The organism is Acetanaerobacterium elongatum (genome assembly GCF_900103835.1).
Taxonomy (GTDB): domain Bacteria; phylum Bacillota; class Clostridia; order Oscillospirales; family Ruminococcaceae; genus Acetanaerobacterium; species Acetanaerobacterium elongatum.
Map to the genome: position 1 here is coordinate 57,672 of NZ_FNID01000004.1, position 51,266 is coordinate 108,937.

At 50.6% G+C, this 51,266-nt stretch carries 48 protein-coding genes and 1 pseudogene (1 of these 49 only partly in view); 8 read left to right on the forward strand and 41 right to left on the reverse strand.

Going from position 1 to position 51,266, the window contains the following annotated elements; all coding sequences use genetic code 11:
- The 21 genes from rlmN to BLR50_RS02145 all read right to left on the reverse strand — a co-directional run.
- A protein-coding gene (gene rlmN, locus BLR50_RS02045; protein WP_479714954.1) for a dual-specificity RNA methyltransferase RlmN crosses the window boundary here: on the reverse strand, window positions 1-901 show its 5' portion. Its footprint begins 149 nt before the window's first position; only the first 901 of its 1,050 coding nucleotides appear in the window; its start codon is at window positions 899-901; its stop codon lies off the left edge, out of view.
- A gap of 64 nt (window positions 902-965) precedes the next feature.
- Complete coding sequence (rsmB, locus tag BLR50_RS02050) at window positions 966-2,318, reverse strand: 16S rRNA (cytosine(967)-C(5))-methyltransferase RsmB (protein WP_092637994.1); 1,353 nt, start codon at window positions 2,316-2,318, stop codon at window positions 966-968.
- Window positions 2,319-2,373: 55 nt separating this feature from the next.
- Complete coding sequence (gene fmt / locus BLR50_RS02055) at window positions 2,374-3,291, reverse strand: methionyl-tRNA formyltransferase (protein ID WP_092637996.1); 918 nt, start codon at window positions 3,289-3,291, stop codon at window positions 2,374-2,376.
- A gap of 35 nt (window positions 3,292-3,326) precedes the next feature.
- A complete protein-coding gene (gene def / locus BLR50_RS02060) occupies window positions 3,327-3,791 on the reverse strand; it encodes a peptide deformylase (protein ID WP_092637999.1) in 465 nt (154 codons plus the stop codon).
- 259 nt (window positions 3,792-4,050) lie between these two features.
- Window positions 4,051-6,504, reverse strand: coding sequence for a replication restart helicase PriA (priA, locus tag BLR50_RS02065; protein WP_092638002.1), 2,454 nt, complete (start codon window positions 6,502-6,504; stop codon window positions 4,051-4,053).
- Between the two features lie 176 nt (window positions 6,505-6,680).
- Entirely contained in the window at window positions 6,681-6,956 is a 276-nt protein-coding gene (rpoZ, locus tag BLR50_RS02070; RefSeq protein ID WP_092638004.1) for a DNA-directed RNA polymerase subunit omega, read from the reverse strand.
- Complete coding sequence (gene gmk / locus BLR50_RS02075) at window positions 6,949-7,560, reverse strand: guanylate kinase (RefSeq protein ID WP_092638006.1); 612 nt, start codon at window positions 7,558-7,560, stop codon at window positions 6,949-6,951. The genes rpoZ and gmk overlap by 8 nt, the downstream gene beginning before the upstream one ends.
- The gene (gene remA / locus BLR50_RS02080; protein WP_092638093.1) at window positions 7,553-7,822 is read right to left on the reverse strand and encodes an extracellular matrix/biofilm regulator RemA; all 270 of its coding nucleotides are present in this window, start codon (window positions 7,820-7,822) and stop codon (window positions 7,553-7,555) included. Before remA ends, gmk begins: the two co-directional genes overlap by 8 nt.
- A 186-nt stretch (window positions 7,823-8,008) precedes the next feature.
- Window positions 8,009-8,887 (reverse strand): YicC/YloC family endoribonuclease, encoded by an 879-nt coding sequence (locus tag BLR50_RS02085; protein WP_092638095.1) that lies wholly within the window; start codon window positions 8,885-8,887, stop codon window positions 8,009-8,011.
- A 403-nt stretch (window positions 8,888-9,290) separates the two neighbouring features.
- Window positions 9,291-10,691, reverse strand: coding sequence for an oxaloacetate decarboxylase subunit alpha (locus tag BLR50_RS02090; protein ID WP_092638008.1), 1,401 nt, complete (start codon window positions 10,689-10,691; stop codon window positions 9,291-9,293).
- 56 nt (window positions 10,692-10,747) lie between these two features.
- Window positions 10,748-11,170 (reverse strand): biotin/lipoyl-containing protein, encoded by a 423-nt coding sequence (locus BLR50_RS02095; RefSeq protein ID WP_092638010.1) that lies wholly within the window; start codon window positions 11,168-11,170, stop codon window positions 10,748-10,750.
- Window positions 11,171-11,287: 117 nt separating this feature from the next.
- Window positions 11,288-12,664 (reverse strand): acyl-CoA carboxylase subunit beta, encoded by a 1,377-nt coding sequence (locus BLR50_RS02100; protein ID WP_242871667.1) that lies wholly within the window; start codon window positions 12,662-12,664, stop codon window positions 11,288-11,290.
- Window positions 12,665-12,898: 234 nt separating this feature from the next.
- Window positions 12,899-13,270, reverse strand: a complete 372-nt coding sequence (locus BLR50_RS02105) for a hypothetical protein (protein WP_092638015.1) — start codon at window positions 13,268-13,270, stop codon at window positions 12,899-12,901.
- 86 nt (window positions 13,271-13,356) lie between these two features.
- Window positions 13,357-13,821: a GNAT family N-acetyltransferase gene (locus BLR50_RS02110; protein ID WP_092638018.1), complete on the reverse strand. Its 465-nt coding sequence runs from the start codon at window positions 13,819-13,821 to the stop codon at window positions 13,357-13,359.
- On the reverse strand, window positions 13,787-14,677 hold the full coding sequence (locus tag BLR50_RS02115; protein WP_242871668.1) for a pseudouridine synthase: 891 nt from the start codon (window positions 14,675-14,677) through the stop codon (window positions 13,787-13,789). Before BLR50_RS02115 ends, BLR50_RS02110 begins: the two co-directional genes overlap by 35 nt.
- Window positions 14,678-14,764: 87 nt before the next feature.
- On the reverse strand, window positions 14,765-15,886 hold the full coding sequence (locus tag BLR50_RS02120; protein ID WP_162840290.1) for a D-alanyl-D-alanine carboxypeptidase family protein: 1,122 nt from the start codon (window positions 15,884-15,886) through the stop codon (window positions 14,765-14,767).
- Between the two features lie 140 nt (window positions 15,887-16,026).
- Window positions 16,027-16,455: a GerW family sporulation protein gene (gene ytfJ / locus BLR50_RS02125; protein WP_092638024.1), complete on the reverse strand. Its 429-nt coding sequence runs from the start codon at window positions 16,453-16,455 to the stop codon at window positions 16,027-16,029.
- Between the two features lie 70 nt (window positions 16,456-16,525).
- On the reverse strand, window positions 16,526-17,191 hold the full coding sequence (locus BLR50_RS02130) for a DUF2953 domain-containing protein (RefSeq protein WP_092638026.1): 666 nt from the start codon (window positions 17,189-17,191) through the stop codon (window positions 16,526-16,528).
- A gap of 60 nt (window positions 17,192-17,251) precedes the next feature.
- Window positions 17,252-17,833: an SMC-Scp complex subunit ScpB gene (gene scpB, locus BLR50_RS02135; protein WP_092638028.1), complete on the reverse strand. Its 582-nt coding sequence runs from the start codon at window positions 17,831-17,833 to the stop codon at window positions 17,252-17,254.
- Window positions 17,834-17,918: 85 nt separating this feature from the next.
- Window positions 17,919-18,680, reverse strand: coding sequence for a segregation and condensation protein A (locus BLR50_RS02140; RefSeq protein ID WP_092638030.1), 762 nt, complete (start codon window positions 18,678-18,680; stop codon window positions 17,919-17,921).
- 33 nt (window positions 18,681-18,713) lie between these two features.
- Window positions 18,714-19,382, reverse strand: coding sequence for a site-2 protease family protein (locus tag BLR50_RS02145; protein ID WP_092638032.1), 669 nt, complete (start codon window positions 19,380-19,382; stop codon window positions 18,714-18,716).
- A 309-nt stretch (window positions 19,383-19,691) separates the two neighbouring features.
- Between BLR50_RS02145 and rpmB the strand changes: the two genes are divergently transcribed.
- Window positions 19,692-19,880, forward strand: coding sequence for a 50S ribosomal protein L28 (gene rpmB, locus BLR50_RS02150; RefSeq protein ID WP_092638034.1), 189 nt, complete (start codon window positions 19,692-19,694; stop codon window positions 19,878-19,880).
- Between the two features lie 94 nt (window positions 19,881-19,974).
- Here rpmB and BLR50_RS02155 read toward each other — a convergent pair whose 3' ends face one another.
- Window positions 19,975-20,763, reverse strand: a complete 789-nt coding sequence (locus BLR50_RS02155) for a Type 1 glutamine amidotransferase-like domain-containing protein (protein ID WP_092638036.1) — start codon at window positions 20,761-20,763, stop codon at window positions 19,975-19,977.
- Between the two features lie 155 nt (window positions 20,764-20,918).
- Between BLR50_RS02155 and BLR50_RS02160 the strand changes: the two genes are divergently transcribed.
- Window positions 20,919-21,857 carry a metallophosphoesterase gene (locus BLR50_RS02160; protein ID WP_092638038.1) on the forward strand — a complete coding sequence of 313 codons (939 nt, stop codon included), beginning with the start codon at window positions 20,919-20,921 and terminating at the stop codon, window positions 21,855-21,857.
- 38 nt (window positions 21,858-21,895) lie between these two features.
- Here BLR50_RS02160 and BLR50_RS02165 read toward each other — a convergent pair whose 3' ends face one another.
- The 4 genes from BLR50_RS02165 to BLR50_RS02180 all read right to left on the reverse strand — a co-directional run bounded on the left by BLR50_RS02165 (window position 21,896) and on the right by BLR50_RS02180 (window position 25,845).
- Window positions 21,896-22,585, reverse strand: a complete 690-nt coding sequence (locus tag BLR50_RS02165; RefSeq protein ID WP_205408651.1) for a C39 family peptidase — start codon at window positions 22,583-22,585, stop codon at window positions 21,896-21,898.
- Window positions 22,586-22,608: 23 nt separating this feature from the next.
- Window positions 22,609-23,415, reverse strand: a complete 807-nt coding sequence (locus tag BLR50_RS02170; protein WP_242871669.1) for a class I SAM-dependent methyltransferase — start codon at window positions 23,413-23,415, stop codon at window positions 22,609-22,611.
- Window positions 23,416-23,435: 20 nt separating this feature from the next.
- A complete protein-coding gene (locus BLR50_RS02175) occupies window positions 23,436-24,083 on the reverse strand; it encodes an SGNH/GDSL hydrolase family protein (protein ID WP_092638042.1) in 648 nt (215 codons plus the stop codon).
- 214 nt (window positions 24,084-24,297) lie between these two features.
- Entirely contained in the window at window positions 24,298-25,845 is a 1,548-nt protein-coding gene (locus tag BLR50_RS02180; RefSeq protein WP_092638044.1) for a hypothetical protein, read from the reverse strand.
- Window positions 25,846-26,335: 490 nt separating this feature from the next.
- Here BLR50_RS02180 and BLR50_RS02185 point away from each other — a divergent pair, with 490 nt between their 5' ends.
- Complete coding sequence (locus BLR50_RS02185) at window positions 26,336-27,913, forward strand: M23 family metallopeptidase (protein ID WP_092638046.1); 1,578 nt, start codon at window positions 26,336-26,338, stop codon at window positions 27,911-27,913.
- A 99-nt stretch (window positions 27,914-28,012) separates the two neighbouring features.
- Here BLR50_RS02185 and spoVG read toward each other — a convergent pair whose 3' ends face one another.
- On the reverse strand, window positions 28,013-28,315 hold the full coding sequence (spoVG, locus tag BLR50_RS02190; protein WP_092638048.1) for a septation regulator SpoVG: 303 nt from the start codon (window positions 28,313-28,315) through the stop codon (window positions 28,013-28,015).
- A gap of 238 nt (window positions 28,316-28,553) precedes the next feature.
- Between spoVG and murC the strand changes: the two genes are divergently transcribed.
- On the forward strand, window positions 28,554-29,954 hold the full coding sequence (gene murC / locus BLR50_RS02195; protein WP_092638050.1) for a UDP-N-acetylmuramate--L-alanine ligase: 1,401 nt from the start codon (window positions 28,554-28,556) through the stop codon (window positions 29,952-29,954).
- Window positions 29,955-30,105: 151 nt separating this feature from the next.
- Here the strand turns inward: murC and BLR50_RS02200 are convergent, their stop codons facing one another.
- On the reverse strand, window positions 30,106-31,863 hold the full coding sequence (locus tag BLR50_RS02200) for a DEAD/DEAH box helicase (protein WP_092638052.1): 1,758 nt from the start codon (window positions 31,861-31,863) through the stop codon (window positions 30,106-30,108).
- A gap of 401 nt (window positions 31,864-32,264) precedes the next feature.
- A complete protein-coding gene (locus tag BLR50_RS02205; RefSeq protein ID WP_092638053.1) occupies window positions 32,265-33,602 on the reverse strand; it encodes a methyl-accepting chemotaxis protein in 1,338 nt (445 codons plus the stop codon).
- A 336-nt stretch (window positions 33,603-33,938) separates the two neighbouring features.
- On the opposite strand from BLR50_RS02205, the gene BLR50_RS02210 reads away from it, so the two are divergent.
- The 3 genes from BLR50_RS02210 to BLR50_RS02220 all read left to right on the forward strand — a co-directional run bounded on the left by BLR50_RS02210 (window position 33,939) and on the right by BLR50_RS02220 (window position 36,321).
- Window positions 33,939-34,859 carry a helix-turn-helix transcriptional regulator gene (locus BLR50_RS02210; RefSeq protein ID WP_092638055.1) on the forward strand — a complete coding sequence of 307 codons (921 nt, stop codon included), beginning with the start codon at window positions 33,939-33,941 and terminating at the stop codon, window positions 34,857-34,859.
- A gap of 82 nt (window positions 34,860-34,941) precedes the next feature.
- The gene (locus BLR50_RS02215; protein ID WP_092638057.1) at window positions 34,942-35,628 is read left to right on the forward strand and encodes an AlkZ-related protein; all 687 of its coding nucleotides are present in this window, start codon (window positions 34,942-34,944) and stop codon (window positions 35,626-35,628) included.
- A gap of 42 nt (window positions 35,629-35,670) precedes the next feature.
- Window positions 35,671-36,321 carry a flavin reductase family protein gene (locus BLR50_RS02220; RefSeq protein WP_092638059.1) on the forward strand — a complete coding sequence of 217 codons (651 nt, stop codon included), beginning with the start codon at window positions 35,671-35,673 and terminating at the stop codon, window positions 36,319-36,321.
- An 87-nt stretch (window positions 36,322-36,408) separates the two neighbouring features.
- On the opposite strand, the gene BLR50_RS02225 is transcribed toward BLR50_RS02220, so the two are convergent.
- The 11 genes from BLR50_RS02225 to BLR50_RS02275 form a co-directional block, all read right to left on the reverse strand.
- Window positions 36,409-38,178, reverse strand: coding sequence for an Rqc2 family fibronectin-binding protein (locus BLR50_RS02225; RefSeq protein ID WP_092638061.1), 1,770 nt, complete (start codon window positions 38,176-38,178; stop codon window positions 36,409-36,411).
- A gap of 308 nt (window positions 38,179-38,486) precedes the next feature.
- Window positions 38,487-39,581, reverse strand: coding sequence for a Nif3-like dinuclear metal center hexameric protein (locus BLR50_RS02230; protein ID WP_092638063.1), 1,095 nt, complete (start codon window positions 39,579-39,581; stop codon window positions 38,487-38,489).
- Window positions 39,582-39,637: 56 nt separating this feature from the next.
- Window positions 39,638-40,330, reverse strand: coding sequence for a class I SAM-dependent methyltransferase (locus tag BLR50_RS02235; RefSeq protein ID WP_092638066.1), 693 nt, complete (start codon window positions 40,328-40,330; stop codon window positions 39,638-39,640).
- Window positions 40,331-40,392: 62 nt separating this feature from the next.
- On the reverse strand, window positions 40,393-41,652 hold the full coding sequence (locus tag BLR50_RS02240) for an MFS transporter (RefSeq protein ID WP_092638069.1): 1,260 nt from the start codon (window positions 41,650-41,652) through the stop codon (window positions 40,393-40,395).
- 173 nt (window positions 41,653-41,825) lie between these two features.
- A complete protein-coding gene (locus BLR50_RS02245) occupies window positions 41,826-42,026 on the reverse strand; it encodes a DUF1858 domain-containing protein (protein WP_092638072.1) in 201 nt (66 codons plus the stop codon).
- A gap of 208 nt (window positions 42,027-42,234) precedes the next feature.
- Window positions 42,235-43,758 (reverse strand): xylulokinase, encoded by a 1,524-nt coding sequence (xylB, locus tag BLR50_RS02250; protein WP_092638074.1) that lies wholly within the window; start codon window positions 43,756-43,758, stop codon window positions 42,235-42,237.
- An 83-nt stretch (window positions 43,759-43,841) separates the two neighbouring features.
- Window positions 43,842-45,155: a xylose isomerase gene (gene xylA / locus BLR50_RS02255; protein ID WP_092638076.1), complete on the reverse strand. Its 1,314-nt coding sequence runs from the start codon at window positions 45,153-45,155 to the stop codon at window positions 43,842-43,844.
- Between the two features lie 32 nt (window positions 45,156-45,187).
- The gene (locus BLR50_RS02260) at window positions 45,188-46,210 is read right to left on the reverse strand and encodes a LacI family DNA-binding transcriptional regulator (RefSeq protein ID WP_092638099.1); all 1,023 of its coding nucleotides are present in this window, start codon (window positions 46,208-46,210) and stop codon (window positions 45,188-45,190) included.
- A 273-nt stretch (window positions 46,211-46,483) separates the two neighbouring features.
- Entirely contained in the window at window positions 46,484-47,221 is a 738-nt protein-coding gene (locus BLR50_RS02265; RefSeq protein WP_092638078.1) for an amino acid ABC transporter ATP-binding protein, read from the reverse strand.
- On the reverse strand, window positions 47,221-48,012 hold the full coding sequence (locus BLR50_RS02270) for an amino acid ABC transporter permease (protein WP_423230274.1): 792 nt from the start codon (window positions 48,010-48,012) through the stop codon (window positions 47,221-47,223). The genes BLR50_RS02265 and BLR50_RS02270 overlap by 1 nt, the downstream gene beginning before the upstream one ends.
- A 202-nt stretch (window positions 48,013-48,214) precedes the next feature.
- A complete protein-coding gene (locus BLR50_RS02275) occupies window positions 48,215-49,030 on the reverse strand; it encodes a transporter substrate-binding domain-containing protein (RefSeq protein WP_092638080.1) in 816 nt (271 codons plus the stop codon).
- A gap of 445 nt (window positions 49,031-49,475) precedes the next feature.
- On the opposite strand from BLR50_RS02275, the gene BLR50_RS02280 reads away from it, so the two are divergent.
- A complete protein-coding gene (locus tag BLR50_RS02280; protein WP_092638082.1) occupies window positions 49,476-50,345 on the forward strand; it encodes an NAD(P)/FAD-dependent oxidoreductase in 870 nt (289 codons plus the stop codon).
- 372 nt (window positions 50,346-50,717) lie between these two features.
- On the opposite strand, the pseudogene BLR50_RS02285 reads toward BLR50_RS02280, so the two are convergent.
- Window positions 50,718-51,266, reverse strand: a pseudogene (locus tag BLR50_RS02285) (IS3 family transposase); the annotation flags it as partial.

Consider the following 51,266-nt stretch of genomic DNA (forward strand, 5'->3'; position numbering starts at 1 on the left):
GCTCCTTAACGGGGTTTACCGGAATCAAGTTCACATGGCAGAGCATGCCCTTGAGCTTTTGTGCGAGCTCCTTCGCGTTGGCCGCGGAGTCGTTCACACCATCGATGAGCGCATATTCAAACGAAATACGGCGTGAGGTATCCGACGCATAGCTGCGGCAGGCGGCAAGCAGCTCGTCTATATTGTAACGGGTGTTTACCGGCATGGTTTTGCTGCGGATCTGGTCGTTTGGCGCGTGCAGCGAAACCGATAGGGTAAGCCCCAGCTTAAGCTTTGCAAGATCGTAAATTCGGGGCACGAGGCCACAGGTGGAAAGGGAGACATGCCTTAGGCTCATATTAGTACCCTCTTTGGACGAGAGCAGCTCTAAAAAGCGCACAACGTTATCGTAGTTATCCAGCGGTTCACCAATGCCCATAAGCACAAGACTCTGCACCTTCTCGCCCGAATCGCGTTCGGCGGTGAAGATCTCGCCCAGCATCTCGGCCGGGGTGAGGTTGCGTACAAAGCCGAGGATGGTGGAGGCACAAAAAGTACAGCCCATCTTACAGCCCACCTGCGTGGAGATGCACAGGCTGTTACCGTGATGGTAGCGCATAAGCACCGCCTCTACCGTTTCGCCGTCATCCATTTCATAGAGGTACTTGATGGTTCCGTCCAAGGATGAAACCAGCTTGTTTTTTACCCGTACCGCAGGGATATAAAAGCCCTCAGAAAGCTTTTCACGCAGGGCCTTGGATAGGTTGGTCATCTCGTCAAAGCCTTGCGCGTGCCTTTGATGCAGCCACTCATACACCTGTGCGCCCTTGTAGGCCGGCTCGCCGAATGCAGTAAGATGTTCTTTTAACTCTGGCAGGGTCAATGACAGGATATCAGTTTTGGTGTTAATGGCCAGGGTCACTTCCTTTGATATTTTCCGCGGAGAGACAAAACAGTCAATGTCATTTTCTATGATGAAATACAGATCACTGTGTTCTGGTAAATGCTGCGATGAAGAAACCATCGGTATCAAAATGCTGTGGAAGGATTACCGCCATGTTCGGCTGAACGCTGATGCATGGCTTTAACAGTTCCGGCAGGGGCATGGGCGCAAACGTGGGATTGTGACATAAAAATTCCTGCGCGATATCCTCGTTTTCCTCCCGCCGCAGGGTACAGGTAGAATAGATTAATACCCCTCCAGGTTTTAGATAGCGCGCTCCGTTTTGCAGGATAGCAAACTGGATATCGTGCAGCGAACCAAAGGAATCAAGGGGTTTATATTTGATCTCTGGCTTGCGGCGGAGGATGCCAAGCCCCGAACAGGGCACGTCACACAGCACACGGTCAGCCGACGGAAGCTCCGGGTTATATATAGTGGCATCACCTACCGCCGCTTTGATATTCGTAAGTCCAAGGCGCTCTGCACCCTTTTGGATGAGCGAAGCCTTGAAGTCATACTGATCAAATGAAAGCACCGAGCCACTCCCCTGCAGCTGCTCGGCAACGGTAAAGCTTTTACCGCCGGGTGCGGCACACAGGTCGAGCATCGTCATGCCCTTAAGCGCGTTTAAGGCAAACGCACACAGCTGCGACGAGCCGTCTTGAATATGAAACAGCCCCTCTTCAAAGGCGCGAAGCTTTTCAAGGTTACCTGTATGATATAACGAGATACAATCGGGGATCACTTCATGCGGTACAGCCTGTACACCCTCTTCCGCAAGACGGGCTACCAGTGCTTCACAGGAGATTCTCGCGGTATTCACTCTCGCATAAAGCGGCGGTGTTCCTACCGATTTTTCTAACAGGCCCTTTGCCGCTTCCTGCCCGAACCGTTTTAGAAACAGCCTTACCAGCGGCAGAGGGCAGGAGTATTCTACGCTCAGACGTAAGGGGAGATTGTTATTATCCGGCAGGTTAAGGGGCTTGCCGTCGCGGATAAAGCCGCGCAGCACCGCATTTACAAAGCCGGAGGCACTGGTTTTACCGGTTGCCTTGCACAGCAGCACGCTTTCGTTTACCGCGGCGCTATCCGGCACCGAGCCCATGTACAAGAGCTGATACAGCCCCATCCGAAGAATGCCGAGTACTGACTTATCAAGCTTTTCCAGCGGCAGGCGGCTGCGGCCCTTGATGATGTGGTCTAAGGTAAGGCGTCGTTCGATGACACCATAAAACAGCGCGGCGGCAAAAGCGCCGTCGCGCTTATTAAACTGCTCGCCGCCAAGAGCATCGCCTAATACCAGATTGGAATAGCCGCCCGTCTCTACCTTTGTCAGAGCCTTGAGCACCATGCGGCGGACATCTTTATTAGTGTTTTCCTGTGGATTTGTTGTCATCTTAGTACCTATTGCAATTTATTTTTTAGGGCAGATATACGGATTGCCTATAATTCTAGAACTTTAAGCCCTTCTGCAGACGGTGGCCGCGCAGGAACAGCTCGGCAGTCATGCGCTTGCCGCCTTCATACTGAACCTCCAGCAGCTCTATCGCCGTATTACCACCACACCCGATAACGAGCGCGCCATCTTCCAGCAACACGCCGCATTCACCCCTTCGGTCGCTTATGCGTGCCCGGTGAACCTTTAAGGCTTTGCCATCCAGCAGGGTGTAAGCCACCGGCCATGGCGATAACCCCCGAATAAGGTTGTGAACCTCCCACGCGGGCTTAGAAAAATCAATAAGAGCCATCTCCTTGCTGAGCATGGGCGCATAACAGCTCTCGGTATCGTTTTGTACCTCTCGCGGAGCCTTTCCTTCAGCAACCAGCCGCAGTGTTTGGGAGAGCAGCTGAGCGCCGAGAATGCTTAACCGGTCATGCAGCTCACCGGCAGTTTCCTCTGGGCCAATGGCAGTAGCGCATTTGAGTATCATATCGCCGGTGTCCAGCCCCTGCGCCATGTACATGGTGGTAACACCCGTCTCTTGCTCACCGTTGATAACGCTCCACTGGATAGGTCCCGCGCCGCGGTATTTGGGCAGCAGCGAGGCATGCACGTTTATACAGCCGTGCTTGGGAATCTCCAGCACCGATCTCGGCAAAAGCTTGCCGTAGGCGGTTACCACAATGACATCGGGGTTTTGTGCCGCAATAATCGCGGCGGTTTCTTCCCCCTTGAGCGTGTTGGGCTGATAAACCGGTATCCCCAAGCTCTGTGCCAGCACCTTTACCGCCGGAGGGGTAAGCACCTGCCTGCGGCCCACCGGCTTGTCGGGCTGGGTATACACCGAGGTAACGGCATGTCCGTCCTTTACCAAAATATCCAGACAGGGTACCGCAAATTCGGGGGTACCCATAAAAATAATGTTCATGTAGGCTCTCCTGTACTATCTGGGGAAGATATTAATTACTCTTCGTCGTTCTTAAGCATACGGGTGGCAATATCCATGAAAAGCTTGCCGTCAAGGTGGTCAAGCTCATGGCAGATGGCGCGTGCCAGAAGCTCGGTGCCCGAAGCACGCTGTTTCTTGCCATGACGGTCGAAATACTCCACCGTCACCTCATTTGGGCGCTCAACCATGCCGTACTCACCAGGGTAGGAAAGGCAGCCCTCTGGACCTACCTGCTGGCCAGAGCTGCTTACGATTACAGGGTTAACCAGCTCGTAGAGTCTGCCGTCGCCAACATCAATTACCACTACGCGCTTGAGCACCCCCACCTGCGAGGCTGCTAAGCCCACGCCGTCGGCCTTGTGCAGTGTCTGAACCATGTCGTCTATTAAGGTGGCAAGCTTTGCGTCAAAACAGGTAACCTCTTTACACCGTTTGCGCAGCACCTCGTCGCCGTATAATACTATCTTGCGTGTAGCCATAGACCTATTCATCCTTTCACAAGCAATGCATATTGATTTGTAGTATGCTGATAAACAGCCTTTTTACTCATTATACTTATATCTGCTTAAGAAGTATATAAAAAACAAATCAAAACCTTTAATATATGGGTTTTGATGCGGATTTTATGACGATGCCGGCGCATCGTATGAATACATTCTATCGGCGATTAGTATTATATACACATTTCAGCAAAAATAACAAGCCCGCAGAGCCGAATCTGTACCTTTGGCTGCGGCCTTAAACCGGCCCGTCGTAGTTTAAATCGATAAACGCGCTTACCGTTTTTGCGTATGGCAGCCTGCCATATTCACACAGCAGCTGCTGTAACAACATACGCGTGCGGCGGTCATCTCTGCACTTAATTATCAGGCGGTAGCGGTATTTATTTGCCACCTTAAGTACCGAGGAGGGACACGGCCCAAAAACCTTGAGCGGTACATCCTCATACTCGTTTTTAACAAGACCTTGCAGCAGCTTTAGCAGCTCATTTGCGGCAAGCAGCGTCTGCCCCTCGTTTTCGCCCGAAAAGCCGATAACACAAAAACTGCAAAACGGCGGGTAGAGCAGATTTTTGCGGCAGAGCAGCTCCCCTTCGTAGAACTCTCGGTAATCCTGCCGGGCGGAAAGTTCAATAATCTCATGCTCGGGGGTATAGGTTTGTATGTAGGCGCGCCCGCGCTTTGTGCCCCTTCCGCTACGCCCCACCACCTGTGTAAGCAGCGAGAACGAACGCTCCAGCCCTCTGAAATCGGTGGTGTAAAGAAAGCGGTCGGCGGAAAGCACCCCTACAAGGCTGACATTCTCGAAATCCAGCCCCTTGGCGACCATCTGAGTACCTACCAATATATCATATTCACCGCGTGCAAAACGGCTCAGATACTCATCATAAGAATATTTCGCAAGGGTGGTATCGGCGTCCATGCGCAACACGCGTGCCTCGGGGAACAGCTCGGCCAGCTGATCCTCTACCTTCTGGGTGCCAAGCCCCAGCTGCTTGATGTGTTCACTGCCGCAATGGGAGCACTTATGTTCTGGCGTATGCACATAGCCGCAATAGTGGCACATCATACGGTCGTTAGCGCGGTGATAGGTTAGCGCAATGGAGCAGTTCGGGCAGGTGAGCACCTCGCCGCACTCGGCACAGGTTACCAAGGTATGATAACCGCGGCGGTTGATAAACAGGATGGTCTGCTCGCCTTTTATAAGATTCTGTTCAATCTCCTGCGCAAGCGGTGAGCTGATAGCCCCAGTGTTGCCTGCGGCCGCCTCATCGCCCATATTCACCACTACAACCTGTGGCAGTACCGCCTCACCGAAACGCTCGGTAAGCTCAAACAGCTTGTACCGCCCGGTTTTGGCATGGTAAAAGGTTTCAATGCTCGGCGTGGCCGAGGCCATGAGCAGCAAAGCGCGGTGCTGTGCACACCGAAACTTTGCCACCTCTCGCGCGTGGTAACGCGGCGCGCTTTCAGATTTATAGGTATGCTCCTGCTCTTCATCAATGATAATCAGGCCGAGGTTTTCAAATGGGGCAAATACCGCTGAACGCGTACCTACTGCAATACAGGCCTCGCCTGAGCGGATGCGCTTATATTCGTCCAGCCGCTCACCCAGTGAGAGACCACTGTGCAATACCGCCACCTTACTTCCAAACACCGCATGAAACCGCTGCAGCATCTGGGGGGTAAGCGCAATCTCCGGCACAAGCATGATGGCTTGTCTGCCCTTTTCAAGCTCGTCGGCAATCAGTTTTAAGAAGATATGGGTTTTACCACTGCCTGTAATACCAAACAGCAGCGCTGCCTCGGGGTGATCACCTGTGCAGAGCTGCCTAAGCCCCTCATACACCGCCTGCTGAGCCTCACTTAAGTCAGGTGGCGGGGCGTTTTCCGCGGCCTGAGCCGCGTAGGGGGTGCGTAAAACCTCCCGCTCGAAATATTCTGTTATGCCGCGCTTGCACATAACATCAAGTGTGCTCTTCGCGGCCTCGGTATAGTAAAACACCTCTTTTACCGAGGCACTGCCAAACTGCTCCAGCAGCTCCACCACGCGGCTCTGCTTCTCGCTCAGGCGGCCAAACTCGCCCTCTGCGGCTGGGCTTAGGCGAACCATCAACACCCGCTCATCCTTTGTTCTGCGCGCCGCCTCCTGCTGTTTTATGATAACCCCTTCCGCAACCAACCCTTTCAACGCCGCGGAGCGCTCGTTGATTCCCGCAGCAGCAAACAGCTTCTTTTCACTCATCGGTTTTTTCTGCTTAAGCAGGCAGCTCACAATCTCCAGCCTCTCGCCGGAAAGCTGTAAACTGTTTATATCACAGCCAGAGCTTATCGCGTAGGTAACGGAAAACGCCATATTCAGCCCCGCGGGCAGCACCAAATGTACCGCCTCGTAGTAGGTGCACAGGGTATGCTGCTTTAAGTACATTACCAGCGAGAGCATCTCGCCGCTGAGAATGGGCGTTTGGTCTATGAGCTCGGCAACAGGCTTGAGCTCCCCTTGCGGCTCACTCTCAACCAGAGAAAGCACCAACCCCTGCCTCTTGCGGTTTCCGCCGCCAAAGGGCACAGCCACACGGGTTCCCACATGAATCGCCTCTCGCAGCGCCGGCGGTACGATATAGCTGTATTCCTTGTCAAAATGCAAGGCAACCTTGTCTACGGCAACATAGGCAATCGATTGTTTTGACATACTGTACCACCTGCCTTTCGGGGCGAATTTTGCTCAGAGATTATGGCTAATAGCCATTAAGAACGGATATGGCTGCCCCAAAATTTCGTTGTCGCAATCATCAAAAACCCAACCCGCTGATAAACGGCAGGTTGGGTTGTATCAGAAATTAAAGCTAAAATCCGTCTTCAGCTGTGTTATTTCTCTATCTTCTCGCCTATATTCGGTGTTTCAACAATACGGAACTTCTGTGACGCAAACTCCTCCACCGCAAGCTTTACGGGCTTTGCCTGCAGATAGTTGCGATTGATGCCGAGATCAAGCGGCAGCTTGCCATTATTGCGCTCGATCATATCCTTCTTTATGGCTTCAACGTCGTCGGTAATCTCTCTTGCGCGTTTTGCCACCGCGATTACAAGAGAAAAGTAGCTTCCATTGTTGTTCATAATCTCACCTATGGCTGGTCTAAGCATCGGTAAGCACCTCTTTTATCATATACTTCATATTTACCGTTTTACATTTCTGACACAGAATAATCGCCTTTAGTTTATCAATGGCATCGTCTATTACATCGTTCACGACGATATAGTTATAGCGTCCGGCTGCAGCAATCTCTTCTCGCGCAGCATTCAGGCGCTTTTCGATTACTTCGTTGGTCTCGGTATTTCGGCCGACAAGGCGTTTTTTTAGCTCCTGCATCGAGGGGGGCATGATGAAGATATAAACAGCGGGTTCTCCCTGCTCCATGAGCTTGGTGGCACCCGCAACATCAATCTCCAGTATCACATCATAGCCTGCCTCCAGATTATCGTACACATAACGGCGAGGGGTTCCGTAGTAGTTTCCGCAGTAGGTGGCAAACTCCAGCATTCCGCCTGACTGTATCTGCTGCTGAAACTCCTCACGGGTTACAAAGAAATAGTTCTTGCCGTTTACCTCGCCCTCCCGCGGCGAGCGCGTGGTGGCAGACACCGAATATTTTATGCGTTCGTTACCCTGCATCAGTCCCTGCAGCAGGGTTCCCTTTCCGCTTCCTGACGGCCCTGAAACGACAATTAAAATTCCTTTGTTACTCATCCTCTTCCAGCTCCTCCTCTTCGTCGTCACGGTTTGTAAGGCGGTTGGCTACGGTTTCGGGTTGAACAGCCGAAAGGATGACGTGGTCGCTATCGGTGATGATTACCGCGCGGGTTCTGCGCCCGTAGGTTGCGTCAATAAGCGTTGCCTTATCACGCGCATCCTGTATAATACGCTTGATGGGGGCAGACTCGGGGCTGACGATGGCCACCAGACGGTTTGCTGAAACCATGTTTCCGAAACCGATGTTAATAAGCTTCATATTAAACTCCATTCCGCCGCTATAATCGGCGACACAAATAGGAAAGAACAGGGCGTGGTTCGTGCAGCGGATGTCGGCCATGCCTTCTGGCTGACAAGCGCCTTTGTGCGTGCGTAAAAACTTTTCACGCTACCTACTTAATCAACGTTGCACAGCTATATAAATATATAGGGTGATGGACAATTGTTATTCTATATTCTGAATCTGCTCACGGATCTTTTCAATCTCGGCCTTGATAGCAACCACGGTTTTAGCAATCTCTACATCCTGAGCCTTGGAGCCGATGGTGTTGGCCTCGCGGTTGAGCTCCTGAACCAGAAAATCGAGCTTACGCCCAGCCTGCCCGCCTTCACCAAGCAGGCTACTGAACTGCGCGATATGACTTTTCAGGCGAACGGTCTCCTCGTCTACCGCAACACGGTCAGCGAAGATGGCAGCCTCGGTAATCAGGCGGGATTCGTCGATGTTTTTATCCTCCAGCACCTCTTTCATCTTGGCATAAAGGCGCTCGCGGTATTCCTTGATGGTTTGGGGCGAGCGTTCCTCCACCGTTTTAACGGCCTGCTCGATGAAGGAAAGGCGTGATAGGATATCCTCCTTCAGCTTTACGCCCTCGATTTCGCGCATCTTTACAAATGCGTCTATCGCCTGTTCGGCTACTGTCTTTACGCTGTTCCAGATAACCTCCTCCTCGGGCAGTTCCTTATGCACGGCGAAGATGTCGGGAAACTGAATTAACGAGGTAAGCGAAAGATCATCCTTAACATCAAGCTTTATGCCGATTTCACGCAGCGCTTTTACATAGGAGGCAGCCAGCTCGGCATTTACCTCTACCTTGGCATCGCTGCCCTCCAGCGTTATAACGGTTACCGAAGCCTCAACCTTACCGCGGCTCACCCGCTCCTGAACAAAGGACTTCATCTTTTCTTCCAAGAATCCATAAGCGCGCGGGGTTCTGGCCGAGAACTCAAAAAAGCGATGGTTCACCGCTTTAATCTCTACCTGAATGTCTCTGCCATCAATCTGCTGCTGGGCGCGGCCGTAACCGGTCATGCTTCTTATCAAAACAATCATTCCTTTTGTTTAACATCTGTGTCAACGCACGCACCCGCTGGTTTGTAAAACCCACTTATGGTGCCTTGGAGGAATTATACCCCAAAAACAGCTTTATATTATTCTAAGTATGAATTTGGAACTTATGAACTGTAATCTTACCAATGCCAATAAGCATCAGCTTCACTAACCTATATTTTACTATCTCCATCGGGTAATTGTCAACTGAGGCGGTGCAAAATAAACAAATTTGAGCGTCCTATCTCCACATCTTATGCCATAATTGTCTACTAATTCCACATAAAACCTCACCGCCCGACAAAATTCGTCAGACGGTGAGGGACGTATTGCATATACTACTTGGTAATCATAACGTCAAAAGCACGCTGAATTGCAGCGCAAGCGATGCCTAATCTTACATCGGGTGAACGCTGTTTGCGGCATCGGCATGGGCGGCATCTACGCCGTATTTCTCGGCGCGGCGCTGCTCGAAGAACTTAATGGCAACCGGACCAAACTGTGCGTAGCTGAGCACGTCCTCCTCTTGCTCCAGCAGCGAAGCGGGAACCTCGGCGCGCAGCTTATCAAGCTCGGGCTCTAAGAGGTCGGCAGGGCGGCAGTCGATGGCCGGCTCGTCACCGATAATCTTCTTGCGGAACTCAGGGTCGATTGGCAGCGGGGTTCTGCCGTATTCGCCGCGTACAAGGCCCTTGAACTCCTTGGTAACCATCTTGTAGCGCTCGCCATTGATAATATTAAACACCGCCTGGGTACCCACAATCTGCGAGGTGGGGGTAACCAGCGGAGGCATACCGGAATCACGGCGCACCCTTGGAACCTCAGCCAGTACTTCTTCAAACAGGTCAATCTTGCCGGCCTGCTTAAGCTGTGAATTCAGGTTGGAAAGCATACCGCCCGGCACCTGATAGATGAGTGTGTTGGCATCTACGCCGAGCATCTTCGGGTCTAACAGACCGCTTGCAAGGTATTTTTCGCGCAGCTTTGCAAAATGAGCGCGTACCACATCAAGCTTCTTTAAATCCAGCCCGGTGTCATACGGGGTGCCCCGCAGGGCGGCTACCATGCTCTCGGTGGGTGCATGTGAGGTGCCCAGTGCAAGAGGCGACATCGCGGTATCAATCACATCCGCCCCCGCCTCAATCGACTTCATAAGCGCCATTGAAGCTAGGCCAGAGGTGTAGTGGGTGTGCATCTGAATGGGAATCTTCACATTCTTCTTTAAGGCTAAAACCAGCTCCTCCGCCGCGTAGGGGGTAATGAGCGCCGCCATATCCTTGATGCAGATAGAGTCTGCACCGGCATTCTCCAACTGCTTGGCGTAGTTTACAAAGTAATCTACGGTGTGCACTTCGCTGGTGGTATAGGAGATGGCGCCCTGAACATGGGCGTTCATCTTCTTTGCCGCATTGATGGAGGTTTCGAGGTTGCGGATATCGTTGAGCGCATCGAAGATACGCAGGATATCAATACCGTTATCCACCGACTTCTTTACGAAGTAATCCACCACGTCATCGGCGTAATGGCGGTAACCGAGCATATTCTGCCCGCGGAACAGCATCTGAATCTTGGTTTTGGGCATGCGCTTTTTGATTACGCGCAGACGCTCCCACGGGTCTTCATTTAAAAAGCGCAGGCAGGAGTCGAACGTAGCGCCGCCCCATGCCTCTACGGAATAAAAGCCAACCTCATCCATCGCTTCGAGAATGGGTTCCATCTCGGAAAGCTTCATACGTGTAGCTATCAGCGACTGATGCGCATCACGCAGGACGGTTTCGGTAATTTTAACCTTTGCCATCTATAATCATCCCTTTCATGAATACTGAATTAAGTGAATATTAAAGCGTAAAGGAATTATGCTATAGTGGCAATCAGGTCGTTGGAATTTACCGACTGACCCTTGGTTACAGCGATGGTAGCAATAGTGCCGTTGATGGGAGACATAATCTCATTTTCCATCTTCATGGCTTCCAGAATGCAGATGGTATCACCCTCTTTAACGGTATCGCCGGGTTTTACCTTTACGCCGAGAATAGTGCCGGGCATAGGAGCGTTGACTATGGTGGAGCCTGCTGCCGCGGGTGCTGCGGCGGGAGCTGCAGGTGCTTCAACGGGTGCAGCTGCAGGAGCAGGTGCCGCAACAGGAGCCGCCGCTGCGGGGGCGGCAACAGGGGCGGGTGCTGCTACGGGAGCGGGCGCGGGTGCTGCACCGAGGGCTACCTCGTCTACTACAACATCGTAAGCTCTGCCGTTAACGGATATGTTAAACCTTTTCATCTCTTTATCATCCTTTCTTCCACTGTGCCTGTATTACTGTATCTGCCTGCCCTACCCCGCACAGTGAATGGGAGGATAAAGCAGTGTGTCCGCGCCAAAGCGCGGTAAAAGATAGGCTTACAGCGGCATGTTGCTATGCTTCTTGGGCATGGTGTTTACCCGCTTGCCCGAGAGCATGTCCATCGCAGAGATAATCACCGCACGAGTGGCGGAAGGCTCGATTACCGCATCAATCATGCCGCGTTCGGCATATGCAAAGGCAGAGGCCTCGGTATCTGCATACTCGGCTTCTACGTCCTGACGCGACTTTTCGGCGGTAATACGGTCGTTATATAGAAATGCCACAGCGGTTTCCGGCTTTAAGGGAGAGATAACGGCATTGGGCCATGCATAAGCCATATCGGCATTCGCGCCCTTGCCCGCAAGGGCGATATAGGCGCTGCCGTAGGCCTTGCCAAGCACCACCGAGATCTTGGGGGTAGTAGCTTCGGCGTAAACATGCGCCAAGGCAGCCGTATCGCGAACATTGCCCGAGAAGCCTTCGGTATTCACCAACGTTATCACGGGGATGGAAAACGCGTCGCAGATGCTAACAGTGCGTGCAAGCTTTGCGCATTCATCCTTGCCAAGGCTGCCTGATATACCTACAATGCCAACCGCCTGACCACCGATGGTGGCAAGCGCCGCAAAGGCATTTTTGCCAAAGCTTGCCTGAAGCTCGGTTACACTGCCTGCGTCGGCAATATTCTTAACAATATCAGTCAGCGCGACATCTTCACCGTTGAGCACTTCGGCACTGCCCGAAACCTCCTCAAAGTCCCAGATAGGGGCTTCAGCAAGGTTATTAAGCGGCAGCAGCGAAATAATCTTTCTGGCGGCTTCTAAAGCCTCACTCTCGTCCTTGGCCAGAATGTGAGCAACGCCCTCTGCCGCAGCGTTCTTCGCGCTGCAGGCCTCGCCGGAGGCAGGGGAAGAAAGGAAGAACTCGCCTTCCTCACTCATTACAATAAAGTCGGCTCCACTGGCAATCAGTGCAGCACCGCCCGCGCAAGTGCCAAGCACCAGCGACACCTGAGGCACTACGCCTGAAAGGTTATTGGAAAGCGCAAGCAGCTCGCCGTAGGCGGCCATAGTATCATAAGGGGCGGCAAGGTCGGCTCCCTTGGAATCGTAGATACCCACCACCGGAGAACCGGTTTTTGCAGCCAGCTCGTATACCTTCTTAATCTTTGCAGCATGTGCCTTACCTATAGCACCGGATGCCACCGTGCTATCCTGACAAAAAGCAAACACCGTGCTTCCGTCTACCGAGCCGTAGCCCGTAACCACTGCGGCGGCATTTTCTCCTGACTTAGCAAATGCATCAATCTCAACAAAGGTGTTCTCATCAAACAGCTTTATCAAGCGTGCCCGAGCAGGAGAAGCTTTATCGATTGTTTTCAGTTTTTCCGAAAGCAGCGCCAGTTTATTGGCTGAACTCATCTTATTGACCATTCCTTTCTTTCAGAAATCGGGTTTGTGTAATAAATAAGGCACAAAGCCCGAAGTTTGAAAGATTTTAACTTTCAAACCTTTTTCCGTTCGTTAGTAAATCATGGGCAGCCCAGTTGCCGAACAACATAAATTCAGCTTCATCCCCTTCAGCAAACCAGCCAAATGATAAACAAGCAAACTTATGCGTAAACAAATTGATTATACACCATTTAAGGGCCGATAACAAGGTTTTTACTACGATTTTCCGCAGTTTTTGCATGAATGTAGCAGTTCTTCTGCAGAAAAATCCACATTAATATCTTCTTGAATGGAATAAAGCTTTTTCAACAGCTCAATATTGTTAGCCTGTGAAAAATTCACCAGTTCTATACCTCTCAATTCCGCGTAATTTATGCCGCTGCGCGTGAGGACATCGGCGAGGTACTCGTCATCGGGGATATGCAGCACCTTGAGCACCTTCCCCTCAACGATAAAGAGGCCAAAGCCTATCTGGGCACCGCGCTCGACGGCGGTGTAAACAATCACCGATGATGCGTACGCTACACCCGCCTGCTTGCAGAGTGCTTGGTTTAGAGAAGTGTCGCTGCTGGGAAGAAATTCAATCATATCAATTGTCCTTTCAAACCTATAATTTACCTGTAATTTTTAAAAAATATGCTCTTAGGCAGTTTAGCCGAAGAGCATTTTGTTTATTATTTTAACCCGCATTTCATCGTCTGCATGACGGTTTGAAAGCCCTCGCGCTGATAGAGCTTGAGCGCGCCTGCGTTTTCCTGCAGAACTGCCAGTTCGATATAGTCCAGCCCGCGGGCCCTGCCCCAATCCTTTGCCGCCTCTATAAGCATAGTGCCAACACCTTTTGAGCGGTAATCGGGCGCTACCACCAAATCCATCAGCAGTACATAGCGTCGCGAAAGAAAAGGGCCGTAGGTTGGCGACTCCAGTTCCTCAAGGTGTGCGAAGCCCAATACCTCGCCTTGCTCTTTTGCAATAAGAAGTTCCTCTTTATCGCTGTCGATAATCGATTGTATCCAGTCCTCACCCGCGGTGCCGCCGTGAAAATAGGTGGGCTGTTGCTGTGCCATATCGCAAAACAGCAGATGATATAGGCCACAAATCGTTTTAATATCTTTTGTGGTTGCCTTTTGAATTTCCATAGCTGTCACCTTTATTGTTACGCGGCGGGCGATTAGCAGCCGTCTTTTGCTTCAAATCACGCTTCGGGCGGCTTTCACGCTTTTTCTGCTGCTCGTCGCGCACAAGATTCTTGGTAGCCATAGTTTTCAGTGCGGAGATTTCGCCCTTGGTAAGCTCGCGGAATTCGCCGGGTTTGAGCATTGATAGCTTTACCGGGCCAATCATGGTACGCCGCAGGCGCTTTACCGTAAGCCCCACTGCCTCGCACATCTTGCGTATCTGGCGGTTGCGCCCCTCGCGGATGACCATCTCCATTACCGTGCGGCCCTCTTCCTTGGTAATGACCTTCACGTTTGCTGGGAGAGTTCTTTTACCGTCGATTTCAACGCCCTCGGCAAGGGCTATCAGCTGATCCTCTTTTACTGCCTCTGCAACCGTTACACGGTACACCTTGGAAACCTGATGGCTGGGGTGCATCATCATGTTGGCAAACTCACCGTCGTTGGTGAGCAGTAAAAGCCCCTCGGAAAGCTTATCGAGCCTGCCCACAGGGTATACCCGCACGGGAATATCCTTGGTAAGGTCGGCTACGGTTTTACGGTCAAGCTCATCGCTGAGGGTGGTTACATAGCCGCGCGGCTTATACATGGCATAGTAAACCTTGCGGCCTTCCTCAAAAACGGTGATACGCTCGTCATCGAGGGTGATAATATCCTTAGCGGGGTTTACCTTCATGCCGATTACGGCGGGGTGCCCGTTTACCTTTACGCGGCCCTGCTGAATATACTCCTCCGCCTTACGCCGGGAACTGACACCCATCTCTGAAAGCGCCTTGTGAATTCTGATTAAATCCTGAGCTGCCATCGTGCTAACCATGCCTTTCCGGCTTATACCCATCCCTTCAGAACGGGTTGTGCCGTACCTGTTTTTAATCTATGCTAAATATATATTATCACATCTTGTTTAATGAAGCCAGCCCATAATCATCTCCCACAGGGTGGGAACATCCTTATAGGCCACATCCTCGCCCGCATACAGAGGCACGGTTTGCACCACAATACCGTTTGCGGTGAATTCGATACAGCCAACCCTATCGCCCTTTTTGACCGGGGCATAGACAAACGGCGGGGTTTTCACCTTTCGGGCAAGACTTTTCAGGTCGTCCTCGGTGAGTGACGCCGTGGCGTTTTCCGGCGCTGTGAGATGCAGCGCGGACTTTTGCCCGCCCGCCACATCCAGGGTAATATCCTCAACATCGGTGTTCAGCTTCACACTTTTATAGTTGGCGAAACCATAATCATAGAGCACGGCATGGTCGCGCCAATCGTTACCGTCATTAAGCGTAACGCAGATAAGGCGCACGCCGTCCCGCTCCGCAGCCGAAACAAGGCAACGGTGTGCGGTATCGGTAAAGCCGGTTTTTACACCGATGCAGCCCTGATACTCCTTAAGCAGCTTATTGTGGTTGGTGAGCCAGCGCTCATACGGCGGGTTACCAAAGCTTACCTTGGCGGCGCTTCGCTTGCAGATATTCATAAATTCGGGGGTTTTAAATGCGTAGGTGGTTAAAAGCGCCAAGTCGTACGCGCTGGAGTAATGCTCCTTTGCGTCCAGCCCCGAGGGGGTAACATAGTGGGTATTCTTTAAGCCCAGCTGTTTTGCACGGGCATTCATACGCTCTACAAAGGAAGGAATGTCGCCGTCTATTCTTACCGCCGCGGCATTTGCAGCATCGTTGCCCGAGGGCAGCAGCATACCGTAAACTAGCGCGCGCATGGTAACGGTGTCGCCTTCCACCAGCCCCATACAGGAGCCTTCCACCTGAATAGCGTTGCTGTCTACCGTAAAGGGCTCATCAAGATTAGGGTATTCAAGCGCAAGCATAGCCGACATGATTTTGGTGGTGCTGGCGTTGGGCAGCCGGTCGTGCTCGTTAAGGCCATAGATTACCCTCATGGAGTTAGCCTCTACCAGTACGGCGGCCTTTGCAGTAATCTCGGGTGCCGCCACCGTTGTTGAAGCTGCCCTTGCACCGCTGAATGTTACCACGGTAGCAAGCACCGCAGCCGCTACATTTTTAAGCATATAATCCTTCAGCCTTCCTATCTGTTCAAAAATAAGACAGTAGGAGTATATGCACATCACAAAATGTTATACGCGGAGTTGGAGACGCTCTTAATAACTACAGGGAATATAGACGCTATAGGTTTCGCCCTCGTTCAACGCTACTGTGCATTCTCCGCCGCGTTCTGGGCACCCGGCTTTTCTTTATCCTTATCGCTCTTGGTAAATTGCCCCGCAAAATCGGTAATCTTATCAATCACCTCGGGCACAAGGTTGATGGCACGATCTACAGAGTTATTCTTCTCTACCAGCTGAATCATACGCACGTTTCCGCCGCTGATTACCAGAAAGGCCACCGGCGTAACCGAAAGCCCCGCCCCCGACCCGCCGCCGAAGTGGTCGCGTTCGGGGTTTTTGCCGCCGAAATCCGAGCCACCGGAGGCAAAGCCCATGTGTATCTTGGATACGGGGATAATCATGGTGCCGTCAGGGGTACAAATCGGATCACCGATTACGGTGTTGCCGTCCACCATGTCTTTAATCTTCTGTATGGTGGTATCCATCAGGCCTTTAATCGGGTGCTCGTTCATTTACAATCCTGTCCTTTCATAGGCGTGTCTCTGTTGGCGCCTGTGTAAATATATAAACCAATTTAAAATCTTAACCGCTGCTTTTCGCGGGCTGTGTACTCTGTTTTACATTCTCGCCTACAATCTTTTTAAAAATGAGCACCTGTATGAGCCGCCACCCGAAGGTGACAGATGCACGCAGCGCCGAGGCGGGCGTTAAGCTGACAGTCATTTTAAAATAGGTTTGGCTTTTTTCTCCATAATAATCGGGTGTTATCAGAATATCCGGGTCTTGCACCTTAAAGAAGTTCTTTAAATAGGCATAAAAACCATAAACATAGGCGTTTACCCTGCCTACCTCTACCGCAGTTTCGGCGGCATTCTCGCCCACTGTCTTCATGTAAAACGCGATATCGGTTAGCCGGATGCGCTTAAGCAGATGAATGAACGGCGCATGTACCGAGTCAAGCATTACCTTCACCATTTGTATGGTGTCTTTCAGGCTGCGTTTTTCAGGCTTTGCGGGCTCGGTGAGGGGTTTGCCCTTCTGGGCTGCGCGCTGCTCCTTTTTCAGCTTTTGTTGCTCGCGCTTTTCCTTTTTCTTCTGGTCGACGGGCAGTATTTTATATTTAAAGAAGGCATAGCGTGCCGTAATATGAAACACATCGTCCTTATATTCCAGCAGAACCTGCAGAGGGATGAAAAGGATAACCGCAATAAGCGCTATAATGGAACCAAAGATGATCCAGCCGGTCATGCCCTCCTCCTTCCTATGCGGTAACCAAAGCCGCCTTCGCTTACTTGCCGAACTATCTGTCTAGTCTTTTAGCGCCGAAGCAAACTCTGTTTGGAATTCGTCCTCCTCCACATGTAAATCGGGCTCCTCCTGCGGCAGGTCGTGCGAGATGGGCGGCAGGTCTTCCAGCGACTCCAGCCCAAAGCAGCGCAGGAAGTTTGCGGTGGTGCGGTAGGAAAGCGGACGCCCCGGCAAATCCAGCCGGCCTGCTTCTTCTATTAATGCCTTGGCGGCAAGGTTTGCCATTACGCCCGAGCTATCTACCCCGCGCACCTGCTCTACAAAGCTTTTGGTAACGGGCTGGTTGTAGGCCACGATGGCAAGTACCTCCATCGCCGCCTGTGAAAGCTGTACATTGCGGCTCGCATCCAGTGCCTTTTGGATTACCGGCCCGTACTGCGGACGGGTACATAGCTGATAGGCCGAGCCCAGCTTTAATACGGTAAATGCCGTGCCCTCCAGCCGGTCGCCAAGCGAGAAGACTACACGCTCCAAATCCTTGGGTGGTATCTCCAATGCCTCACACAGCTTGTCTTCCTCTACGGCGTCGCCGCTTGCAAAAAGTACGGCCTCCACGCGGTTTTCAAGCTCTCGCAGTTCCATGAATATCCCCAATCCGCCTGATGGCTTAACGAATAAAAGTAAAAAGAAGTCACTATATTATGGGTAGGTTTATACCAATGTAATACTAATTTGATTTAAGTACCAGTGTTTTTTCAGTTGTCTCTTCCGCCGAAGGCTCCGTGGCCTGACGGGTGTTTGCAAACCGCACCTCTTCGCAGTGCTCGTCCACCAGTACACGGCCAGACTTCACCAGCTCCAGCACCGCAAGGAAGGTGGCAACCAGCTCGCTGCGGTCGTCTGCCTCCTCAAACAGGGAGCGGAAGCGTACGGTGGTGTTGCGGTATAGCCGGCGCATGATATAAATAATCTTGGAGCCTACCGAAACCACGCGACGCTGCACAATGCCCGAAAAGGCCGAAACCGGTGGCGGCAGGCGGCGCAGGCTCTTGCCCGATACCCCCGCGTAGGCGCTTATCAGTTCCTTTATATCGTGGGTGAAACGATAGGTTTCATCAATCTCTACAGTAATAGGTTTAGGTGCAAATACAGAGCTGCCAATATAACCGGCTGAAAGCTCTGCTGCCACACGCTTAATCATGGCGTATTCCAGCAGCTGGCCGGTAAGCTCCTGCTTCAGCTGCTCGGCCTCTTCGTGGCGCGGCAGCAGCATGGCCGACTTGATATGTACCAACCGCGCGGCCATCTCTAAAAATTCGCTGGCAATCTCCATATCCTCGCGCCGCATTGCCTGAATGGCCTCGGAATACTGGGTTACCAGCTCGAAGATTGAGATATCGTATATATTCAGTTTATGCTTGGATATCAGGTATAAAAGCAGGTCGAGCGGGCCTTCAAAGCTCTCCAGCTTAAACGATATCTTTTCCATGCCGCTGCACCGCTCCTTGACGTTTACTGATGGTTAGTGAATAAGCCCCGCCAACAGGTTCACAGGCTGGGTGATAAAATCCAGGAAGTTCATCACCACACCGTTTACAATGCTAAGCGGGCGGGAAAGGATGCCGGTAAACAGCAGTAAGAATATAGCGATAGAGATATAACGCTCATACCGCATCAGCCCGAAATACGCCTTGTCGGGCAGAAAAAGCCCCGCTATACGCGAGCCGTCGAGCGGCGGGACGGGCAGCAGGTTGAATATGGCCAGTGAAACGCTGATATAGGTTAAGATATAAAATATCTGTATCAGGAAATGTCCCACGCCGGAATCATTGCCGCCGAAGAAGACTATCAGTACCTTAACGATAAGCATATACACCAGCGCCAACAAGAGGTTGGAGATTGGCCCCGCGGCGGCAACAACCGCCATGCCGCGCTTGGGGTTTTTAAACGCGCCCGGGTCCACGATCACCGGCTTGGCCCACCCGAAGCCGGTAAAGATCAGGCAGACAGTACCTATCAGATCGAGGTGGTGCAGCGGATTGATGGTGAGCCTGCCCATCTTGCGTGCGGTGGTGTCGCCAAGCTTATCGGCAATATAGGCGTGGGCGAACTCGTGTATGGGCAATATCGCAACAACCGCTAAAAGCTGTATTGCAATCTGCAAAAGGCGGCCAGACGAAAAATCGAACAAGAGAAAACCTCCATAGCTTTATAATCAAGTATCCGTGTGTATAACATAAGGGCGCAAAAATACCGCCCTGTTTTACCATAAAATTATTATAGATTGTAACCAAATAAAACACAAGTGCAAACCAATTTTGATAATATTAATTTTGCGTTAACGACTGTGGCGCTGATAAAAATACTGTATAATAATTTGAAGAGGCGAAGCAGTATAAGCGCGGCAAAATAAATTGTTTAAAAAGCTTGATTTTCTGAAAAATATTTGCTAATATAGTTCTGTTGACTTTTCGTAGGATTGTAAAGGAGGTGCTGCACCATGGCAAAATGCGATATCTGCGGAAAAGGTGTTACTTTTGGTATAAGGGTTTCCCACTCACATAGACGTTCCAACAGAACTTGGAAGCCTAATATCAAGCGTGTAAAGGCAATTGTAAACGGTACTCCGTGCCACATTTATGCATGCTCCCGTTGCCTGCGCTCAAACAAGGTTACTCGTGCGGTATAATTTACACCGTTGGGCTGACTAATCCACTTGCTTATTTAGTAAAATACTACCCGTTGTAACAGCGGGTAGTTTTTTATTATATCTGAATATTGTTTTAAAGGAAACGGCTTCTGGTTTTCTCGTAGTTATCAAGCACCACCATGTTATCACTGGTGCGGTACAGGCTTTTGAGGGGCGCCGGCTTTTCACTGGTCATATTGGTTATGTCTACATAGCTTTCATGCCCCATTACCCTGAGAAAGCCCTTCGTTTCGGCAAACGCCTGCGTATAATAGCTTCGGCCATCCACAAAGAACGCACAACCGCCACAAAGCCCAAAGCCGATGTTTTCGTTTTCCGCCATGGTAATGGCAAAGCCCTGCTGACGGTCCTCAAGCTCAAAGCCGGTGCAAAGCAGCCCGTTTACCAGCCCCAAGCCCTGCGCATTCAGCACCACCGGGGTATCGGTGCCAAGACCGCGCACGGCATCGATAAACCCGCCCTCAAACAGATAAACTGCACCCGTGCCTTCCCCTGCAACGACCGTATCGCGCTTAAACGCAGCCACAATCAGCTCGCCGATACCGCTTTTCTTGATATCATTGATGGCGCTGAAGTTTGGCCCATCCCCGATGAAGATCAGTTGTGCTTTATTAATAAGCTCAGCCGCATCCCCCTTGTCCGTTTCCTTCCCCGCGAGCAGCAGCGTATCAACAGTGCAGCCGAGCTGGTTTTCGTAAAGATTCTTTACCGCGTGGATGTACGCCTCGTTATTGCCCGAACAGAGCGGAATAAAAAGTACACGCGGATGGCTTGTCCCCGTCATGGTGACAGCCTTTTTATGCATATCTATAGAGTAAGACCTTGAGAATTCGTTATAACCGAAGGCAGCAAGCTTTCCCATAATCTTAACGTCCCTTCCCTGTTTTAGATGTAATATTAGAAAAGTGTAAGGGCCAATTACATTGTATACTTTTTATCCGGTTTAAGCAAGATATTCTGCCGTAGTTTACCATTTCAACGGGTGTGCCGTCCCGCCGAGGAAGGAAGTGTATATATTTGACTGCGAAGAAAAAAGGAATAGTATTCATCATTCTTCCGGCTGTACTAATTGTATTGGTGGTGATTGCTGCTGTGCTGATTCCTCCGTTTTTACGCATGCAAAACGATACGCTGGTAACCGAGCTGTTTGTTATAGAAAACGAGAAGATTCCTGCCGCCTTTGATGGGTTTACCCTTGCGCTTGTTACCGACCTGCACAGCAAGGAATTCGGGCCAAGCAACGAGCAGCTGATTCTCGCCATACAACAGGCAAACCCGGATGCCGTACTGGTGGGCGGCGATACGCTGAAGGCCAATGATAAAACCGACAGCGGGCAGGTGTTTTTAAGCCTGTGCAAAAATCTTACGAAAGAGTATCCTGTTTACGTGGTATACGGCAATCACGAGCAGCGCCGCTATGACCTTTCCAATATCGATTTCACCTATCAGCGTGAGATTGAGGCTGCGGGTGCAAAGGTGATTGCAGGGCAGAAGGTGCCCATTATCAGAGCGGGCGAAACCATCAACCTCTATGGATTAAACCTGCCGTATATATTTTACATGAGGCCCCGGGAGCAGAGCTTATTACGCTCCTTCTTCCCCAGTGACGAGCGGTATTTCAAGGTGGATATACAAAAGGTGTTGGGAGAGCCCGAAAGCGGAGAGTTTAATATCCTGCTTACCCACAATCCCATCAAATTCGCCGCATACGCAGATTGGGGCGCAGACCTTGTGCTGAGCGGACACGAACACGGTGGCATCATCCGGCTGCCGTTTTACGGCGGGCTGCTGACAAGATATGCCTCCACCGGTGATATGGTGCGGTATGACGCGGGGCTGTTTACGAAGGGCAGCTCGCAGATGATCGTCAGCCGTGGGCTAGGCAGCGCAGCAGTACCGTACCGTATCTTCAACAAGCCGGAGCTTGTAACAGTTACTCTAAAAGCAAAGCAATAAAAGTACGGGGTGCCGGTTTTATCTCGGCACCCCGCTTTCTATTGCATGATATAGATTGTATTCTTATTAAAATAACCTGACGCGAAGGCCAGCTTAAAGTAAAACTCCATGTTTTCGTAGCTCTCGTACCGCGTAGCCTTCAAAAAATCCTTCACCGTATAGGTTTCAACATAGCCGTAGGGGTTGCATACGGTTACCTTATCGTTTGGAATATCTAGCCCCGTGATGACAGCGTAGTGGAGCGTCCATACCGCAGTGTCTCCCTCACGATAGAGCGCTGCAAACTGGAACGGTACCGGTTTGCCTGCCGCAAGGCTGTTATAAACCATATCAATCAGTTTGGAATTGGTGAGGTTTACATGCCGTGTGGTGGTATAAGCGGGGATACAGCGGTTAATCTCCCGGCAAAAGCCTTCTTCGGTGGCGGTAGGAATTTTATCGCCATACCGCCGCTCAAGCTCCTGCTCGGTGACGGGGGTACCTGCCCAGCTGGATACCATCTCGATACTGGCGTAACCGCAGGTAACCTGCTGCTTGATAACCTGAATACCATCCACGGAAACAGGGGATTGGTATTTTGCGTTTGAATATACCGCGCTGATATCGTCGTTTATGATAGAATCCAAAACGGCCTGCTTTACAAACAGCCCGCCAAAGGCCAGTACCAGTACACCTAGGATAATGCCCGCAGTTACAAAAACTCTTTTGCGCATATTTTTGCTTTTCATTCTGTCACCTATTCTACTGATTGTCATTTTACGCCAATACGCATACGGTAGCAAAAATCAATAGAAAAAGTCGTATGCTTAAAAGTTGACTTTACTACCTCTTTATATTTCTCAAGCTGTACTAAAATCTCTTCGGGCGCATGTTTAAGCACCGTCTGAAGCCCGCCTTGGCTCATTACAAGCCCAACCATACGCGCGGCATCGCATTGCTCGCTGTTGGCAAACACCAGTTCGCGAACGTAGCGAAAATACCCGCTCTTTTTGATGTTGTTCAAGTGTTCATCCTTGCCAAAGCGTACAAAGGTATCTTTAACAGCAGGATGTGTCTGTTCCAGCTCCAGCACCCGCTGCGTAAGCTCTTGGTAGGCAAGCTCCGCCGCAACGCCGCACACCGGCGGCCAATCGTTATCCACCGTCGCGAATATCCCGCCGGGTTTTAAAACACGGTTAACCTCCGCTAAGGTATCGGCAGGGTTCATCCAGTGAAACGACTGTGAGCATACCACCGCATCGACGCTGCCGGCATCAAGCCCCGTATCATGCGAAAAAGCCTTGATAAACCGGACTTGTTCACTCTCCCGCCGGCGTGCGAACGCGAGCATATCCTCGCTTGCGTCAATGCCGATAACCCGTGTGCAATGGCCCAACCAAGCGAGAATTGAAAGCCCCGTGCCGCAGCCTAAATCCACCACTGTATCGGGCCTTGAACCGAGGTAACGTTCAATGACGTCCGGCACATAGTCTGGCATTGCAGGGCGTGCTGTATCATAAATCTGCGCAATCCCTGTAAAACGGTCGGCATTAAGATTATAGCTTTGCTGCATCGCCATTCGCTCTCCTTGTTGTTCTATTACTCGGCGGCAAAAGCCTCAATCCACCGATCGGCTATCAACGCATGGCCGATCGGGGTGGGGTGAACGCCGTCTACCGTATAGTAAAGCGGGCCCTCGCCTGTTTTTTTCATCTCTTCGTCAAAGACCTCCTGCAGATCGATAAACCGTGCGGAATACTCCTGAGCCAGCTTTCTCACTACCGCCCGCTTGGGGTCGAGGTCGGCATGCCACTCCGCTTTGTCGGGCTCATTCTCCAACACAAAGGGCGCCAGTAAAATCAGCTTGGTCTGCTTCCGTACGGCAAGCACCTCGTTAAGCAGTTCGCGGTAGATTTCCTCAAAGCGCTCCACGGGGCTGTGCAGGCCCATATCAAACAACCGCCAGGTATCGTTTACACCTATGTAGATTGATACAATGGTCGGGAACGGGTATAGCTCGGTGCAGTCGCGCTTAAACCGACGCTTCAGATCAGAGATGCGGTTACCGGAAACGCCTCGGTTCAGGCACTGGATATTATGCTGCGGCAATAATGCCCCGAGCTTTTGGCTTACAGCAAGCGGGTAACCTTCACCAAGGCTGTTTAACCTAAAATAGCTGCGGCCCGTATCGGTGATGCTATCCCCCTGAAATAGTACTATCTCGTTCTTATCAAAATCATATTGCATGTCTATCTCTCCTTCTTGTCATAACTTATTCCAAGGCTCAGATTGATTATACCATAATGCTTGATATTATAGTATAATCCCAATTTTGAAGCAGGCTGAGCAAAGAACGCCGGCCCAAAACATTCCTTGATATTATACCACAAAAATGCACCGCAGCTTTTCCCTTATTTGCCGCAGTGCACCTTATAATAGACGAAACTCCCAGCTTTGCTTATTACCGTATGGTAAATGCCGCTCCGTAACTGGGGTGCCAAACAATCTTTTCTCCGCTTAAGGGGGAGGTTCCCTCCCAAAATCCGGTGGCGCTGTTCCACACCCAGTCACCCGACATTGTGGGTGAAAGACCGGTTGGTTCCGGCTTACCTGCGTAACCGGACTTCCATATCTTTGTGCTGCTGCCCGGATAGGTAAACTGCCCGCGTTTCGGGGTTCTTATAATGGTTTTGGGAAGGCTCGGCTCGGATGCCGTCTCCACCGTTTCAGGAAGATAGTCGCCGTTTTCAAGGCGCTTCTGCTGCTGCGTTTGGTATTCTGCTGCCGCAGTATTTTCGTCGATTACCCGAACCGGCTTATCAGTTAGTTCACTGCCCAATAGCTGCTCTGTCAAGCCCGAATAGTAAGGATCGGTGAGCACATGCAGCGTTTTGGTACCATCGTCCATAGTAAGTCTTGCACCAAACATAATATGCACCGCTTCAAGCGACAGGCTCAAGGCGCCGTTTTCGTCCGCCAGCAGGGGGGTAATCTCCTCCAGCTTGCCGGTAAAGGAGTCATACACCGTAATCTTCTGGTTTGGGATAAGCTCTTTGGCTTCAAACACAGGGTTTAAGCCCATCTCATTTAATGGGCCTGTGTAAAGGCTTTTCGACGCATTCTCAAAGCCGTAATAGTCCAGCGTTTCGGGAATTCCCGTATGGGAGGTTTTTCGCGGCAGAGCCAGTGAATGCACATCCAGCAGAAAACCGTTATTACCGTCAAAATAAATTGACAGGATGTCAGTATGTACTACCGGAACGTAGCTTACGCCGCTGATCATCACGCTTTCTTTGGCCTGCGAATAGATCATTTTTGCGTCATCCAGCGTTTTTAGCCCGAAGAATGAGAGCGGAAGGTTCAGTGTAGTGCTGTTTAGTGCCTCAGCAGCAAAACCGGCGTTTATAATGACATTGTTATAGTCTACAGCCGTACCTGTTATCGGTAAAAAGTTTGAGATATCCTCAAACGAGATCAGTACGCCATTCTCATCATACAGCTGTCTGCCGTCCAGCTCAAGTACATCGCGCATAAGCTCCGTATTATACAGCGGATTGTCGGGGTCTTCGAGGTTTTTGGTTTCTTCGGTATCCTTTACATATACCACGTTGCCGCCCGAGAAGATAAATCTTCCCTTCTCATCCTCATAAAGTGTGTGCCCCGTAGGAAGGATGATATTGGTGGAGGTCGCCTTACTGTCGCTAATATAGGCAACCTGAAAATTAAAAATCTCACGGTGGTTTTCAGTGGCATAACCCAACAGCAGCTTAAGTTGAGCCTCGTTCAGTGCTCCAACTGCCGGGTAAAGCGTAATATCCTTGAGCGACATAATCGAAGAAGAAACCGCCGATGAGGTCGGCACATTGGATGAGCCGCTGCTCAAGGTGGCTTGGCCGCCTAAAACCGTTGTGCCTGCAATGCTCTCAACCAACGTACAACTACCAAGCAGGCATAAGAACAACGCAACAAGTATGATTATAATAACGAATGTCTTTAAGTAAAACTTCATTGGGTACCTCCTTTTCCTTACATTTCAACAAGCAAGTCCGGAACCTGAACCAATCTCCGGCAAGTCATTATAATAATTGATTTATGCATATTTTTGTTCAAAAAATCGCTTGGGTATGCCGTTTGCAATATCCTGCAGCAATTCTGGCATCATTTTAACAACACAGCCGCATTTTTGCAAGCCTATCCACCATCTTTATGAAAAGTGGGTAAAAATTTTATAAAAAAAGCGGAAGCGCTTGCCAATTCCTACAGGAGATTTATTAAATCACATTCAAAAGAATTGTCGCAATATGACAAGATACTGATTTCTCTTTGAAGGCGGTTTGTATGTTTATCACTTTTTATCCGTTCTTCGGGTAACAGAAATCTGATTTACTTATGTGCTTTGCTATGGTAAAATAGAAGTTAAATAATACTAATTCCAATAAGAAGCGGTACTTCTGCTGTAACTTATTTAGGCCGATCTGTTCGGCGGATTGGGGTTATCCATGGTCAAACGCATAATCAGCGCTTTGCTTGCGGCAGGGTTGTTGCTGCTGCCGCTGAGCGGATGCTCTATTTTAAAACTAAATAAAGCTTTTGACAGTTCGGCGGTAGTTTCGGCTACCTTTATTTATGGCAAAAGCAGTGTGCTGATCTCTGACAGCGGCGCCATTGCACAGCTGGCCGCCGTTGTGAACAGCGGGCACCCCGTGACCGTTGATACACTGAATGTTTCTACGCCGCTTGTTCAGATAAGCACCGTGGGTAGGGGCGACCGTGTGCAAACGCTCAGTATCTATGATTTTGCGGCGGAAAGCGGGTACGCCTATATCCTTACACAGGACGGCACCTATTATGAAGTAAATCGGGCCGAGCTTTTTAAGCTGCTCTCCGGCGACAGTTTCAGCGCCCTTTACTCTGAGCACAGCCTGCCCTCCGCTACCATCAGCGCAGAAGGCAAGCTGGGCGAGCTGCTGCCAAGCGACGGCGTATGGAGCTACAAGCGGTTTGACGGCAATTTTTACGATGCCCCTCCGCTAACACCCCCACAGCCCTATAAATATGTAATCACTACCCCCGCTTCGCCCGATATTACCTTTTCGTTAGCTCCAACCTCTGTTACAGTAAAGGTGGTGCACAAGGGCAAGGAGCTGTTTTCGGGCAGTCTGGAGGAATTCAAGGGCTTTAAAATGTCCTCCGGCGGGCGGTATGAGTATACTGTAAACGCAGACTGGAGCGAGGCCGCCTTAAAGGAGCTTCGCGGTAACGCGTTGTACACCTTCTGCATTGATTATAATCCCGCCGCAAGCTTTGAACTGAGCGCCACCGAAAGTGACCCCGGTGAGACGCTGGTAATCTACGCGCGCGGGCTTGCGGGCAAGCAGATTACGGTGAATTCCCCGTTTAAATTTGAACCCGAGTTTTTTGATTATGATGATATGCGTGTCTGCCTGTTCCCGCTAAGCTACTTAAACGCAGCCGGAACCTACACGCTGGAGCTGAATGCCGAAAGCGCCTATGCGAAGTATGCGATTACGCTAAAGGATAAAAAATTCGAGATACAGGAACTGACGGTAGACAGCAAAACCGCAAACAGTACCATTAAAAGTGACGAGGCCAATGCGGAGTTTACGAAGGTTATTCAGCCGCTCAAGGCAGTGCGGGATAAGGAGAAGTATTTTCAGGGTAAATTCATTATGCCTGTATCAGGAGAGATTACTACCGAGTTTGGCTCCGCACGCAGCATTAACGGCACCCTCTCGGAACGGCACAGCGGCATTGATATTGCCGCAAAGCGTGGTACCAAGGTGAAGGCCTCGGGGGCCGGACGTGTGCTGTATGCGGGTATGCTGAAGCTAACCGGCAACACCGTACTCATCGAGCACGGCTTTGGATTAAAAACGTGGTATTACCATATGGACTCGCTCAATGTGAAAACCGACGATAGGGTGCAGCAGGGCGATGTTATTGGCAAAGTAGGCTCCACCGGTTTTTCCACCGGGCCTCATCTGCACTTTGCAATGTCGGTAAACGGCGTGTTCATCAACCCGAATACCGCAATTAAGAATGTACTAATTGATTAACAAAACACAATGCCCCGAAGGGTTTTGCCCTCGGGGCATTTGTACGGTGCCGTGTTGCTTTGCTTTAGTTACAGGACATTCGAGAAACTAAGTCTTGTATTATAACTGGGGGGCTTCACCTGTGTTCTGCTCTTCCTGCGCGAGCTTTTCAATGTGGCTGTGATACTCCTTGAGTATCTCGTCCTCCAGCTTCTTTCTGGCTTCAACGGTTATAGGATGCACTACATCTCTGAAAACTCCATTCTCCTCCTTGCGGCTCGGCATAGCAACGAAAAACCGTTCAGGCCCTTCGATTACCTTGATATCGTGCACGGCAAGGTCGGAGTCTATTGTCACCGAAACAAGCGCGCGGAGCCTGCCCTCGTTGTAGATTCTGCGGATTTTGATTTCTGTAATATTCATAATGTTAACTCCTCCTACAGTCTTATTATCAGTCGTCCCGCTGCTTCTTATACAGGTATTGGTATAAATTTTTCATAAAAGCAAAAAAAGTGTTTATTTTATCGGGCACACGCAATATAATATTTGATGTTAGCGCTTGAAATATACTTTGTTGCATTGTTAGTTTTAAGGTACTTTTTCTAGTAAAAAACGACAGTCTTTTTAATAACAAGCGGTTTAGAAAGGGATGGTTCTTGCTATGCAGAGGGACATTAGTACGATTGAGATAGACGAAAGCATATTAAGTGGTAAAACGCATGTTCATTTTATTGGAGTAGGCGGTTCTGGGATGTTCCCGTTGGTACAGATTTTGCTTGCTGAAGGCTTTTGTATCAGCGGTTCGGATAACAACGAAACCGAGACTCTTGCCATTGAGCGCGGCTTGGGGGTTGAGGTGTTCATGGGGCATAGCCCAGAAAACCTGAAGGGTGCCGACCTGGTGGTATATTCTGCGGCGATTATGCAGGATAACCCCGAGCTGATGGCAGCGCGCGAGCAGGGGATTTTAACCATTGAGCGCTCCATTCTTTTGGGGCTTATCACCAAACGGTACGGCAACGCGCTGTGTGTTTCGGGTACGCATGGCAAAACCACCACAACCTCGATGCTGACGCAGATACTTTTTGAGGCGGGCCTGGACCCTTCTGCGGTAATCGGCGGCAAGCTTCATGCCATCGGTGGCAGCGGCAGGGCCGGACATAGTGAATTAATGGTGTGCGAGGCCTGCGAGTTTGTTGACACGTTTTTAAAGCTGTTTCCCGATACCGCAATCATTCTGAACATAGATAACGACCATCTGGATTACTTCGGCACCGTTGAAAATACCATCAAATCGTTTCATCAGTTTGCCAAAAAGGCTACAAAGCTGGTAATCGTTAATGGGGATGATGCAAACTCCATGAAGGCGGTGGAAGGACTTAAGACAGAGATCATCACCTTTGGGCTAAAGGAGCACAACGACTACCGTGCTGAGAACATTATACACAGTGACGGGCGCGAGCGTTACAATACATCTTTTGACTTGGTATACAAAGGGCAGCTTGTTGCACACATTGTGCTGCACGTGCCGGGCGTACACAATGTTTATAACGCGATGGCAGCGGCGGTTTCGGCAATAAGCGCAGGAGCTTCTCCTTTGCAGGCAGCGGAAGGGCTTTCGCATTTTAAGGGCGCGGGCAGGCGCTTTGAGATACTGGGGCATGTGAACGGCGTTACGATTGCCGACGATTATGCCCATCACCCCGCCGAGCTTACCGTTACCCTGCGCGCAGCCAAGAGCATGGGCTACAAAAAGGTGTGGGCGGTATTCCAGCCGTTTACCTTTTCGCGTACCTACCTACTGCTGGAGGACTTTGCTCAGGCACTCTCGATAGCCGACCGCGTGGTGCTCTCCCCCATTATGGGTTCACGCGAGGTGAACACCTACAATATCTATTCGACAGATCTTGCCGAAAAAATAGGGGGTTGTGTGGTACAGGACAGCTTTGAACAGATTGCAGATTATGTGCTGAAGAATGCGGAAGAGGGCGACCTTGTAATCACCCTTGGCTGCGGTGATATCTACAAGGCGGCAAAGCTGATGCTAAAATCGGCAGAATAACCCGCAGGTTTGAAAATCCACCTAAAACACCGGATTGCTACCCTTATGGTAAGCAAGTCCGGTGTTCTTTTTGTGATAAACTTGTATATAATTTATGAATAATCATTTCGGTTGGAAAACGCTGTTTATCCTGTAAAAATAATGTATCAGCTTAGCGGTCATACTTTTTTCGATATTCACGATCCTGCCGCTGGTTATACGGCTTATTGTAGGGCCTGCGATTACCGTCGCCTCTAGGCTTGGAATAGGATGATTGCTGGCCCATATCGCGCGGAGCCTCCACCGTAGTGGTCATGCGGCCGTTAATCTTGCAGCTTTGCATGGCGGTAAGCACCATATCTTTGTGCTCTGCAGGTACCTCCACAAGGGTGTACTTATCAAAGATGCGGATGCTGCCGATGATACGCCCAGGCAGGCCGGTTTCGCCCGCGATAGCGCCCACCACATGATTGGGAGCGATTCCTGCGGCGCTCCCCGCATTAATCATCAGTCGCACCATATTTTCGTTGCGGCGGTAGTTGGAAGACGGTCTGCTCTCCGCACGGTCGCTCTCGAAATTATAGGAGTTCGGTCGCAGTGCGGCTTCATCCAAGCCGTCGTCCTTCTGCATACCGCGGCTGCCCATCAGCATACCGATTAACGCTGCCGAGATGTCGGCGAGGGTGCTTCCCTCTTCCAGCAGCTGGTCGATGATACCCATATAGCGGGAGTTGTCGTTTTCCTCCATCGCGCGGCGCAGCTCATCGGCAAACTTGTTAAGCCTGCTCTCCATAATCTCGCTCTGCGAGGGCAGTGCCTTAAACTCAATCTTGGCCTTGGTAAACCGCTGGATATCCTTCATCACGAATACCTGGCGCCTGCCGCACACGAGCGTAAAGGCGCGCCCGCCCTTGCCCGCTCTGCCGGTACGGCCGATGCGGTGCACATAGTATTCCTCATCCTGTGGGATATCGTAGTTAAATACCGCGTCGATGTCATCTACGTCGATACCGCGTGCCGCAACGTCGGTTGCCACCAGAATGTCGGTGCGCCGCGCCTTAAACTTATCCATAACCTGTGTTCTGGCGGCCTGCTTCATATCGCCGTGCAGCCCCTCGGCCTGATAGCCGCGGGTTTGCAGCTCGCCAACAAGGTCATCCACCATCTTCTTGGTGTTGCAGAACACCATCGAAAGCCTGGGGTTATACAGATCAATGATGCGGCAGAGCACGTCGGTTTTGCGGCCCACGGGTGCTTCGTAGTAAAACTGCTCGATGGTGGGTACCGTCAGCTGCGGGTGCGGAATACGGATGAGCTGCGGGTCGCGTTGATAGTTCTTGGTGATGGCGATAATCTCTGGCGGCATGGTAGCCGAAAAGAGGACAGTCTGCCGCTCGGCGGGCACCTCGGAAAGGATGGTCTCAATATCCTCTCGAAAGCCCATGTTCAGCATTTCGTCGGCTTCGTCGAGAATTACCATCGAAAGCGAATCAAGCTTTAAGGTTCTGCGGCGCATATGGTCCATTACACGCCCGGGGGTGCCAATAACAATCTGCGCACCCTGCTTGAGCTGAAATATCTGGCGCTCAATGGGCTGACCGCCGTAGATGGGCACAGCCTTGATGCCCTGCTTATATTTTGCGAACTTGCGCATCTCGTCGCACGCCTGCACCGCTAGCTCACGCGTGGGGCAGAGCACCAGCACCTGCACCTGACGCGAAAGCTCGGGTTGTATCTTCTCGATGGCGGGTATACCGAAAGCGGCAGTCTTGCCTGTACCGGTCTGCGACTGACCGATGATGTCCTTGCCTTCCATAATCATGGGTATGCTCTGCGTCTGGATGGAGGTGGCCTCTTCAAAGCCCATCTCCGCCACCGCGTTTTTAACCTCATCCGAGAGGTTCATCTGCGAAAACAATACTTTTTCCATGTGTGTTTGTATCAAACCTTTCATTACTGGCGGGTGCGATTATTTTGCGCACCAAAACATAGCCTTACTATAGCCGCAAAGCCCTCTTCCCATACACCGTAATAAAAAGCCTTAAACGAACGTTGGCCAAACCTTAGCCTAAAACCGTTGCACACGCTGCTATCTGGCGGAAAGCTCTGCTGCATATACTTATTTCAATCTGACAAATAGTTCCTCAAATTGAAGTGAGTAGTTTTATACTATCATTGTTTACTTTCTGCCCCTATGATATTCGAAATATAAATAAAGGGAGATGATATCTTCATCTCCCTTTGAGTAACATATGATGCGACACGAAGCGTATAAAGAATCAATGACAGTTTATTCTACCATATACGATTCGCCAATGTCAACAATCTTTTTTAGTATTTTTCGTCGTATTCGCTGTAACTGCCGGCCGAAGCGGGCTGGTATACCCCACTCTTTTTACCGGATAACGCCCCCGCTTTATTCAGCTTAAACGCCTTTACATACTCACGCAGCATCTCGGCCTGGCTGGAAAGCTCCTCGCTGGCCGCGGCGCTCTGCTGGGCGGTTGCGGAGTTGTTCTGCACCACTGCCGAAACCTGCTCCAGCCCGTGCGAAATCTCGATAATGGCGTTAGCCTGTTCGTTGGTGGCATTGTTGATTTTTTCAATACGCGCGGTTACACGGCCGATATCGGTAAGCATCTGCGAGATGCTCTCGGCAGTAGAGTTTGCAATAGTATTGCCCTCTTCCACCGTTGTGATCGATTTCTCAATCAGCTCGGTGGTATCGTGAGCCGCCTCGGCGCTCTTGTTGGCAAGGTTGCGAACCTCGTCTGCCACCACCGCAAACCCCTTGCCTGCGGCGCCCGCTCTTGCGGCCTCCACAGCGGCATTAAGGGCTAGGATATTGGTTTGGAACGAGATATCCTCGATTACCTTTATAATCTTCTTGATATTCTGCGAAGATTCGTAAATCTCGTTCATCGACTGCAGCATGCTCTGCATCCGGCTGGAGCTGAGCTCAGCGGATGCATTTATCTCCTGCGCAACGGCATTTACACGGTTTGTATTCTTGGTGTTTTCCTGCGTTTTGGTTGAGAGGTCGTTTACCGATTCGCTGATCTGGCGAACCGAGCTGGCCTGCAGCTCGGCGCCCTGCGAAAGCAGCGTGGCACCGCCGGAAACCTGTGAAGCGCCGCTTGCAACCTGCTCGGCGCTCTCGTTAATACGCAGCAGCGTCTGTGAAATCTTATCAAGCGACCGGTTGAGTGAGGTTTTTATCTGCGCAAAGTTGCCGGTGAAATCTGATTCGATGCGAACACGCATATCCCCTTGGGAAAGCTTGTCGAGTACCTCGGCGATCTCGGCAACATATTCATTCATGTTCCGGTCGGTAACAACCAGTGCCTGTTCCAGTACCTCAATTTCATTGCCATGGCCCTGCCTTACATCGGAAGCGTCAAGGCCGGTGATATCAGAAAGACTTTCCGCAATCTTCGTTACCGGTGCAGAAATCTTTTTTGCAAACAGCTTGCTGATAAAGAAGGTGAGCAGCACAAATACCACTACCGCGGCCACCGACAGAAAAATGGCCATTCTAAAGCCCTGCATGGCATCCTTGCTGGTGGCCGTGAGATAGTTTGTAAGTATGACAACGCCTCCGAAAATAATCGCCACAGCAGCCACAAACAGAGTGATGAGCCCGACAATCCTGCTCTTAATGTCTTTCATAACAATAACATTCCTTTCTGGGAATTGCACGGTTTCGGTAAAGCCGAAATTTCGGCCGTTAACTGAAAAGCACAAAACCCATGTGTGAAAGATTCATCTTTCACACTGTTGTCCTTCCTTTTAACTATTGAGGAAATCATGGTGGCAGTGATGGAACATTAATCCTTATAGTAGTATTTGTATTATAAGATATTCTGGCGAAAAATTCAATAAACAAGATAAAAATCTAGCATTATTCCAAGGAAATTCTGCGTATTTTGCATAATTTTATGTTGACAGCATAATGTCAGCATTGCTATACTGTGTTTATTCTAAACGGAAGGAACCGTTTCGGTAATGAAAATAGACCGTTTACTTGGTATTTTGAGTATTCTTTCTAAAAAACCGAAGGTAAAGGCAAAAGACCTGGCCGAGCGCTTTGAGGTTTCCATACGCACCATCTACCGTGATGTGGAGGTTATCTGCCAGGCGGGTATTCCGCTTGTTACATCCCCGGGGGGCGACGGCGGCATCAGTATTGCCGAGGGGTTCACCCTTGGTAAGGACGTGCTTACCCGTAACGACCTTGAGAGTATAATATTGGGGCTGAAAAGCCTGGAAAGCGTTACACAGGGCACCCAGATTCGCTCGCTGCTCACGCGGCTGGCCCCCGAGCCTGAAAGCAGCATTATACCTGCAGGCAGTGACGTGGTGATAGACCTTGCCTCGTTCTATCGCTCCAGCCTTGCGCCCAAGATCAGCCTGCTGCGCGAGGCTATAGCTGTGAAGCAGACGGTGCGGTTCGATTATTACGCTAAGAACGGGCATACCCTGCGCGAGATAGAGCCATACCTGATTGCCTTCAAATGGTCGGCATGGTATGTGTTTGGCTTCTGCAGGCTCAGGCAGGATTTCAGGCTGTTTAAGCTTAACCGTATTACCGAGCTTACCCTTACCGGAGAAGGCTTTGAACCGAGAAGCCTTACCGCAGAGCAGGCAGATTTGGATGCTTTCTATCAGGACCCTGAGAAGCGTCATTATGCCACGCTGCTGTTGAGCAGAGATCTTGAGTACATTATGATTGATGAGTATGGCATAAACTCTTACAAGCCCGTGGATGAGCAGAGCATTGTAGCACAGTGGGATTATATCAACGAACGTGAAATGGTAAAAACCGTGTTGCGGTTGGGCTCCGGTGCCAAGGTGCTAGCCCCGAAGAGCTTGGCGGATGCCGTAAAGGATGAAGCGCTGAAGATTTTACAAAATTATTCGGAATAAGAATAATACTGACATACAGATGTCAGCAACAGGTTGTTAAGATAAAGCCAGTGGAACAGTTTCCAGAAAGGACGGATACAAAGTGCTGAATACCTATCATGACTTTGTCGCGCGGGTAAACGAGCTGGGTTATTACCCCTTTTACGGGCGATTCCTTGCGGGGGTTCCGACAGTAGAGGCCGAAACCGCGCCCGAGCAATGGCATACCGGCGATGAACAAACCGACCCGTGGCAGTGGAAGGACCGCGCTGCGAAGGAACGAAAGCTTGCCTTTGGCTGCATTCTGGGCGGGTACAAGGGCTTTGTGTCTAAGGGAATGTATCCCCTGTTCTATGCGGCCAACCGCCCAGCCGAAACGGTGGAGGAACGATATTTGAACGGCGAGGTATCACAAGCTGTCTATTCTCTGTACCGGCTGTTTGAGAACGGAGCCGAATTAAGCACCTCAGAGCTGCGCAGGGCGGCAGGTACCTCTAAGAACAACGGTGTCTCCCGAACCGACGCTGCGATGAAGCAGCTGCAAAAGGAATACCTTATTACCGTGTGTGGCAATCGGCGCAGGGTTAGTGCCGACGGGCAGGAGTTTGGCTGGCCCGCAAACACCTACTGCCTGGTGGAGGACTGGGCCCCGGAAGGCTGGCTGGACGGTGCCGATGCACTTACTGCCGAAGAAGCCCGCAACCGGATACTGAAGGAAAGCACGGTATTCGGCAAAGAAGTGGACAGCACAGCGCTTTCCCGACTGTTGTTTGGCAGGCGAAAAAGCTGAACACCAAGACCGATTTAAGCGACATCAAGAAAGGAAAAAGCAATGAAGATTGAGATTTCAGAAAAGAAACCCGAGCACTACAAGGAATACTGGCCGATGCAGTACGACATCTTTTCGCATTTTGAGTATACCTGTGGGGTACCATCGGTGATGTTTTTGATTACTACCTTGAAGGAAAACGGCAATGCAAACGCCTGTCTGCACGCATGGAGCACCTTTTCGGGGGATAAGGGCGGCTTTTTCGCCATCCTGCCGGGGCTGATGCAGCACACCCACACCTATCACAATATCCTGCGGGAGAAGGAGTTCTGCATAAACTTCTTACGCCCCGAGTATTACGATGCCTGCCAGAAGACGATTGCCGAAAACAAGGAGGAGATTGACGAGCTGGCCATTGCGGGCTTTACCGCCGAGCCCTCCAGGCTTATTAAAGCGCCGCGAATCAAGGAGGCATTCTTAAGCTACGAATGCACTTTTGAATCGGCCTGTGATCTTTCAGGCGCAGGCATCAACGCCATGGTCATCGGGCGCGTTCGCCATGCCGCGGTAGAGGAGACTAACTATATCATAGAAAACATCTGCAGCGAAGGCTCGTTTATGTTCAACATTCATTCCCCCAAAAATCCGGTTTCCGGTGAGGGAGAACAATCGGCGGTGGCAAAACTAACACTAGTAAAACCCCTAAACGAATAGTGCATTTTGTTTTAAGCAAGTTCCCAGCAGTAATAATCAGGCGTATACATTCATGCATGTGAATGTATACGCCTTTTTGAACCTGTTTTACTTCTGTGATTTATCCTCCAACTGTGCCGCGCGCTGAGCGGAGGGGGAAACAAATGCTGTTTTGTACGGGTCGTAGATAACAAACCCGGGCTTTGCGCCCTGCGGCTTTTTGATGTTGCGTATCTCGGTATAATCCACCGGCACCTGAGCCGATTCCCTTGCCTTGCTGTGGTAGGCGGCAAGCATCGCGGCCTCCTCCAGTGCCTGATTGCTGGGCGACCTGCCTTCGGTTACCAGCACGGTATGGGAACCGTGGATATTGTGGGTATGAAACCAGATATCGTTTTTCTTGGAGTCTTTGAGGGTAAGGCGGTCGTTGGAAAGGTTATTACGCCCCACCAGAATTAAAAAGCCGTCGGTAGAGCGGTAACGGTGCGGCCCTGCGGGCTTCTGCCGCTGTGCCTTGCCGCCGGTACGTCGTTTGAGGTAGCCCTGTTGCGCAAGCTCCTCCCGAATCTCGGCAAGCTCGCTCTCGCCCGATGTTCGGGAAAGCTCGTCGAGCACCGATTCCAGATACCGCAGTTCCTCTTCTCCGCTCTGAATCAGCTCGGTGAGCTTCTTTTCGGCATTCACGGCCTTGCGGTACTCCTGAAAATAGCGCTGCGCGTTCTGCTGCGGGGTAAGGGCCGGATTAAGCGCAATCTCCCACACCGGCTGCGACGGCTCGTAGTAGTTTTCCAGCTTCGCCAGGTGGTCGCCCTTCTGCAGGCGGTAGATGTTGGCGCTAAGCAGCTCTCCCTTGATGCGAAGCTCCTCACGCTTTGCACAGGTTTGCAGTTCCTCCTGCTGCAAGGCGAGCTTTCTGGCGGTACGCTCGCAGGCGTTGCCCAGCAGCTTCAGCAGGTCGTGTGAACGCTGTTTCATGCGCTCAATACGCCCGCGTTCGCTGTAAAAGGCATCCAACAGTTCAGAGAAGCTATCATATTGAACCGTCTTTAAAAATCCGTTGTATTGATCGATATCTATAAAGGAGAAATCCTTCGGCTTGCCCTCTTCATCCAGTACCGTGGTGGGGGTTGGCTGCCCGCCTCGCAGGATATCGCCGACACGCTGAAGACAGCTTTCCAGCTTCTTAAGCTGCATGGCCGTAAGGTTGTGCGTCTGCGTTTCAACACCGCCGGTGGCATAGTGTGCCATCTCGCGTGCAAGCAGCGGTGAAACACCCTCCAGCACCGAAACCAGCACCTTGGAAAGCTCGCCGCTCTTTGCATATCGGATTCCCTCGATAATCTGCCGGGGGGTATGCTCAACCAGGCTATACCGATTGCTTGAAGGCGGAAGCGCGTATTCCATACCCGGAAGTACCTGACGCACACTGGAGGTTTCGATGTCTACGCGCTTAATAGCGTCGAGTATCCGCCCATTTGAGCCGATGAGGATGATATTGGAGTGGCGACCCATAATTTCAATACAAAGGGTAACCGTTACGGTATCACCCAGCTCGTTGACCGTTTCAAAATCAAGGAACAAAACGCGGTCGAGCCCCTGCTGCCGCACGGCAATCAGCTTGCCGTTGCCGAGATTTTTGCGAAGCAGTACGCAGAACATGGGGGGCGACAGCGGGTTTTCAACGCTGACAGTTGTAAAATGAATCCGTGCGTTTGCCGCACAGGCCGACAGCAACAGCTTGGCGCTTCCGGTTCTGTGGCGCAGCACGATAATAACCTCGTCTTTGGAGGGCTTGTGTATCTTTTCGATGCGCGCACCAAGCGCGACGCTTTCAATCTCGCGCTTGATGAGGGAAAGGGTTGCTCCGTCAAGTGCCATAATTCAGTCGATGCCTCCCTAATGCCATCCTAACAGTACTCGTTAAGGGGCAGTTAAAAAAATACGGGCGTCCAGCCCGTGTATCATATTCAAAATGGCCGGTATATTGTAGGGGCGCGCATTGCGCGTCAGCAGTCTTACTGGCCGCTAAGGGAATACTGCGGGAGACCATAGGTCTTACCTACAATATTCCCTCCCGCGCTCGGAAATAATCTGCCCAGCCGTTGCAGGGGTGAACTGTTATTTTCCGCAGTACTAACGCAACCGGGATTACCGCGGAAAGGCCAATGGCCGCCCCTACATTCTTTTTACAAGTAGTTCACCGTTTCAAGCGACGCTTTGCCCAGGATAAACTCCACATCGGAGAACTGGTTCTGCAGGCGGTTTTTCAGCGACGAGACCGCAAGCATCTCTGTAGCGTAGTGCCCCGCGTCAATGAGGGTGTAGTCCATATTTTTCGCGTCGATAAACACGTTATGCTTTATATCGCCCGTTACATACGCCTCTGCTCCGGCGTTTACGGCGTTTTGCAGGTATTCGCCGCCCGAACCGCCGCACACCGCCACGGTGTGTACAACTGCGCTGCCGCGGGTATAGCGGATGCCCTTGGCGCCGAGCTTCTCCTTTACATAGGCCGCGAATTCGGTGGCGGTCATGGGGGTTTCAAGCTCGCCCACGCGCCCGATGGATACGCTGTCTCGGATAGCCTGATTTAAAAAGATATCGTAGGCGGGTTCCTCGTAGGGGTGCACCCGCTTCATGGTGGCTATAACCGACGACAAGCGGCTTTTGGGGCAGATCATCTCAATCCGGCACTCCTTCACCTCTTTGAGGATACCGGATTTACCGATAAACGGGCGTGCCTGATCGTTGGGCTTAAAGGTACCCTTGCCTGCAGTTTCAAAGGCACAGTCGGTATAGTTGCCCAGCGCACCCGCACCAGCGGCAGCCATGGCAGCCTTTACCTCGTCGGCGTTATGCTTGGGTACAAACACTACCACCTTGTAGTATTCGTCGCCCCCCGCATTCTTGAGCCCCTTTACATTCTTTAACCCAAGGGTGCGCACAAGGATATCGTTCACGCCACCATTCGCTACATCCAAGCTCGTGTGTGCACAGATTGCCGAGATGCCGTGTTTAATAAGCTTATACACCACCGGCTCGCTCTGCGCCGTTACGGCCTTGACGGGGTTGAAGATTACAGGATGATGGCTGATAATGAGCCGTGCCCCCGAGATAATTGCCTCGTTGACAACGTCGCCGGTTATATCCAGCGCCAGCATCGCCTTTGTAACCGGCTGCTCCCTGTCGCCCGCTAGCAGGCCGGAATTATCCCACTTTTCCTGCTGCTTAAAAGGGGCGATACGGTCTATATATCCATAAATCTCACCGACAGTAGCCATAGAAGTTCATGCCCTTTCTTTTCTGTTTTGCCAAAGGCATTAGTGCTCGTTTAATCCTATATCGTATATAAAGCTTGAATCTGCTCCGCGAGCAAACGTAAACGCTGGAGCTCTGGGCCGTTCTCTTCCGCCTTGCCCTGCTCAAGCCCTTGAATGGTTCGGCCTAACACCTCAAGATAGTGCTTGATATAAGCGGCAGAATCTTCATCGGTGTTGCCTTTCAGCCGCCCGATGCTTTGCAGCAGCAGATCGGGTTCAAGGCAAATGCCTGTATAGGAGGCTAGCATTACGGTGTAGTAGTGCCGCCCGATATGGATACCCTGTTCCCTAATAATATCAAATCCGTTTGTAAAAAGAAAGCGGCGAAGGTGCTCCGGGCGCGTCATGGGCTGCAGGATAAGATGAACGTCTGCAGCCTTTAGCCATGCAGCGTTATGAATAATATCGGCAATCAGCTCGCCGCCCATGCCGCAGATAATAATATCCTGCGCACAGTGTTCGGGGAGCGCCTCAAGACCGTTTGAGAGGCAAAGGCTAATCTTTTCCGTAAGGCCAAAACGTTCAACCGTTTTCCTTGCTCTGGCAAGAGGGGCGCTGTTGATGTCGCAGGCGTAGGCATAAGGCGAAATCCCGCTGCCCGTTAAATAGCAGGGCAGATATGCGTGGTCGGTGCCGATATCGGCCACCACGGCGCCCTGACGTACCATTTCAGCCGCGGTGCTCAGGCGTTTATCTAGTGAAGGCAACATGCTGTACGTCCTTCCAAAATATTTACTTTTTGTAATACAGCGGTACTATATTACCTTTCTAGCTATGCTTGCGGTAACGCATCAACCATCTTTGACGCACGGCTGGTAATAAACACTGTTATATACTGCAATCCGGTAAGAACCGCCATTGCAATCAGGTAACCGAGCTGCGTCTGTGGGAAGAACAGTATCATCAGCACGCCCGCCGCGCGCCCCAGCCCCAGCAGCATATCCTTTGTAGCCAAGAGCTCATATTTTGCCTTCGCGCCATCCGCAGTACGGTTAAAGAGCGTAAATATAACCGTAACAATCGGGTTTAACAGTATGATATTAAAAAAAGCATTGGTAATACTCATGATAATAATCGTTGTAGCGTTCAGTTTAAAAAATAACAGCCCGCTTGCTATAAAAAGCACGGTCGTGGCGGTGAGCATCCAACGGATACGGTGTTTGGGGTTCATAAAGCGGCCAATCGTCCAGTTTGCGGCTATGGTAAGCACGCTTGCAAGCAGGGTGTTAAAGCCAATCAATGCCTCGTTTTGAACGTTGGCAAACAGCAAAAGGTTTAAAAAGAAAGCGAAGGTGCCTTCACGAAGGCCCTTGATAAACTCGCACACCATGCAGTAGCGCCAGATACGGTTTTTTACTGCATTATTGAGCGCAAGCCCAAAATAGGTCTGGTGGGTTTTTGGGGGAATGGGCGGTATCTTCAATGTACTGAGCACCATCGTAATCACGGCCACCAGCAGCGAGGCGCCAAACATCACATAGTAGCCCGTCATACCCTTGAATAATGAGATGATATAGCCCGAAAACATAGGCATAATCAGTGCCACCGCACCACCGCTCATACCAAGGAACGAAATGGCGACATCACGGTTCTGCACGGTAGTAAACTCTATGAGCATCACGTTATAGGCTATCCAGTAAGCACTGCTTGCAAATGCCGAAAGTATGGCAATAGACGGCATGCCCACAGCCAGCGTTCCGGTGAACATCAAGGCAAAAAAGGTAAGGTACATGACGATATAAAGCAGAATGCCCACCCGCGAGGAGATTCTTGGGGATGTTTTTCGCATATATAAAGCGGCCAGCGGCATAGACACTGCAAAGGCCAGATAAAAGATGAAATTGTAGCGCAGGATAATGCTATTCTCACCTGTTAACCGATAAAGCAGTGTGTTGATAAATACGCCGTGCAGGTTGGTAAAGATTAAAAAACAGGTATGTACACCCGCAAACCGCAGGCAGTTTGACGAGAGGGCCGTAATGCCCAGCACATCCGCAGCTCTGGCTTTGAACCTGGTAAATGCATCGTCCATAGAGATAAGCCTTTCCTTCAAATTCAGCCTTGGCTTTTCAGGCAAGACCGCAGAAAATGGTGAGATTTTGTAATAACCCAGGTAAGTCTATTGTTTTTTTACAAAGCTAAGCCGCCCGATGCAAAAATGCCGCGGACGGTAAGCGGAAAATGTTCGGTTTTAGGCCAATATATTTATTTGTTTGCAAGGAACTCATTGATGGATTGTACCAGCTCGTCACTGTCTACTCCATGCACCTCGCAAGCCTGCTCAATGGTTTCACCTCTGGCGGAAGGGCAGCCTAAGCAGTGCATACCCATGCCAAGAAAGAACTGAGCGGTTTCGGGGTTAGCGTCTAAAACCTCGCCGATAAGTGTATCTTTTGTAATCGTCATGATTGTATTTCCTTTCTTTAATGACTTCCAACTATACCGCAACAGTATATACGGCTTAGCTATATTATAATGTGCGCTTAACGCCTTTGCAATATGCAAAACAGAAATTAATGACGCAGATGGCTCTTCTATCTCAGCCGTAAAATATCTTCCGCCGCAGAATATTCTTCTGCGGCGGAAGACGGGAGGAAGTTATAAAATGAAATAATCAAAACTTACTGAGCTCGGCAAAGCGGTCTTTCAAGCTGCTGTAGAGCGCTTTGTAAAGCCTGTGGTAATCGGTATACACCTGTACGTTTTCGGGAATAGGCTTGCTGGGGTTTTCGGGGTGAACCGCCATTGCGCACGCATCAGGAACACTTTTAAACAGCCCGGCGGCTACACCGGCCAAAATTGCAACGCCCAGTGCGGGGCCTTCCTTGGAAGAGGAGGTATAAACGCCGCAGTTGTACATATCGGCAAGCATCTGGCGCCACAGCTTGCTGGTGCCTCCGCCGCCGCAGGCGATCATCTCGTTTACCGAGCTGCCCATCTCCTGCAGGATATCGTTGCAGTCTTTGAGGGAGAATGATACGCCCTCCATTACTGCGCGGATAAGCTCGGGCTTTTTATGCATTGCCGACAAACCGAAGAATACGCCGCGGCAGTTGGGATCAAGGTGGGGGGTGCGCTCGCCCATCAGGTAGGGCAGGTACAGCAGGCGGTTGCTACCCGCAGGAACCTCGGCGGCATCCTTATCCATGAGGTAGTACGGGTCTTTTCCGGTCTGCTCAGCCTTGGTGATGTAATCTTCGCAGAAGTTATCACGGAACCATTTGAGCGAAAGCCCGGCGCCCTGGGTAACACCCATGATGTGCCAGCAGCCCGGCACCGCACAGCAGAATGTATGCACACGGCCCTTCGGGTCGATGGTAATCTTGGAGGTATGCGCAAATACAACGCCTGAGGTACCGATGGTGGTAAATGCCTTGCCGTCGGCCACAACGCCGGTGCCTACGGCGGCGGCTGCGTTATCGCCTGCGCCCGCGGCTACAACCGTGCCTTCGGCAAGGCCGGTGAGTGCGGCGGCCTGAGCGGTGATTCTGCCGCTGATATCGGGTGACTCATACACCTTTGCAAGCAGTGATGCGTCGATATCCAGCTTGTCTAAAACCTCCTGCGACCAGCAGCGGTTGGGTACATCCAACAGCTGCATGCCGCTGGCGTCGGAAACATCGGTGGCATACTCGCCGGTAAGCATAAAGCGAACATAATCCTTCGGCAGCAGGATATGCCTGCAGCGCTTGTAGTTTTCCGGCTCATTGTTGCGAACCCACAGAATCTTGGATGCGGTAAACCCGGTGAGGGCAGGGTTGGCGGTAATCTCGATTAAACGCTTGGCCCCTACCTTTTCGGTAATCTCGACGCATTCCTTGGCGGTGCGCTGGTCGCACCAGATAATCGAGGGGCGGATTACACGGTTGTTCTCATCCAGCATAACTAAGCCGTGCATCTGGCCCGAAAGCCCGATGCCCTTGATGTCGGCAGCGTTAACGCCAGACTGGGCAATTACCGCTTTGATGGTGGCAACCGAGGCCTCGTACCAATCCTCGGGGTTTTGCTCGGCCCAACCGTTATGCGGCTGGCTGAGCGGGTATTCCTGCGAGGCGGAGGCAATTACGATGCAGCTTTCGTCAAATAAAACCGTTTTGGTTGCCGAGGTACCGATATCTATACCTATCAGGTAATTCATCAGGTTTTCACCCTTTCAAATAGGATTTAAAAAGTATCCGGGCATACTGCCCGGATAAGGAAGAGGATTATAATGAAAAGAAATTAACCAAAGATAATCTCGTTGAGTACGCTCTCAAGGTATTCCTGCTTGCCGCTTTCCATCTTGGGCTCGCCGTTCTTGAGGGTGTAGGCTTCGAGCTGCTCGAGGGTAACCTTACCGTCAACAATGTCTTTACCGATGCCGGTTTTGTAGGAGGCATAACGGTTTTCAACAAACTTATCCAGTCTGCCGTCTTCGATAGCTGCAGCAGCCTTAATCAGGCCGAGAGCAAAGGCATCCATACCGCTGATATACGCAAGCGCGATATCCTCGAAGGTGAACGAACCGCGACGAACCTTGGCGTCAAAGTTTAAGCCGCCGTTGGTGAAGCCGCCCGCCTTGAGCACTTCATACATGCACAGGGTGGTGTCGTATACATTGGTGGGGAATTGGTCGGTATCCCAGCCCAGCAGGTAGTCGCCCTGGTTAGCGTCAATGGAGCCAAACACGCCGTTGATGCGTGCGGTTCTGAGCTCGTGCTGGAAGGTGTGCATAGCAAGGGTTGCATGGTTTGCTTCGATGTTCATCTTAAAGTCTTTATCAAGGCCGTATTTTCTTAAGAAGCCGATTACGGTAGCGGTATCAAAATCGTACTGATGCTTGGTGGGCTCCTTCGGCTTGGGCTCGATGTAGAAGTCGCCGGTAAAGCCCTTGGAGCGACCATACGCAACAGCCAGCTTCATCAGACGGGCCATATTGTCAAGCTCTAAGCCCATATCGGTGTTCAGCAGGGTTTCGTAGCCCTCACGGCCGCCCCAGAACACATAGCCCTTACCGCCGAGGCGGATGGTGGCGTCGATGGCGTTCTTAATCTGAGAAGCAGCATATGCAAAGCTGTCAGCGTTGCAGGAGGTACCTGCGCCGTGCATGTAGCGGGGGTTGCCAAAGCAGTTCGCAGTTCCCCACAGCAGCTTGATGCCGGTTTTCTTCATCAGGCCATCAATGTACTCTACCATTTCAAGCAGATTGGCGCGGGTTTCTTCAAAGGTGGCGCCTTCGGGAGCGATGTCAAGGTCGTGGAAGCAGAAGTATTCAATACCCAGCTTCTGCATGAACTCAAAGCCTGCGTCAGCCTTTGCCTTGGCCTGAGCCATCGGGTCGGTCTGCCCATAGGTGCGGCCCATGGTCTCGACACCGAACGGATCTCTTCCGCCCGCGCAGAGGGTGTGCCAGTAAGACATAGCAAACTTCAGGTGCTCCTTCATGGGCTTGCCCATGATGATTTGATCGGGGTTATAAAACTTAAATGCCATAGGGTTCTTGGACTTGCTACCCTCGTACTTTACGGTGGGAACAGTAGGGAAATAACTGGCCATTTCTATTTACCTCCTAAGTAAATTAAAGATTCTCATAGATTCTCTAAGATTTTTATTTCATTTTTAACGAAATACTGGTCATTATCCGGTTTCTTTCCGGTAATCAGGTAATCAAACACGATGCGTGCCGACTTGTAACCCTGCGTGAACGGCTGCTGGCAGATGGTAGCGGCTATTACGCCCTTTTTCATCATCTCCACGGTGGTGGGAACCTTATCGTGACAGACAATCTTGATTTTACCCTCCAGGCCCAGTGACTGCACCGCACGGCATGCACCGTAAACACCGCCCGCCACCACATACAGGGCGTTAATCTTCGGGTTCTCCTCCAGCATGCGCTTGGTTACGTCAAAAGCTTGAATCTCATCATCATTGGTCTCACGGAAATCGGCTACCGTAAACTTCTTGAAACGGCTGTTCATCACATTTTTAAAACCCGCGATGCGCCGTGCGTGCCCCAGCACCTTAATGGAACCGGTAAGCACTCCGATGGTTGCTGTACCCCCGGTAAGGATACCCATCATACCACAAGCGGTTTCGCCGCCCTTGAAATAATCGCTGCCAACATAGCACAAACGCCGGGTGTTCTCGATATCGCTGTTGATGGTCACAACGCAGATGCCGGAATCGGAAAGCTCGTTAATCTTGGCCGCAATCAACGGGTCGTTAATTGGGGTGAGCACCAACGCGTTTATTTTATCGGCAATCTCGTTGATAATCTCAAGCTGCCTTTTAGCCTCATAGCCTTTCATGGTCTTAACCAGAAACCTTGTGCCGTAATCAGTCAGTTCGGTTTCCGCCTGCTTGATGCCACGAAGCACATCTTCAAAGAATGCGTTACCCTCGGAGGTAAGCACAACGCCGATAACAAAAGACTTTTTCTTTGCGGCGAGCGCCTTACCGGCCACATTGGGCACATAGCCTAGCTGTTCGGCAATACCGCGTATCATCTGCTCGGTTTGCGGCTTTACCCTGCCGCGGTTGTTGAGTACACGGTCTACTGTTCCTCTGGAAACTCCGCAGATTTCTGAAATCTGTTTAATTGTAACGGGCATGCGTAGCATCACCGCTTTCCTTCAGGAGTATAGCCTTTGGTTTTGCGTGCTCAAGCACATATTCTTTGCCTATATAATAATATATAATAAATTGCTTGTCAATACTTCTCGTAAAAAAAAGATGTTAGCTCGCCGCTTAAGGCTCTATCGGCCGGCTAATAAGGCTGCTTCTAGCAGCTGATTACGATGTGCATAGGCACAAAAACCGGGAATATGCTGTACAGCATATTCCCGGTTTATTAGCGATTCTATAGGATTATATATACGAAGCGGTTATTTTTCGAGTGTGCGCTTTAAGAACTCCTTAGTGCGCTCGTTCTTGGGGTTGGTGAAGATTACATCCGGAGTATCGTCTTCCACGATAACGCCCTTATCCATAAACAGTACGCGATTGGCTACCTCGCGTGCAAAGTCCATCTCGTGCGTTACCACTACCATCGTCAGGCCGCTCTTGGCAAGGGTTTTCATTACCTTGAGCACCTCGCCCACCATCTCAGGGTCCAGGGCGCTGGTGGGTTCATCGAACAGCAGGGCGTCCGGCTCCATCGAAAGCGCGCGGGCTATGGCTACACGCTGCTTCTGCCCGCCCGAAAGCTGGGAGGGACGTGCGTTAATATATTTATCCATACCCACCAGTTCAAGGAACTTCATCGCAGTCTCGGTTGCCTGCTCTTTGCTGCGGCCAAGCACCTTGACAGGCCCCACCGTGCAGTTGCCAAGCGCCGTAAGGTTGTTAAACAGGTTAAACTGCTGGAACACCATGCCCATCTTGGTGCGGTATTCCGCGCGCGAAAGCCTGCTGGAGAGCACGTTTTCACCGTGATAGGTAATCTCGCCGGAGGTGGGATCTTCTAAAAGATTGATGCAGCGCAGCAGGGTGCTCTTACCCGAGCCGCTGGAGCCGATGATGCACACCACCTCGCCCTTGTTTACGTCAAGGCTGATGTCTTTAAGCACCTCGTTGCCGCCGAAGCTTTTCTGCAGGTGACGAATCTCAATAACCTTTTCCATCACAGCGTACCGCCTTTCACCTTGAACTCCTGCTCAGGGGTGGTCTGCGAACCGTGGATGGTGTAGGAATCGGAGCCATCCATGCGCTTTTCAACCGCCTTGAGGATGCGCGTAACCGTGAAGGTCATGATGAAGTACATAATGCAGATGATAAGGTATGCAGGGAAGTACTGGAACGTAATACCTGCAACCGTCTTACCTTGAAAGAAAAGCTCTGTAACTGCTATTACATTCAATACAGAAGTATCCTTAATGTTAATAACAAACTCGTTGCCGGTGGCGGGAAGGATATTGCGTATTACCTGAGGCATGATGATGTTGAGCATGGTTTTAATGTGTGTCATACCGATGGAATGTGCTGCTTCGAACTGGCCCTTATCCACCGATAGGATGCCGCCGCGTACAATCTCAGACATATACGCGCCAGTGTTAATAGAAACAATTAAAATACCTGCAAGAGTTGTATCCATATAAAAGCCTGCAAAGGCAGCACCGTAAAAAATAACCGTTGCCTGTACAATCATTGGGGTTCCACGAAACACCTCAATGTATGCGGTAAGGATAAAGTTAAGTATTTTAAGTACTGACCGTTTAACAGCGGAATCACGCGCACTTACCGGAATGGTGCGTACCACGCCAACAATCAGCCCTATCGCCGAACCAATAATTGTACCTGTAATAGAAATGAGTAGGGTGATACCCGCTCCCATAAGCAATAACGGCCAATAGTTTTGAACAATACTTGATGTCCATTCCCAAAAGCTCATTTCAGCTGCAGCAGAAAGTAACATTTGTGTGGCTCCTTTACTTCGGGTTTAAGCAAGTTATAATAATGCTAATGATTGATTATACCAGAAAAAGCCCTATTGAGCAACATTTTTCTATCACTCCGGCTCCGTATTACTCCATTTTTAACATCTGTAATCGTGGTAATCACAATCATTTAAAAGGGAGGGCATTTTTGCCCTCCCTGCATGATTTAGACCTTTTGAATTATTGCTGTGTAGGCTGATTCTTAATTGCGGCATCCATAATCTGCTTTCTCTGGTCTTCAGAGATACCAGCTAGCGCCTCGTTGATGCTCTTGGCTAGAGGGCTACCCTTCTTTAAGCCTACCGCAACGGCTACATCCTCATCAGAGGCTTCAAAGCCAGTGGTAAATTCAACCATGGCAAAGTTGGAATTAGCGGCACAAGCAGAAACACCTTCCGGCTTTTCAGAAACATAACCGTCGATGCTGCCAGATTCCAGCGCAACACGCATGGTGGGGAAATCATCCTTGGCGGCCTGTTTCTGCACACCTTGAATCTGATCAATTACAGTATAGTGAAAGGTATTTAGCTGTGCAGTGATTTTGGCGCCCTTAAAGTCTTGGATGCTCTTCGCGCCCTCGTAGGGGCCGCCCTTCTTCACTACCATTACAAGGTCTGACTTATAATAATTATCAGTAAAATCAATGGTTTTCTTTCTTTCGGCTGTAGGAGACATACCGGCGATAATTGCATCTATGGTGCCGGACTGAACTGCGGGGGGAAGGCCATCCCACGCTGTTTTAACGATTACAAGCTTTTTACCGAGTTTCTGGGCGATAATCTTGGCAATCTCTACGTCGTATCCCCCGGCGTAACCGCCGCCCTGAATAGCTACCGCACCGTTGGAATCGTTGGTCTGTGTCCAGTTAAACGGAGCGTAGCCGCACTCCATACCTACTTTGAATTCTCCGCCGTTAGAGCCAGCGCAGGAGGTTGCGAAGACCATTGTTGTAAACAGCATAACAGCTACAACTAAGATACTAATAATCTTTTTCATCAAAAACATCCTTTCTTATGTACTTATAACGATCAGGAACAGTGAAAGGTTGTATTTACGCCTGGTTGCCAAGTACTCCGCACTATCCAAAACCGGAATAAGCATTACTCTCATCCTCAACAGAAAACTTCCTCATCCGTTCTCTGCGAATCTATTTTTTTATTTTCCCTCAAACCTATGCAATTGTCAAGGAAAACACGATTTTTCGTAATAATTATTTAAAACTTTTAAGTGATAGCATGCTGCTTTAGCTAAGTGTATGATGAATTGAACACAGTAAGCCTTTAATTTTCCAAAATTAATGACGAAATTAACCATTCGTGATAGAATTAATTAACTCATTAAGTAGGTGATTTTGTTACAGAGATTAATATAGTATAGTCTATAATATACTATATAAATTAAATGCTGAGGTTATTTCTCTGTGGAAAGAAGGATTAAAGGAATGGCAGACATTATTATACTGGGCTGCGGGCCTGCCGGGATTTCGGCGGCCGCCTATGCCGTGCGCGGAGGGCTGACCGTGACGGTTATCGGCAAGGACGGCGGTTCGCTTCAAAAGGCCGATAAAATTGAAAACTACTATGGTTTTTCACAGCCGATTTCAGGGGAAGAGTTAATTGCCGCCGGAATAGAGCAGGCACGGCGTCTGGGGGCGGAGATACTCACCGACGAGGTGCTGGGCATCGACTTTGACGGCGAGCAGTACACGGTAACCGCCAAGAACGAAGTCTATCGTGCGCCCTGTGTTATTCTTGCTACCGGTTCGGCCAGAAGGGCACCAAACATCCCTAGGCTAAAAGAGTATGAGGGCAAGGGGGTTAGCTACTGTGCGGTATGTGATGCTTTCTTCTATCGCGGCAAGGATGTGGCCGTGCTAGGCAGCGGCGAATATGCTTTACATGAGGCGATGGAGCTTTTGCCTGTGGTTCGTTCTGTTACTCTGCTAACCAATGGAACGGATCCCAGCATAAAGCTGCCGCCCGAGATAAAGCTCGCAGACCAACCAATCGCTGCCTTTGAGGGGGAAGGCGTGTTGCAAACTGTGCGGTTTAAAAACAGTGAGAGCCTTGCAGTAAGCGGCGTGTTTGTCGCCCTAGGTGTTGCGGGCAGCAGCGACCTTGCGCGCAAGCTGGGTGCCGAGATTAACGGCACCTCAGTGGTGGTGGATGCGGATATGCAAACCGCACTGCCCGGGCTGTTTGCGGCTGGCGACTGTACCGGCGGGCTGCTTCAGGTATCCAAGGCCGTATACGAGGGTGCGAAAGCCGGAACCTCAGCAATTAAATATATTAGAGCTTTAAAAACAAAATAGGAAGTGTTGATAAAAACGATAAAACGTTTTTTTATGGCTCTGTTTTGCTTATCTTCATTTCGCATTTTACATGCCTACACTGTTTTATCTCTGTTCCCGTGAATAGAGCGCTGAATGCCGTGTTCGCAGCCTTGCGGGCATAAATTAAGAACGCTAATGTTGACACTCATCGTTTCAATATTAGCGTTCTTATATGGTGCGAACTATTCACACAAGTCCCAATTGACCCGGCCTAAGTTTTAAAGACAAAGAAAACATCAAGTTTTCGTTATTTATTGCAGCTTTGCTCTGAATTAAGCCCAGTTGCGTTCATTTCAGCATTTCGATGCCATTGGCTTTTACCATAAGATTGCAGCGGCTCTAATTAATGCTTTAAGCAACGTGGCCGCTAAACGAAGCCGGGGTCCGATAGCCGTTCCCGGTGTGCAGCCGCTTCCGGTGATAATAAACCTCTATGTACCAAAAGACCGCCACCTTCGCTTCTTCACGGGTTCGGAAATGCTGGTCGTTCAGCCATTCCTGCTTGAGCTTGCCCCAAAAGCTTTCCATGGGAGCATTATCCCAGCAGTTGCCCTTCCGGCTCATCGAGCACTTGAATTCATGCTTTTTAAGCAGCCTCTGATATTGCTTGCTGCAATATTGGCTGCCCCGGTCACTGTGCAAAATCACACCCTTGGGGCTGCCGCGCTTCCTTCTGGCGTTTGCAAAGCATCTTATGACAAGCGCCTTCGTCATCCGGGCGTCCATAGCCCAGCCGACGATTTCCTTGCCTCATAAATCCATAATCCCCGCCAGATACAGCCAGCCTTCATCCGTTGCGATGTAGGTAATATCGCTTACCCACGCCGTGTTTATCTTATCAAATTTAAATGTGCGCTCGTATTTATCCCGCAGCTTTTCGGTTTTGAGGTTTATTCGCTC

Excerpts from the sequence above, each read along its gene's own strand:
- BLR50_RS02155 (WP_092638036.1), bottom strand. The coding sequence starts at position 20,763 with ATGGGAAAGCTTGCTGCCTTCGGTTATAACGAATTCTCAAGGTCTTAC.
- remA (WP_092638093.1), bottom strand. The coding sequence starts at position 7,822 with ATGAAGCTTATTAACATCGGTTTCGGAAACATGGTTTCAGCAAACCGT.
- rpmB (WP_092638034.1), top strand. The coding sequence starts at position 19,692 with ATGGCAAAATGCGATATCTGCGGAAAAGGTGTTACTTTTGGTATAAGG.
- BLR50_RS02165 (WP_205408651.1), bottom strand. The coding sequence starts at position 22,585 with ATGAAAAGCAAAAATATGCGCAAAAGAGTTTTTGTAACTGCGGGCATT.
- BLR50_RS02260 (WP_092638099.1), bottom strand. The coding sequence starts at position 46,210 with ATGCCCGTTACAATTAAACAGATTTCAGAAATCTGCGGAGTTTCCAGA.
- BLR50_RS02180 (WP_092638044.1), bottom strand. The coding sequence starts at position 25,845 with ATGAAGTTTTACTTAAAGACATTCGTTATTATAATCATACTTGTTGCG.
- BLR50_RS02130 (WP_092638026.1), bottom strand. The coding sequence starts at position 17,191 with ATGACCGGCTGGATCATCTTTGGTTCCATTATAGCGCTTATTGCGGTT.
- BLR50_RS02245 (WP_092638072.1), bottom strand. The coding sequence starts at position 42,026 with ATGACGATTACAAAAGATACACTTATCGGCGAGGTTTTAGACGCTAAC.
- BLR50_RS02280 (WP_092638082.1), top strand. The coding sequence starts at position 49,476 with ATGGCAGACATTATTATACTGGGCTGCGGGCCTGCCGGGATTTCGGCG.
- rsmB (WP_092637994.1), bottom strand. The coding sequence starts at position 2,318 with ATGACAACAAATCCACAGGAAAACACTAATAAAGATGTCCGCCGCATG.
- BLR50_RS02275 (WP_092638080.1), bottom strand. The coding sequence starts at position 49,030 with ATGAAAAAGATTATTAGTATCTTAGTTGTAGCTGTTATGCTGTTTACA.
- def (WP_092637999.1), bottom strand. The coding sequence starts at position 3,791 with ATGGCTACACGCAAGATAGTATTATACGGCGACGAGGTGCTGCGCAAA.
- BLR50_RS02205 (WP_092638053.1), bottom strand. The coding sequence starts at position 33,602 with ATGAAAGACATTAAGAGCAGGATTGTCGGGCTCATCACTCTGTTTGTG.
- BLR50_RS02090 (WP_092638008.1), bottom strand. The coding sequence starts at position 10,691 with ATGGCAAAGGTTAAAATTACCGAAACCGTCCTGCGTGATGCGCATCAG.
- BLR50_RS02095 (WP_092638010.1), bottom strand. The coding sequence starts at position 11,170 with ATGAAAAGGTTTAACATATCCGTTAACGGCAGAGCTTACGATGTTGTA.
- BLR50_RS02110 (WP_092638018.1), bottom strand. The coding sequence starts at position 13,821 with ATGGAAATTCAAAAGGCAACCACAAAAGATATTAAAACGATTTGTGGC.
- gmk (WP_092638006.1), bottom strand. The coding sequence starts at position 7,560 with ATGAGTAACAAAGGAATTTTAATTGTCGTTTCAGGGCCGTCAGGAAGC.
- ytfJ (WP_092638024.1), bottom strand. The coding sequence starts at position 16,455 with ATGAACGAGCACCCGATTAAAGGCCTGATGGATACCACCATACAGAAG.
- xylA (WP_092638076.1), bottom strand. The coding sequence starts at position 45,155 with ATGGCCAGTTATTTCCCTACTGTTCCCACCGTAAAGTACGAGGGTAGC.
- xylB (WP_092638074.1), bottom strand. The coding sequence starts at position 43,758 with ATGAATTACCTGATAGGTATAGATATCGGTACCTCGGCAACCAAAACG.
- BLR50_RS02220 (WP_092638059.1), top strand. The coding sequence starts at position 35,671 with ATGAAGATTGAGATTTCAGAAAAGAAACCCGAGCACTACAAGGAATAC.
- BLR50_RS02185 (WP_092638046.1), top strand. The coding sequence starts at position 26,336 with ATGGTCAAACGCATAATCAGCGCTTTGCTTGCGGCAGGGTTGTTGCTG.
- spoVG (WP_092638048.1), bottom strand. The coding sequence starts at position 28,315 with ATGAATATTACAGAAATCAAAATCCGCAGAATCTACAACGAGGGCAGG.
- BLR50_RS02100 (WP_242871667.1), bottom strand. The coding sequence starts at position 12,664 with ATGGTCAATAAGATGAGTTCAGCCAATAAACTGGCGCTGCTTTCGGAA.
- BLR50_RS02230 (WP_092638063.1), bottom strand. The coding sequence starts at position 39,581 with ATGGCTACTGTCGGTGAGATTTATGGATATATAGACCGTATCGCCCCT.
- BLR50_RS02170 (WP_242871669.1), bottom strand. The coding sequence starts at position 23,415 with ATGGCGATGCAGCAAAGCTATAATCTTAATGCCGACCGTTTTACAGGG.
- BLR50_RS02175 (WP_092638042.1), bottom strand. The coding sequence starts at position 24,083 with ATGCAATATGATTTTGATAAGAACGAGATAGTACTATTTCAGGGGGAT.
- murC (WP_092638050.1), top strand. The coding sequence starts at position 28,554 with ATGCAGAGGGACATTAGTACGATTGAGATAGACGAAAGCATATTAAGT.
- BLR50_RS02105 (WP_092638015.1), bottom strand. The coding sequence starts at position 13,270 with ATGATTGAATTTCTTCCCAGCAGCGACACTTCTCTAAACCAAGCACTC.
- BLR50_RS02120 (WP_162840290.1), bottom strand. The coding sequence starts at position 15,886 with ATGCTTAAAAATGTAGCGGCTGCGGTGCTTGCTACCGTGGTAACATTC.
- BLR50_RS02265 (WP_092638078.1), bottom strand. The coding sequence starts at position 47,221 with ATGGAAAAGGTTATTGAGATTCGTCACCTGCAGAAAAGCTTCGGCGGC.
- BLR50_RS02270 (WP_423230274.1), bottom strand. The coding sequence starts at position 48,012 with ATGTTACTTTCTGCTGCAGCTGAAATGAGCTTTTGGGAATGGACATCA.
- rpoZ (WP_092638004.1), bottom strand. The coding sequence starts at position 6,956 with ATGCTTAGACCAGCCATAGGTGAGATTATGAACAACAATGGAAGCTAC.
- priA (WP_092638002.1), bottom strand. The coding sequence starts at position 6,504 with ATGTCAAAACAATCGATTGCCTATGTTGCCGTAGACAAGGTTGCCTTG.
- scpB (WP_092638028.1), bottom strand. The coding sequence starts at position 17,833 with ATGGAACTGCGAGAGCTTGAAAACCGCGTGGAGGCCGTACTTTTTGCA.
- BLR50_RS02235 (WP_092638066.1), bottom strand. The coding sequence starts at position 40,330 with ATGTTGCCTTCACTAGATAAACGCCTGAGCACCGCGGCTGAAATGGTA.
- BLR50_RS02240 (WP_092638069.1), bottom strand. The coding sequence starts at position 41,652 with ATGGACGATGCATTTACCAGGTTCAAAGCCAGAGCTGCGGATGTGCTG.
- BLR50_RS02140 (WP_092638030.1), bottom strand. The coding sequence starts at position 18,680 with ATGGAAAAGATATCGTTTAAGCTGGAGAGCTTTGAAGGCCCGCTCGAC.
- BLR50_RS02210 (WP_092638055.1), top strand. The coding sequence starts at position 33,939 with ATGAAAATAGACCGTTTACTTGGTATTTTGAGTATTCTTTCTAAAAAA.
- fmt (WP_092637996.1), bottom strand. The coding sequence starts at position 3,291 with ATGAACATTATTTTTATGGGTACCCCCGAATTTGCGGTACCCTGTCTG.
- BLR50_RS02200 (WP_092638052.1), bottom strand. The coding sequence starts at position 31,863 with ATGGAAAAAGTATTGTTTTCGCAGATGAACCTCTCGGATGAGGTTAAA.
- BLR50_RS02225 (WP_092638061.1), bottom strand. The coding sequence starts at position 38,178 with ATGGCACTTGACGGAGCAACCCTTTCCCTCATCAAGCGCGAGATTGAA.
- BLR50_RS02115 (WP_242871668.1), bottom strand. The coding sequence starts at position 14,677 with ATGGTTAGCACGATGGCAGCTCAGGATTTAATCAGAATTCACAAGGCG.